Origin of the sequence: Alishewanella aestuarii B11 (assembly GCF_000280055.1) — a bacterium.
Lineage (GTDB): Bacteria > Pseudomonadota > Gammaproteobacteria > Enterobacterales > Alteromonadaceae > Alishewanella > Alishewanella aestuarii.
In genome coordinates this window covers 58,670-115,308 of the sequence record NZ_ALAB01000035.1, presented here as the reverse complement: position 1 = coordinate 115,308, position 56,639 = coordinate 58,670, and the positions used below count along the sequence as shown (strand labels likewise).

Genomic DNA, 56,639 nt, shown 5'->3' with positions numbered 1-56,639 from the left:
GTTCAGCGGCAGTACTTTTTGATAGTGCGACTGCGCTGGTCGCCCGGGGTAAAAGCAGCCAGCCGTTGCCATTAGCGGTACGCGGCAGCTTTGATACTGCCGGCGGCAGCTTCTCTGCGGCGGTTAGCGGTTTGCCGGATGTCGATTTTCAACAGTTTTTTGTCGCCGCCACTGAGCTGGTGGATCATGCTGCACCCCAACAACTGGTATTCAGCGAAGGGGAGTGGTTACTGCGGCAAAACCTGAATACCTATTTTACCCGTGCAGCGGACAGTTTTGAGTTGGTGCTGGTCAGTGGTAATGGCCAGGGCTACAGCTTGCTGTTAGAGGCGGTAGCTGAAAGCAGCCCTGCCGCTGCGGCGGAAAGCACTAGCCTGTGGCTGGTTCTGCTGATGGCTGCCGCCGGCGGTCTGATTCTAAATCTGATGCCTTGCGTATTTCCGGTGCTGTCACTCAAAGCGTTAAGTATCGCCGCAAATAGCGGTCAGCGTGCTGAGCAACGCCGTGATGCGCTCTGGTACACGCTAGGCGTGGTACTGAGTTTTGTCAGTTTGGCGCTGTTATTACTGGCACTGCGCGCGGCCGGTTCGGCAGTGGGCTGGGGCTTTCAGTTACAAAGCCCCTGGCTGGTGGCTTTATTGGCGTATTTACTGTTTGCCCTGGGCTTAAGTTTATCCGGTGTAGTGCAATTTGGCCTTGGCCTGATGAGTGCCGGCAGCGAGTTAACTCAGAGCAAAGGCACCAAAGGCAGCTTTTTTACCGGTGTGCTGGCCGTGGTGGTGGCCAGCCCCTGTACCGCGCCCTTTATGGGTGGAGCCTTAGGTTATGCCGTCACCCAGCCGCCGCTGTTAGCCTTACTGGTCTTTGTCGCACTGGGCTTGGGGATGGCGCTGCCGTTTTTATTGCTTGCTTACTTGCCAGCTTTAGCCCGCGCGTTGCCAAAACCCGGCGCCTGGATGGATACCTTAAAGCAGCTGTTGGCGTTTCCGCTGTATTTAAGCGCGGTCTGGCTGGTTTGGGTATTTGGCCGTCAGGCGGGTATCGATGCGGTCGCTGTACTGCTCTGCGGTATGGTGGCAATCGCTGCTGCCTGCTGGTTATACGGTAGTTGGCAATTTAGCCGCGCCGGCTGGAGCCGCCCGCTGTTGGCGGCGCTGCTACTCTTATTATCGGTTGGGGTATTGCGCTTAGTGCCGGACAGTGCGACACCGGCCGCAGCGGCGGCAGATGCGCACTGGCAAGCCTGGAGCCCGGGTAAACTGGCGCAGCTGAGACAAAGCGGCAAACCAGTATTGGTGAATATGACCGCCGATTGGTGCATTACCTGTCTGGTCAATGAGCGGGTGGCGCTAAATACCGAAAGCAGTAAAGCAGCGCTGGCGCTGTATGATGTGACCTATTTAAAAGGCGACTGGACGCGGCGTGATGCCGATATTACCGCCTATTTGCACCAGTACCAGCGCGATGGCGTGCCGCTATATGTGTTGTATTGGCCCGGGCAGACACCAGAAGTCTTACCGCAGATTTTAACGCCGGATACGCTCCGGCAAACTTTAGAGCGGCTGAGTAATCAGTAAGGTCGCCCGTTTTTAAACGCAACAGGAGTCTATGATGAAAAAAATGAAATTGTTAGCTCTGGCCGCTGCCGCGGTCTTTGCTGGTAGCCTGGCTGCCGCGCCGCAGGTTGGTCAACCGGCACCGGCTTTTACCGTAAAAGATTCCGCCGGTCAGGTGCATAGCCTGCAGGATTTCGCCGGTAAGAATGTGGTGCTGGAGTGGACCAATCACGATTGCCCCTTTGTAGTAAAACACTATCAGGGCAATATGCAGCAACTGCAAAAAGATCTGACGGCGCAAGATGTGGTGTGGTTGAGTGTGATCTCCTCGGCACCGGGTAAGCAAGGCCATGTGAATCAGGCAAAATCTGATGAGTTGACCAGCAGCCGTGGCGCCGCGCCAACAGCGGTTATTTTTGATGAAGACGGCGTGATGGGTAAAGCCTATGATGCCCGCACAACACCACATATGTACGTGATCGACAAAAACGGTGTACTGCAGTATATGGGCGGTATTGATAGCATTCCGTCTGCTAAAGTAGAAGATATCCAAACGGCAACGCCGTACTTTGCCAATGCGGCCAAAGCGGTACTGGCCGGGCAGGCGCCGGATCCGGCAGTAAGCCGGCCTTATGGTTGCAGCATTAAGTACTAAGCGATTGTTCTCCGCGTTGATGCTATTTGCTTCAGCGCGGAGAACATTGAAGAGTGGGTTGTTAATCGGTTTGCAGCGCAGTGATGGGATCCAGCTCCGAGGCTTTAATCGCCGGATAGACGCCAAAGGCGATACCAATCAGCGCACAAATGCTAAAGCTCAGCACTATCGCCGGTAGCGACCAGGACACCGCCCAGCCGGAATAAAAGGCGATTAATTCCGACAGAATAATGCCGAACAGAATACCCGCAATACCGCCAACAATAGCAATGGTAAAGCTCTCGGCGACAAACTGCAGTTTAATATCACGTTTGGTGGCACCAATGGCCCGCAATAAGCCAATTTCTTTGGTCCGCTCCAGTACGGTCGCCAGCATAATATTCATAATACCGATACCGCCCACCAGCAACGAAATACCGGCGACACAGGACATGACGATATTAAAAATTTTCTGGGTTTGTTCCTGCTGTGCCAGTAAGGCCGCCGGCACCACGATCCGATAATCATCAATATCATTATGGCGCTGCAGTAGCAAAGCGTTAAGAGCCTGCGCTATCACTGCGGTATTGGCGCCCTCAGCCAGTTGTAAGCGGAACGAACTTAGCTCAGCATCCAGCGGTATACTGCGAAAGCGGTTACGGGCGGTTTGCAGCGGCATAAACAACTGGTTCTGTTCACCGCCGAGTTTAATACCCTGAAATTCATTCTGGCTGGTGAAGGGCTCGGCCAGCACGCCAATCACCTGTAGCCAGACATGGTTAACCTTCACGTATTTTCCCAGCGCTTCGCCGTCCGGAAACAAGCTGCCAGCCATCTGCGAGCCAAGGATCGCCACCTGGGCCGCGTACAGATCTTCCAGTTCAGTAAAGTTACGCCCGGCCGCCAGTGGCAGACTACTCAGCTCCAGGTAGCTGGGTAAGACACCGACCGCAACACCCTCACTTTTGCCGCTATGGCTGATAATGGCATAGGTTTCCAGCTTGCGTTCGGCACTGTGGCCGGTGATATCCGGTAGCGTGCTGACCGCCGCCTGCAGATCGCTCTGACTGACTCCCAGTGAATGTTTACGATGCTCGAGCAGGGTTTTCTCATCAAAGCTTTTACTTTCGACGATAATATTGCGCAGGCCCATGGTTTCAATGGTTTTTAAGGCTTCGCGCTCTGCGCCTTCACCAATATTCAACATGGCGATCACTGCGCCAACACCGAAGATCATGCCCAGTAAGGTCAGGAAGGTGCGTAACTTATGCTGCGCCAGTTCGGCCAGTGTATCTTTGAGCATTGCACTATGTTGCATATTAATTCTCCGGTGCCAGCAGGCTGATGCGATCACCGGCTTTCAGGCCAGCGGTAATTTCGGCATGTGTCAGACTCTTCGCACCCAAACTCACGTCCTGACGGGTTAAACTTGTGCCTTGCTGTTTCCAGACATATTGCCCCTGCTCATCGCTAAACACCGCTTGTAATGGCACGGTCAGCACCTGCGTTAAACGGTTCGCCAAAATATCGGCGCGCACTTTCGCACCCGGCAAGAAGAAGCTTTGCTGGCTGTCTGGCGCCACGATCACTTCGATATAGCGGCGGGGATCCCGCCGCTCGCGGGATTGCGCCACCTGGCCCACGCTGACAATTTTACCCTGCAGTACCTGTTCCGGTTGTGCGGTGAGCCGGAATGACACCGGCTGCTCCGTGGCCAGACCAACGGCTTCCTGTTCAATAATTTGTAACTTCAGGTGCTGTAAACTGAGATCGGGGATGCTCCCCAGCTTTTCACCGGGAAACACCATGCGACCGACCTCTGGTTTTTCACCGCGCCAGTTGCTGTCGTAGAGCAGGATGCCGCTGTGCGGCGCCCGGATTTCCAGCGCTGACAAGCCGGTTTCGGCTTGCTCTAGCAAACTTTGTTGCTGACCTTTTTGCAATTGCAGTAAGTCCAGCTCGCCCTGCGAGCGGGCGGCAAAGCTTTGTTGCTGCCAGTTAAGGTAGGCTTGCTTTTCACCAAGAAACTCTTTGTTTTGCAGTGAATCGAGAATTTCCAGCCGCGAACGGATTTGGATATCATCAATACTAAAGCGATCGGCGAAAGCAAATTCCTGCTGCACCAGCCGTTGATCCAACCCAATATTGGCCAGTTCTGCTGCTTGCTGGGTACCTTTAAATTGCTGATCAGATGACACTGAGGCCAGGGCGTTACTCGCATCACGGCGACTGCGCTCCAGTTGGGTGGCATCAAAGCGGATCACCAAATCGCCCGGCGCAATACTGCTGTACTCGGGGGCTAATTCGGCAATAAAACGTGGGCCGCGGGTATTTTGTGGCGCATTAATGCTCACCGAGTTCACGGCAAAGAGCTCACCTTCGGCACTAATGCGGTGCTCCAGCTCACCCTGGCTGACTGTGAGCAGTGGCTGCGTTTGCGCCGGATCGGCACAGCCGGTAAGCAGCAGGGCGCAAAGGCAGAGATTCAGCGCGGAGTTTTTTAATAGACGCATTTAGTTCGCTCCCTGCGACAGACGAATCACTAAACGGGCGCTCATACCGGGGCGCATAATGCTTAAGTCCGGTTCATCCAGTTTAATGCTGGCGTCGACCACCCGGCTCAGGTTCTCGGCAGATTTATTGCGTACCGCCTTGCCCAGGTCAGTCAGTACCCCACTAAAGTTACGCTCCGGATAGGCATCCAGCGTGATTTGTACACTCAGGCCCGGTTGCAGGTACTTCAAATCCACTTCGTCAATTTCGGTTTTAATATACAAACTTTCTAACTGACTGACCTCGGCAATAGGTTGCCCGAATTGCACAGTATCGCCAACGGAAGATTTCTCGCCGTTATAGTCCGGTAAATACACCATAATACCGGCATAGGGGGCTTTGATTTGTAACGAGGCGAACTCGGCCTGCAGTTGCTGGACTTCAGCAGTTAAGCGGGCAATTTTTGATGAGATAATCTGCTTTTCTGCTTCGCGTTGCTGCTGATGAAAATCCAGCCGGCGCTGTGCCAGCTGGTATTGGCTTTTTGCCAGCGTAAAGTCAATTTGTGCTTTGCGTCTGCCATTTTCTGAGCGGGAATGATCGACGATTTCTGCCTTGCGTTGTTCCCGGTCATGATCGTTTTTGCGTTCTGCCAGTTGCAGCTTCAGCTCTTCATAGCGCTGCTCATCAGTGGTGAGACGGTTTGCCAACTCTTGCTGCGCACTTTTCAGTTCGATACTTTTATTGCGTAAATCATCCTGCAGGCTCTGACCATCAAAGCTGATGACCGGCATGCCGGGCTGCAGCATGCTGCTCTCCGGTGCCATTTCGCGGATGTTAAACTGCCACATCCGACCGACAGCCGGTGGTGAAACAGTAAAAAATGTAGCGGCTGCCAGTTGTCCGGTGGCCCGAACCTGTTGCCGTTGCTGCTGCTCTTTGACTTGTTCTGCCGGTTTGCTACAGGCGCTAAGCCCAAGCAGGCCCAGGCTAAGCAGAGTAATACGAAGATATAGGTAGCGTGCTGTCATTAGCGGGCCTCCAGTAGTAAGCCCATGCCCAACATCGGTTGGCTAATAGGTAAGCTTTCAGCCGTGAACTTAGCGCGATAGTACAAGGCATTACCCCAAGCCTGACGCTTTTCACCCTGACCGGCTAATTCCTGTAATTGCAGTGCGAACTGTTGTTCCGGGGCGATATCAAAGCGGGCACTGATCTGGCTGGCCTGCCGCAAGCGGCCGACATCGACCTCATGTACCCAGGCCTCAACGTACAAGCCTTGTTGTTCTGTTACCTCGGCAATTAACCAGCCCGGCTGTGCGGTGACGCCGGCGAATAACTTAGTGCGGTACCAGGGATGCAAACTATAACTGATGGCGCCATCACGTTCGGCATACACACTCATTTTACTGAGGTTTTGTTCGGCCTCGGCCAGCTCAGCGGCGGTTTTTTCGATCACCAGTTGTTGCTTATACAGGGCATTTTGTTGCTCCTGCCGCGCCGTTACCAGGGTTTCCTGAGCTTTTTTCAGCTCGGTGCGGGCACGTTGCTGAGTTAACTGATTATTTTCGTAATCATATAAGCTCAGGTTTGTTTTGGGTACAGCAGCATCAATATCGGCCTTTTCCAGCAGTAACTGCCGCCGCTCCAGTTCATACTCGGCTTCCAGCACCTTTAAGGCGTGCTGGCTTTCCAATTGCTTATACTGTTCCTGCGCACTTATCAGGGATGTTTTCAGGCGTTCAATATTGGCCTGAATAGTGCCGGCATCGAATACCGCGACCAGATCGCCGGCCTGTACGGCTTCATTTTCCGGTTTTAGCCACTGCACCTGAATGCGCCAGGTGTCGCTCATCGGCGCCACGATATTTTGCCGGTATTCCGATACCAGGCTGCCGGTTAACAGCAGCGGTAATGGCTGCTCGGCTTGCTGACTGAGTGCCAGCGCAAAGACAAAACTCAGACTGAACATCCGCTATCCTCCAAGATCTGACCGTCGCGCATCCGGATCACCCGTTGTGCATAGGCGGCGATATCATCTTCGTGCGTTACCATCACCACGGTATTGCCCTGGCGATGTAACTCGGTTAACAGCTGCATAATTTCGACTGAGGTTTTACTGTCGAGGTTGCCGGTCGGCTCGTCGGCAAAGATCACCTTGGGGTTATTGATTAGGGCGCGGGCGATAGCAACGCGCTGGCGCTGGCCGCCGGACATCTCGGCAGGTTTATGGTGCATACGGTGGCCCAGACCAACCTGCTGTAACAAGGTTTCGGCCCGTTGTAATGCCTGCTCAGCCGGCGTAGCGGTATAGCGCAGCGGTAGCGCCACGTTCTCGGCCGCGCTAAGGCGTGGTAACAGGTGAAAAGACTGGAAAATAAAACCGATATGCTGATTACGCATGGCGGAGAGGGCGGCGTCATCCAGTTGGCTGACATCGGCGCCGGCTAACTGATAGCTGCCACTGCTTGGCGTATCCAGGCAGCCAAGAATGTTCATTAGTGTCGATTTGCCGGAGCCGGAGCTGCCCATAATGGCAACAAATTCGTTTTCAGCAATTTGCAGACTGACATCCCGTAACGCCTGCACCTGGGTATCGCCACTGCCAAATACTTTGCTAAGTGCTGAGGCCTGGATCATCGCTTTCCCTGTTGTAATAGTTTATTAACAACAGTCTGCCATAGCCGGGCCAGCTACGACCAGTAAGGTCGCAGCGAAAAATGTAAGCAGTTATTTCAGGAACAGCGCACCTGCGTTAGGTACTTATAGCGCAAATTGCTGCACCAGCGACAACACGGCGTCCATTTGCGCTAACTGTGCCCGTTGCATAATCAGGGCCCGCCCCAACTCAATAGCCCGGAGCTCCGCCTCTGCCCGCTTACTGGCATCGGTAATTTTCTCCAGATCAGCGACATGCGCCAAGCCAACGGTACGGCGGATCAGCTCACAACCGGCGTAACCCAGACTATCGGCCAATACCTGTTGTAAAAAGTGTTGCTGGTAGCGGCTGTTTTGCAAGGCGCTGTCTTGCGTTTCGCTGGCCATTAACTGGCTAAACTGCGCAGCAAATTGCTGCCAGAGCTCACGGATTTGCGCTAATAAATAGGCTTGTTGCTGCTCTGCTTGTTCTGGCGCAAACAGACCGGGGCAGGCGACGTAGTTTAGCAATAAGTTACCGAGCAGGGACCCGATATCAAAGCCGATCGGGCCATAAAAGCCAAACTCGGCGTCGATGACTTTGCAGTTATCCGCATTAATAAAGATACTGCCGCTATGCACATCACCATGCAGCAAGGCCTGGGGTTTGGACAAAAAGTCGGCCTTTAGCGCCGCCACCTCGGCCTGCAGTTCTTCGTCCTGCCATAGCTGGCGTGCCCGCGGCAGAATCAGGGTATGGATAGTATTGCGCTCGTGATTACAGTATGGGTCGGTAAAGAATAAATCCTCGGTGATCAGGCACAGCTCTGGGTTGATAAAGCGGGCCACGGCGGCTTTTTTAACCGGGCCGCTCAGCACAAAATCACTGCTGTAAAACAAGGTTTGTGCCAGATAGCTTGCCATTTGGCTGGCCAGATGCGCAAAGGTTTTGCCCTTGACCAGTTCGCTGCGCAAAATCTGATACTGCTTCAGATCTTCCATTAAAATAGCCGATAACGCCGGATCAAAATGCAATACTTCCACCGTATGTTGTGGGCAAAAGCGGCCATGCTGCTGCAACACTTCGGCCTCGATCCGGGCGCGGTCGGTGCTAAGCGGCCAGCTTTCCCCCACGCAACGGGCATAGGGTAATGCCTGCTTGACGATCAGCGAGGTGCCTTTATCATTGCTGACCCGGAATACCAGATTCAGATTACCGTCGCCAAATTCGACGGCAGATAATTTACTGTGATCGCCAAAGAGTTCACTATGCCGGTCCGCAAAACGTAACGCATCGTCCGGGGTAAAGATATGATAAGCCGTCATCGGGTTGCCTCAATCACTTGCTCAGGGGTAAACAGGGCTGCATAATCGCAAAACATCCAGACGTCTGCAACGCCAAATGAGATAAAACAGATGAAAAACCTGACCGCCTTAAGCCTGAAACTAGTCGAGCATCAGCTTTATGTGCTGGACCAAACTTTACTGCCCCAGCAACAGCAATGGTTGCATTGCACTACCGTGCCACAGATGGTGAGCCTGATCAAGAACTTACAATTGCGTGGTGCGCCGGCTATTGGCATTGGCGCTGTGCTGTTACTGGCCTACCGCGCCTTACAGGGGGATAGCCGCGAGCAGCTGCTGCAAGACGCCGCTGTGCTGCGCGCGGCAAGGCCCACCGCAGTCAATTTAATGAATAACCTGGACAGCATGCTGGTGGCGCTGGCGCAGCCGGATTTTGTCGCGGCGGCAGTGGCCTGTGCAGAAGCCTTGTTTGCCGAAGATGTGGCGTTATGTGAACAACTGGCCGCAAATGGAGCTGCGCTGGTGCAACCCGGCGAGCGGCTACTGACGCATTGTAATACCGGTGGCCTCGCCACTGCTGGTGTTGGCACTGCGCTGGGGGTGATTCGGCTGGCGCAGCAGCAGGGCAAAACTATCCGGCTCTGGGTAGATGAAACCCGGCCGTTATTGCAAGGCGGCCGGCTGACAGCCTGGGAATGCGAACAGCTGGGCATTCCCTATCAGCTGATTTGCGACAATATGGCGGCGATGTTAATGGCACGCGGTGAGGTGGATCGGATCTTTGTTGGCGCCGACCGTATTGCCGCCAATGGCGACTTTGCCAATAAAGTCGGTACCTATAGCCTGGCGGTGCTGGCGCATTATCATCAGGTGCCGTTTTATGTGGTGGCACCGCGTACTACGATCGACCTGGCCTGTCCGGATGGGGGGGCTATTCCCATCGAGCAGCGCGCTGCGGATGAAGTACGCGGTGTGTCAGGTGCCTTTGGCCAAACGCTGTGGGCGCCGGCGCAGGCCGCGGTATTTAACCCGGCCTTTGATGTGACACCGGCGAAGCTGGTCACCGGCTGGGTACTGGATAGCGGGGTATATAACCAGCAGCAAATTGCTGCCGGTGTGCTACAGCAACTAAACTATTAAGTCGGCGTTAATCACTCAAGTCGCACAGTATGCCGGTATTACAGTAGGGTACTGGCAATAAGGAGAATGAAGATGCAAAGCAAGGCAGCAACAATACTGGGTTTTAGCCTGATACTCGGGCTGGCGGCACTGGGATTTCTGGTGCAGCAAATGGCGGTAAAATTTAAAGAATATGAGCGGGTGGTCAATGTAAAAGGCCTGGCCGAGCAGGAAGCGGCAGCCGATACCGTAATTTGGCCGATCCAGTTTACGGTGGCCGATAATCAGCTGGGCAGCTTATTTGAAACCCTGGAGCAGCAAAGCGGCCTAATTACGGCGTTTTTGCAACAGGGCGGTGTCGAGGCCAGTGCCATCAGCCGTGCCGCGCCAAATGTGATTGATAAAAAAGCACAGCAGTATGGTGAAGGCGATCGGGCGGAGTTTCGCTATATCGCCAGCCAGACGCTAACGGTTTATAGTAAGGATGTGGCAAAAATCCGCGGCCTGATCAGTGCTATCGGCCAACTGGGGCGCCAGGGTATTGTCTTTAATCAGGATCCTTACCAGAACCGGGTGGAATACAGCTTTACGGCACTGAATGAGCTAAAGCCACAGATGATTGAAGAAGCGACCAAGCAGGCGCGCGAAGTGGCGTTAAAATTTGCGCAGGATTCACAAAGCCAGCTGGGAAAAATCAAAACCGCTTCGCAAGGGCAGTTTTCGATTAGCGACCGGGATGCCAATACACCCCATATTAAAAAGGTACGCGTAGTGACCACAGTTGAGTATTATCTGTCTGACTAGGGGTTGAGTAAACTAAGGAAGCTTGCGTGTTTAAAGCCGCTGCACTATTTATTGTCAATAAGATTGTTGTCTATAAGGTTGTTATCAATAAGGTTGCTACCAGCAAGGTTGCTATCAGTAAGGCTGTCAGGAATAAGCTGGCTTTCAGTCAGGCCATACTAAGCCTGCTATTACTTTTTGCGATCAGCCCGCTGGCGGCGACCAGTGATCGCGGTGATCTTTATCAGGAGTTACAGCCGGGACAAAGAGCCCAACTGACGGTGTTATATGTGCCTGCAGAGGGCTTTGCTTATACCAATTTGCAAGGTGAGCTAACCGGGGTGAGTGTCGAAATTATCCGGGACTTTGCGAACTGGCTGCAGCAACAGCATAATCTGAGGCTGCAGCTTAATTTTGTTGCCGAAACGGATTGGCAGCGTTTTTACCAGCGTATTGTGCAGGCGCAAGGCGGCGTCTTTGGCCTGGGCAATGTCACCATTACTGAGCCACGCAAGCAAGAGTTAGCCTTTTCACCGCCTTATCTGCACAATATCGCAGCCCTGATCAGCCATCAGGATATCCCTGCATTGCCAGCATGGCCGGCTTTTTCTGAGCATTTTGCGGCTCTGCAACCGTTGGCATTTAGCGGCACCCTGCATGAACAACGAATAAACCGCTTGCGCGATCAATATCAGCCCAATGCGCTTGTGTATCAGGTTAGCAGTAACCCTGAGCTATTAACCAAGGTTGCCAGTGGTCAATATTATGCCTATGTGGATGCCTATAATTACTGGCGCGCCCGCGAAGCCGGTATGCCGCTGCGCGACCATCCGATAGCGGCAGAAACCGGGGAGACTTTTGGTTTTATTATGCCGCACAATAATGATTGGGCCAGCTTACTGGAGGCATTCTTTAGTGCAGACGGCGGCTACTTAAATAGTGCCCGCTACCGGCAGTTACTGACTGAGCAGCTGGGCCCGGAGTTAGCGCAGTTATTGCTTACATCTAAAGAGGGTGAGAAATAGCGCTAGTATTAAACTTATACTAATAGCGTTGTGCTCGTTAAGTTTGCTCAAATTTTAGGCGTTTAGTTTTTTAAGCAAGTCATTAGCCAGATTTTTAACAATCCATAAGTAATTGAATTTATTACCCCCCCCGCCCTAAGGTCTTAGCAAAAAGTCGCTTTTCTTATAACAAAAAAGAATATAACAAAATATTGTAATTCGTTTGCTAGTACCTTAGTGTTAGATTTATTGCGAAGTTTGCAAAGTTGTAAACAAAATAGAAGTTTGAGGTTGTTGTGGCAGAACAAGGATTGTTTCGCGCTAATGCTGTTAAACAGCAAAGTGCCCGCTTAGATGGCGATGTGATTATCGCTCAGCCGCTTAGTAGCACCCTGCTTACCGTCATATTGGTGGGCGTGGTGCTGACACTTCTCACTTTTTTAAGTCTGGCTTCCTTTAACCGCAAAGAAACTGTCACCGGCTATCTAAAGCCCGATATGGGGTTGGCGAAAGTGATGTCGCCACGTTCTGGTGTTATCCAGCAAGTGTTTATTGACGATGGCCAGCAAGTGCAGGCCGGTGATCGGCTGGCCCTGCTGAGCATGCCAGACAACCTTGCCATCGGTGATAGTCTTTCCAGTACGCTGCAACAGGGTATTCAACAACAAATTGCCCTGGTTAGTCAGCGCCGCGAGCAAGTGATTACCCAATTTAACCAGCAAGCCAGTGAATATCAAAGCCGCTTACGTCTTAGTCAAAACTTATTACAAGATTTACAGGCGCAGCAGCAATTATTGCAAGAGAGACTGGCATTGCACTTGCAGCGGCAGCAAGACTTTATTGCCTTGCAGCAACGCGGCGCCATCTCTGCTACCGAGTTACAGCAACAACAAGAGCTGGTATTAAACCTGCGCCAGCAGCTGGCTGAGCTGAATGCCAGTGCGCAAAATCAAAAAGCCCAGTTTGCTCAATTAGAGGGCTTAATTGAACGCTTACCCGGCGAGCAACAGCAACAGCTTACGCTATTAGATAGCGAGCTATCACGGCTATCGCAGCAATATACTGAGCTTAGCGCCCGTGGTGAGCTGCTGATTACCGCACCCATTAGCGGCCGTGTTACCAATCTGGTGGCTGAGGCCGGCGCTAATGTGCGGGCCGAGTTGCCGCTATTAACCATTATGCCCGATAACGCTGAGCTACAAGCCATTTTACTGGTGCCGACCCGTGCCTATGGCTTTGTTATGCCAGGCCAGCGCACCCGTCTACGTTTTGATGCCTTTCCGTATCAGCGCTTTGGCTTATATGAAGGGGAAGTAATAAAAACGGCGCAGGCTATCGTGCTTCCGGGAGAAGTCGATATGCCTGTCGCCGTACAGGAACCAGTGTACCGGGTACAGGTGGCACTGGGCCAACAAGAGATCCGTGCTTATGGCAACACAGTCCCGCTGCAATCGGGCATGCTGTTAAGCGCAGATATCGTGCTGGAACAACGCAGCTTAATTAGCTGGTTGTTTGAGCCGATTGTAAGCCTAAAAGGGCGATTGTAAGGCTCAGTAAGAGCCAACCTTTAACTTAAAACGTCTCAAGGAGAGATCATATGCAAGAATTAACATTTGAGCAAGTTGAAGAAGTAAGTGGTGGTGTTGGTGCTGGTGGCGCGGTTATTGGAGGCGCTATCGGTGGTATTGGTGCTGCTATGAATGGCGGTAGTATCGGCCAAATTACTGCAGCAACCTTTACTGGTGCTGTATCAGGTTTTTTCGGTGGGGCAGCTGGGGCAGTTGGAAACCGTATTGGCGCTGCAATTTTTGGTAGCACTGCCGTTGCCACTGGGCTTACTTCAGGTGCAATAGCTGCAGCTTAATCTTATGACGGGCGCTAAGCATTTAGCGCCCGATGGTGGATAGGAGAATCTGGCAATGTATATTTTACATACAGTAATTTTAGCTCTGTTTGCTACGTATGTCTTCCCATTAGTGCTTTCTAAGCGAAAGCTTCATTTTATTGTTATAGCAGCTGCAATTTTTCTTGTCTATTGCATATGGTACGTATATTCATTTATTGATGGATACCAACTGATCAGGGCTCTGGGCAATTTTCTATTGGGTTTATTGGGTGGTATTGCCGCATATATTTATTATAAGAAAAAAGGGGTTTACGATAGCGTAGCTTGATCTAACAGCGCCTATCGCAGCAATATACCGAGCTTAGCGCCCGTGGTGAAATGCTCATTACCGCACCGATTAGTGGCCGTGTTACCAATCTGGTGGCCGAAACCGGCGCCAATGTGCGGGCCGAGTTGCCGCTACTAACCATTATGCCCGATAACGCTGAGCTACAAGCCATTTTACTGGTGCCGACCCGTGCCTATGGCTTTGTTATGCCAGGCCAGCGCACCCGTTTACGTTTTGATGCCTTTCCCTATCAGCGCTTTGGCTTATATGAAGGGGAAGTAATAAAAACGGCGCAGGCTATCGTGCTTCCGGGAGAAGTCGATATGCCTGTCGCCGTACAGGAACCAGTGTACCGGGTACAGGTCGCACTGGGCCAACAAGAGATCCGCGCTTATGGTAACACAGTCCCGCTGCAATCGGGCATGCTGTTAAGCGCAGATATCGTGCTGGAGCAACGCAGCTTAATTAGCTGGTTGTTTGAGCCGATTTTAAGCCTACAAGGGCGGTTATAACGCTCGGTAACGAGCAAACCTTAAACTTAAAATCATCTCAAGGAGAGATAATATGCAAGAGTTAACATTTGAGCAAGTAGAAGAAGTAAGTGGCGGTGTTGGTATTCCTGGCTCCATTGTCGGTGCTGTTGCCGGTGGTATTTCTTACTTAGCTAGCGCTGCGACATCTGGCAGCGGAAGTTTAGGTGGTTTTGCAATAGCTGTGGGTGCCGGAGCCGCTGGTGGATTTGTAACGGGTGGGGCTGTCTCAGTAGCTCGTGCATATGGTGCTACTAAAGTAGCGTTTGCAGGCGGTGCTGCCGCTGGATTAGTTGAGTAGTTTATTGTTTTTATAAGGAGCGCCTTAGTATAGGTGCTCCTTAGAGGAGAATATTATGGGTAATTTGAATATTAAAATAGGTTTAGCCAGTAACATACTTTTTGCATTAGCAATAGTGCTAATATCTGCCGGAGCGATCTTAGATGATAATGTAGTCACTTTTTTTACTATACGAGTTGGGGTCTTTCTATCATTATTATCCGTATTCTATGCCTTATTCAAATACAATGAAGGGGATAAAACCCTTAAACAAATTTGGGAAGATAAATCGAATAGTTCCGAAAAAAGTTTCTTAAAAGAAATATGGTTATTACAACCTATTCTGTTTGGTATTTTAGCGGTTATTATTTTTGTTCCTAATAATCCATTGATTATATAGCTAATTTTTTGTCTCCAAAGAGAGCATAATAATTTCGCGTATTGTCTATGAGGCATCTTCCGAACTTGCAACTGCAAAATTTGATTAAAATATTTTTGGTATAGCTGGAGATTTTGTAGGTTTTGCTGTTGCTGGATATACTCCAGCTGAACCAGCAATTGAAATGTGAGTATCGGGAAATGATAAATAAGAAATAATCAGGCAAATATCCTAGTTGAACTTTCGCTTGACGAGATAGCTGAAGCACATGGCGGTGCAAATAATAGAGTTGTTGCAGCAACGCGTATGGTTCAAAAAGGAGTTATGATAGCTGGGTCTCGGGGATTTGCTGCAGGGGTAGTAATTGCTATTGGCCTTTAGGTTTGCGAACGTACCCAGTATAAGATAAGAGCGAGTCCCCCTTTAAAAAAGTTCTTTTAATAGGAGGCAGAATGTCGTTGAAGAAAACACATTATTTTTTAGGGATCCTAATTGGCACAGTGCTTGGCTTAGCTCTGGGATATACCTTAACTGAGTATGCGATTGAATTGTTTAATAGACTACTAGCTTTATTTTTAGTAGTAGAATGATCTACCAATCCGAAGCCGCTGAGTGCGGTCTGGCTTGTATGGCTATGGTTGCCAATCACCATGGCCATCAGCTGGACTTAACTACCCTGCGCAATCGCTATAGCGTGTCGCTGAAGGGAGCCAATCTGCAACAGCTAATGCAGTTGGCAAATCAGCTGGGCTTAACACCGCGTGCCTTAAAGCTGGATTTAGCCGATTTAAAAAATCTGCGCACCCCCTGTATTTTGCACTGGGAAATGAACCACTTTGTGGTGCTAAAAAAAGTACATCGCAGCGGTATTACCATTCTAGACCCTGCCATGGGTGAGCGGCGGGTTAGCTTAGCCGATGTCGATAAGGCCTTTACCGGTGTGGCGCTGGAGTTAACACCCAGTACGGAATTTAAAAAAATCGATGAGCGGGTACGCTTAGGCTTGACCGCTTTCTGGAGTAAGGTGCAAGGCTTGGTGCCCTCCCTTACCAAGCTGTTTATTTTATCGCTATTACTGCAAGTCTTTGTCTTAGCGGCACCTTACTATACGCAACTCGTTGTCGATGAAGTATTGATTAGCCAGGATAAACCCTTGCTGGTGGTGCTTGCACTGGGCTTTGGCTTACTGACGTTGCTACAGGTGTTGACACAAACCCTGCGTGGCTGGGTAGTGCTGCATTTGGGTTCAGTGATGAGCGTGCAAATGGCCGCCAATTTAATGCGCCACTTAGTGCACCTACCGCTAAGCTTTTTTGAAAAACGCCATATGGGTGATGTGGTATCGCGTTTTGGCTCACTTAACTCGGTACGCGAGTTACTGACCAATAGCCTGGTTGAGGGCGTGATTGATGGCATTATGGCGATTACCGTACTGGTGATGATGTATCTGTACAGCCCGCAGCTAAGCCTGGTGGTGGGTATTGCAGTATTACTTTACGGCTTATTGCGCTGGGCATTATACCGGCCACTACACCAACTTACCGAAGCCAGTATCGTCGCCGCCGCCAAAGAGCAAAGTAACTTTATGGAAACCGTGCGCGGCATGCAGAGTATTAAGCTATTTGGCCTGCAAACCCAACGCTTAAATATCTGGCAAAACCGTTTTGCTGATGCCGTTAATCAGAATTATCGGCTCGGTAAATGGCAAATCTCTTACGGCACCATTAATCAGCTACTGTTTGGTATTGAGAATATTCTGGTGGTGTATCTGGCCGCCTTAACGGTCATGACTGGCGAGATGTCAGTCGGGATGTTATTTGCCTTTATGGCGTATAAAAACCAGTTTACTAACCGCACCGCCGCGCTCATTGATAAAGTGGTAGACATTAAAATGACCCGGCTGCATTTAGACCGCTTAGCCGATATTGCGCTGACCGATAAAGAAGATGAGGGCAGTGCCAGCGATAGCCGCGCGCTCAGCGGCCAGTTAAGTTTAACCGCAATTCGCTTTCGTTATGCCAGTAATGACCCGCTGCTGTTTAACGACTTAACCCTCAACGTTAAAGCCGGTGAGAATATCGCCATTATTGGCCCGTCCGGTACCGGCAAAACCAGCCTGATGAAAATTATGCTGGGGCTGCTGCCGGCAGAAAGTGGCAAGGTCGAAGTTGATGGTATCGATATCCGCCATCTTGGCCTGCGCCATTACCGCAGCCAGATCGCCGCCGTCATGCAGGATGACCAGCTAATGTCTGGCACCTTAGCCGAGAATATCAGCTTTTTTGACCCGCAATTGGATATGCAGCGGGTGGTTGAAGCGGCGCAACTAGCCGGTATTCATCAGGATATCTCGACGATGCCAATGGGTTATAACTCCTTGGTCGGTGATATGGGCAGCTCACTCTCTGGTGGTCAAAAGCAGCGAGTGCTATTAGCCAGAGCGCTGTATCGTAAACCGAAAATCTTATTTATGGATGAAGCTACCAGCCATTTGGATGTGCAGCTGGAGCATTATGTTAATCAGGCGATTAAGCAACTAAAAATGACCCGTATTGTGATTGCCCATCGCCCGGAAACCATTCTTAATGCTGAGCGTATAATGCAATTATCTCAGGGGCAGTTACAGGATATTACTGCCGCCTATAAGGCGCAATTTGACGTAGCAGTTAAGCCGAGGTAATAGCTTGTCTTATCAGTTTGATAGCCTTCCTAAATATAAGGAGTGCGATTGCTTAGAGGTGACTGCAGATAACGGTTATAGTTTTGGGGTCGCTCTGCACTTAATCTTAAAGATTAAATGCAGCGGCCTTTATCGCTTGCTCAGCACGACTGATACCCAAACGCTTAGCAACGATTTTCCAATGATTAACCGCAGCTAACACCTCATCGTAAATTTGCGTTGCCTGGTTTTGAGAAAGTCGAAAAAGCTCTTTTACCTCAAAGGCTAACTGATAATTTAAGGCATTATCGGTTTCAGTGATATTCAGATGAAGGCCGCTTTTGCCAACGATAGGGTTTAAGTCGTAAGCAGGTGACAACTTCCAGCCATTTTTTGTCAGTAAAAAGCCATGGTTACGCAGGTGATCATCGGTATTAGACACAGCAATATTAAAGATGATACGACGCCACAATTGCGCTAAATCCGCTTCTGTTTGTGCTCCCTGTGTGCAGAGGAACTCTGCAATTTCTAGGTAACTTGCTCCTTGAGATTTTTCACCATCGTAGTATTGAAGTTGGGTCATCGCAGATGAGAAATGCAGGCGTTGTTTACCTTGGCGGTCGAAGCGTTTGGTCAAAAAAGTGTGGTGGTGTGATGAAAATTTCCTGATCTCGCTTGGAAACATCTCAACGCCCGCTGCTATCGCTAACTCATAACAGAGCATTTCCCATGCTCCCACATCGTGTGTGTCATTTAAGTTGGGAAATTTCGCGATCCATAAATGATGATTATCATCGGTTACACACGCTTTAGGTCTGGCACCACCTAAAGATGAACCTGGCGCAATCAGCATTTTCAACCAGCGATAATAGTCATCCGTGTCTATGTTATCGTCTTTTTCAATCTGTAAAGCGGCGTACTCCAACTCACGCAGTGACGCCATAGGCGGTGCTGCAAAATCTGCATTATTATCTAAGAAATCAATACTGCCAGTTCGTTTAAATCTGAGCCCTCCCATTCGGTAAGAGTCATGCACTCCAAGTAAATAATCCAATTCGTTTAATCGACTTGTTGCCCTTAAGCCTTTTCGAGCTTCAATAGCCGCGCGGCGCTGCATCAAAATGCGCCCCCAACGATCGGGGGATGAATCCAAAAATGCTCGGAAGTTTTTGTCAGCCTGGTCATTGTAGAGTTGTCCTGCATGTAGTATCAGCATCGGATCAATTTGCAAACGATAGGCTGACGTTAAAAATGCTTTCTCGTATGCAAAGCTAAATACACCGCCACGGCTTGAGTCACTGTAGGCAAGTTGACCAACTAACAGGGGCTCCTGAATTGGATACCAATCAGCATACACTTCGACTACTTCACGGCTCATTTAGAACCTTCCAGTAATTTTAAGTTTTGCAGCTTGATACCCACTTCGTCGCGAGCCGCCATATCTTCAAAATTACTTTCCATGCCCAAAACTGCCATAACTTTCAAATAAGTACCAATAGCAACACCTGGGTCACCGGCAAAGACTTTATTCACGGTTTTGTGATCAAAGCCAGTCCGTTCGCACAACAGTTTTTTGGTAAAACCTCGACGTTTCATTGCTAACAGCAAGTCTTCACCAAAATGAGCCAGAATTTTTCGCTGCTTGGGAAAAAGAATGTTATGTAAATCACGCTTAGCCATAGATTATCCTAATAGGACTATATTCCCATCACTCAGCCATTAATGGGAATATAGTCCAACCCTGGTGATTTGGCAACGTTGACTCAGGAATTCTGGTACTATAATCCCACTTTTGTTATTAAAATGGTATTAATATCCTATTTTTAGGAAATGCAGTTGGTCTAATTTAAATTTTTGATTTGTGCCAATATCGCTCAAGTTGCTCAAAGTCGGCTACTAGTGCATTTGTCGATGATGGTCCAGTGCTGAAAAAGACAAAGGCGCAGGGCAGTGAGCCTTGCAACAATAAAGCCGGTTTGCGGTGCTAGCAGACAAAAAAAGGCCCGATTTATTCAATCGGGCTAAGACAAGGTAGACAGGTAAGGGTAGGTTACACCCTTCAACAACTTTAACCGCTGTATTCGAATCTCGAACACGGGTTAACTATAAGCCGTACCAAACAGCAGTACAAACGATAAAAAAACACCTGACAGGTTAAAAAAATTCATCTATGGAGGCGGAACTTTGCTTCAGTGAAAAGTGGCGGAAAATGCCGTTAGCTCGCGGGTTGCAGCGCTACTTCCGGGGTATTAAAGCTTTGCAGTACCCAGTCTATTAACAGCTTAATTTCCGGCCGCTCCGGATCCTCATTATGCTGCACCAGATAGTAACGGTCGCGGCTTAGTAAATCCTGTTCAAACAGCTTGACCAGGGCGCCGCTGCTAAACCAGGCATGGCTGATCGGCATCGGGATCAGCGCCACTCCCAGACCTTGCTGCGCTGCCCGGGCTACGCTAAACATACTGTCCAGTTGAATAATTTGTTTTGGTTGAAACTGATGATAACCGACCCGCTCTGCCCATTGGTGCCAGGCTGTGGGCCGCGCTTGATGCAGGATCAGCGGTGTTTTCTCCAGCACCCGGTAGCCTTTGCCATGCAGCTTTTGAAACAAACTGGGGTTACAGGCCGGGATATAGCTAATGGGGAACAGATCGTAAGACAGCACATCCTGCGGCTTTTTGCCGGATAGCACCACCGACACATCGGTATATTTTGGGCTGTCGCGCCGCGATTTCACCGTTTCCAGCGTTAGGTTAATATTCGGATATTGCTCTGACCAGCCGCGCAAGCGCGGGACAAAGAGCTCACTGGCAAAGAACTCCGGCATCGAGATACTGACTTCTTTGGTGCGCTCTACCTGGCTAAACTGGTTAATGGTTTGGCTCAGTTGCTCCAGCAGCGGCTTAATGGCGTGATAAAACTGTTTACCGCTTTCGGTTAATTCAATAGCACGGGTTTTGCGCTCAAATAAACTCAGGTTTAGGTTATCTTCCAGCTGTTTGATCTGATGACTTACCGCAGACGGCGTCAGGTACAGCTGTTTCGCCGTTTCTTTAAAGCTAAGGCATTCTGCGGCAACGCAGAAACAGCGCAAGCCTCGCAGCGGTGTTTGCAAAGACATATCAACTTACCCGGGTATCAGCATCAACGCGAAGTATAGGAAACTAGTATGACAAAATTACTGCAAGAGCTAAACCATAATTAAAACTGATTTACTTTCAGTTGGTTAAGCTTGCTTATCTAGCCCTTTTATCAGTGTTGCACCATTTTGCAGCATCTTACTGCGGCAAAATGGTGTCTGGTAGCGGCTTATCGCCTAATCTAGCAGCGGAAATTGTCGGGCCAGAGTGGTGCCGGTAAAGTGCGCTACCCAACCAGCCGGGTTATTAAACAACCGGATAGCGGTAAAATCCGGGGCGCTGCCCATATCAAACCAATGCGGGGTATTGGCCGGCACACTGATCAGATCATTCTGCTGGCACAACACCTGATAGACCTGCTCACCTAAATGCAGGCAGAACAAGCCCCGACCACGGACAAAAAACCGCACTTCATCTTCGCTATGGATATGCTCATCCAGAAACTTCTGCCGCAGCGCGTCCTTATCCGGATGCGCCGGGTGTAGCGAAATCACGTCCACGGTCTGATAGCCTTGCTCTGCTTTTAGTCGGCTGATATCGGCGGCATAGGCTAACAGCACCTGTTCGCTACTGCTGCTGGCGCTGACTGGCGCTGCGGCTTGCCATTGTTCAAAGCGAATGCCCTGTTGCTGCAATTTCGCGGCGATCTCAGCGGCGTCGCTACTGCTAAATCGCGCTTGCTGGGGCTGGCTCAGGTCGAAGATTTGTAAACGGCTCATCTAACTTTCCACCTCTTATTGCACCTCAATCTGATAAAAATTTTCGGCCCGCTGGTGTTGGCTGGGCGCTTGCTGCTCCCGGATCAGTTGCACTGTGGCAATGCCAAGCTTGGCGGCGGCGTCGAGCTCGGCCGGGACATCGGATAAAAACAGCACCTGATTGGGCGGCAGCTGCAAATGCTGCAGGATAGCCGCATAGCTGGCAATCTCCTGCTTAGCGCCAATGCGGGTATCAAAGTAGCCGCTGAACAGCGACCGCAGATCACCGGCCTCGCTGTACTGGAACAGCAGCTGTTGCGCCTGCACTGAGCCAGAGCTGTAAACATAAAGTTGGATGCCCTGCTGTTGCCAGTGGCGCAGTTGCGCGGCGGCATCCGGATAAATATGGCCCTGAAAATGGCCTTGCTGATAACCATGCTGCCAAACCATGCCTTGCAGGGTTTTTAGCGGTGTCAGTTTTTTATCGGCAGCGATCCAGTCCAGCAGGGCGGCAATACAGTCGTCGGTGCTGGCGGCCGGCTGGCCCAGCAGGCGCCGGATGGCATCCAGTTCTGCTGCCACGGCCGGCTGCTGTTGCTCACGCTGAATAAAGGCCGGTAAATGCGCTTTGGCGTACGGAAACAAGATGTCAGTGACAAAGCTGATGCGGCTGGTGGTGCCTTCAATATCGGTAATAATGGCGCGGTAGTTCACGGTAAGCCTGTTAATTTAATACGTTCCAGTTCGCAGTGTATAAGAAATTCCCAACCCTCCAAATGCCTTTTTGCCTGCTCCAGGCTATGGCCCCAGGCATAAAGACCATGGCCGCGCACCAGCAGTGCAAACGGCAAGGGTTTTTGCTGCCAGCGTTGGCGTAGCTGTTTCGCCAGGGCCGGGATATCCTGTGTATTATCAAATACCGCCAGTGGCAATAACTGCTGGTGACTTTTAATGCCGGTGATGGCTTTTTGCATCTCGTAGCCGCTAAACAGATAGCTGTCGGCCTGCACCAGACGCGAAAATACCGTGGCATGTACTGAGTGGGTATGCAGTACTGCTTTAATGGCCGGATCCAGCCGGTACAATTCGGCGTGCAAGGCCGTCTCTGCTGACGGTGTACCGTGTGGGCTGGATAGTTGCTCATCCTGCCAGCTTACCGGTAGCAGATCTTGCGGGCTGAGTTCGCCTTTATCTTTGCCGGAGGCGGTGACCAGAGCGCTGTTTTCGCTCTGACGAATGGAGAAGTTACCGCCGGTGGCGGGCACCCAATGCCGGCTGGCGATCCAGCGGCCAAGGCTGCAGAGCGCAATGGCGTTCGGGTTAATCTGATGCACATGGGCTGTATTATTCATGCTACTGACCTGGTTATTCGCTGCGATTCGTCGCTATTCGTTGCCTGACGCGGCTAAATATTTTTAACCGCCAAGGCGTTTATACGCTTGAGCGTTTAGATGTCTATACTTGAAACCTGCCAAATGATAGCATTGATGCCGGTTTTCGCAACTTTTTCAGCCCTTATGTCGATAGTTTCCAAGTTACCCGCGGTGGGCACCACCATCTTCAGTCAGATGTCGCAGTTAGCGGCAGAGCAGCAAGCCATTAATTTATCGCAGGGTTTTCCCGATTTTGCTGCCGATAGCCAGCTTTTGGCCGCGCTGGCCAGGCACAGTAGCGCTGGCTTAAACCAATATGCGCCGATGCCGGGTGTTCCCTTGTTACTGCAGCAAATTGCGGCCCTGACCGCACGCTGTTATGGCCGAGTTCTGGATGAGAGCCGTGAGATCACCGTCACCAGCGGCGCCACTGAAGCCTTATTTGTCGCGATCCAGATGCTGGTGCAGCCGGGGGACGAGGTGCTCCTGTTTGACCCGGCATACGACAGCTATAGCCCGGCCATTCAGTTAGCCGGTGGTGTACCGGTGCATCTGCGTTTAGAGGCGCCGGATTATCGGGTTGACTGGCAGCAGGTGGCGACACGGCTCACGCCGCGTACTAAGTTGATTATCGTCAATAGCCCGCATAATCCAACCGGAATGGTATTTAGCCATGCAGACTGGCTGGCCTTGCAGCACTTGGTTGCCCAGCATGGCCTGTATTGTCTTAGTGACGAAGTTTACGAGCATATGGTGTACGATGCGGCACCGCGGCTGAGCGCGAATTGTTATGCGGAATTGGCGGCACGCTCGGTTATCGTGTCATCCTTTGGTAAAACCTTTCATGTTACCGGCTGGAAACTCGGTTATGCGGTGGCGCCAGCTGGGCTGATGACAGAGTTTCGGAAAATTCATCAGTATGTCACCTTCTCCAGTTTTACGCCGGCGCAATATGCGATCGCCGAGATGCTGCGCGAACAGCCGCAGCAGGTGACCGAGCTGGCGGGGTTTTACCAGCACAAGCGCGATCAGTTCCGGCAGGCGTTAAGCGGTAGTCGGTTCAGCTTATTACCTTGTCAGGGTACTTATTTTCAGCTGCTGGACTATAGCGCCATTGCGCCAGAGCTGGATGACCTGAGTTTTTGCCGTTATCTGACCATCGAGCATAAAGTGGCGGCGATCCCGCTGTCGGTATTTTATCAGCATGGGTCCAATGCACGGATAATCCGGCTGTGTTTTGCCAAGCAGGATACCACCCTGGCTCAGGCCGCGGAGGTGTTATGCCGACTGTGATGGCACCCAAGCTAAGGGTGGCGATGCTGCAAACCGAACTGGTATGGCAGGATACTGCGGCTAACCTGCAGGCGCTGTCGCGGCAACTGGCCGCCGCCCCGGCCGCAGACTTGCTGGTATTGCCGGAAATGTTTGCCAGTGGTTTTAGTATGGACAGTGCCGGTATTGCCGAGTACGAGCCCGGGCCGGCACTAAGCTGGCTTAAGCAGCAGGCTGCGCACTATCGAAGCGCCATTGCCGGCTCGCTGGCGGTACGTACCGCTGACGGACACTATGTAAACCGGCTGTATTTTGTCACCCCGGATGGTGCGGTACAGTCCTATGATAAACGCCATTTATTCCGCATGGCCGGTGAGCATCAGGCTTATGCCGCCGGACAGCAGCGGGTTATTGTTAACTGGCAAGGCTGGCGCATCTTGCTGCAGGTCTGTTATGACCTGCGCTTTCCGGTTTTTAGCCGCAACCTGGGCGATTATGATGCCATAATTTATGTCGCAAACTGGCCGGCGCCGCGTAGCCGCGCCTGGTGGTTATTATTGCAGGCCAGAGCGATTGAAAATCAGGCCTATGTGTTTGGCTGCAACCGGGTGGGGCAGGATGCTAATGGTCTTAATTACCGCGGCGATAGCCTGATTGTCGATTATCTGGGCCAGCCGCTGGCTGAGCTGGCGCCTGAGCAGAGCGGCATCCTTTATGCAGAGGCCGATCTGGCGGCGTTACAGCAGTTCCGGCAGCAGTTTCCGGCGCAGCTGGATGCCGATGCTTTCGAATTACGTTAGTGCCAAACCGCAGCTGCGGTAAGCTGGCGCAGGGAGTTTAGCGATGTCGCGTGCTGCACCGACTGCCGTGATCTTTAGCGGTTTCTTTATCCTCGGTAACCTGATTATTCTGTGGGGCTTGCTGCTGCCTGATTTGGCGGCAGAGCTGGCGCTATCGAAAAGCCTTAGCGGTCTGTTCTTTAGTCTGATGTCGGTTGGCACCATACTCGGTGCCGTGCTGGGCGGTAAGTATGCGCAGAAGTTTCAGTTTTTAAAGCTGTTCGCGGCACTGGCGCTGTTATCCGCCTGTTGGTTACTACTGATCTCGCTGGTTAACGACTGGCGCTATTTACTGCTGCTGATCACTCTGATCGGCATGACCTATTCCATTATGTTTACCATTGGCCATACGCTGATCGCCCGCTTATTTGCTAACCGCAGGGCGGCGATGATGGGACTGATGGACTTTATGTTTAGTCTTGGCACCCTTACCGCGCCCCTGTGGGTGGTACTGCTGTTCCGCTACCTGGATGACTGGCGCTGGCCGCTACGGATCCTTGCTTTTGGCCTGCTTGTTATTGCCTGTTACAGCTACTGGGCGGCTTCAAGGTTACCGGCTTTGGCGCAGCCGGCGCGTAGCGGCGCCAGAAGTTTGTCTTACACGGCATTATTACGCCAGCCACTGTTTTTACTGCTACTACTGGTGATGATTGGTTATGGCGCGGCGGAGTGGGGCCAGGGTAACTGGTTTGTCAGCTATGCGGTAACCGGCCTCGGTTTACAGGCAGAGCAAAGCCGGTTACTGCTGGCCTGGTTTACCGGCGGTATGGTGCTGAGCCGGCTGGGCTTTGCGCTGCTGCTGCGCTGGCTAACGGCAAGCCAGTTGTTACTGCTATTAGGTATCCTGACCGTCAGTGGTGCTTTGTTGGTAAAGCTGGGTGCGACAGTTGCGCTGCTCGGGGTAGGAAATTTATTGCTGGGTCTGGGGATTGGCGCCATTTTCCCGTTGATGCTGGCTACGGTGATGGATCTGGATAGTGACAATGGCCCGGTACTGTCCGGTATTGCCAGCATTGGCAGTGCGGTTGGTTTCCAGTTTGCCGGACTACTAACCGGGCTTTGGGCCGAGCAAGCCGGCATCGTTAATGCGTTCTGGCTGGTGCCACTGGCCAGTTTCTGGTTATTGCTGACCCTGCTCGTGTTTTGTCGACTGCTGGCGGCACGCGTAAGCAGGGCTTGACCGGCGACGGATTCGCGGCAACACTATATGCCCATTGGTTAACCGGGTTTCAAATAGTGAAACAACTCGATTGGGCAGCCCTGCAACAGGCTGCCAAAGATGCCGCCGCGCAGGCTTATGCGCCCTATAGTCAGTTTCCGGTTGGTGTGGCAGTACTGGCTGAAAATGGTCAGATCTTCACCGGCTGTAATGTTGAGAACGCTTCCTACGGCGGTACGGTTTGCGCCGAGCGTAATGCCATCGCCGCCGCCGTGGTGGCCGGCCAACGTCGCTTTCAGGCGTTAATGGTATATACCCCGCAAACGAAACTTACACCGCCCTGCGGTATTTGCCGGCAGGTGATCGCCGAATTCTTTTTACCAGACAGTCCGATCGCCAGTTGTAATCATTTAGGCGAGCAACAGAGCTGGAGTTTGCAGCAATTATTGCCGGATGCGTTTACGCCAACCTATCTTGCAGCCAGCACAAAAATTGAAAAGGATGTATAAATGGCCATTCCACAGGAAATTATTAAACGTAAGCGCAATGGTGGCGTGTTAAACGAAGCCGAGATCCGGCAGTTTGTGCAGGGGCTGACCGACGACAGCTTTAGCGATAGCCAGGCTGCGGCGCTGGCGATGGCGATTTATTTAAATGGCATGACGGTACCGGAAACGGTGGCGTTGACGCTGGCAATGCGCGACTCCGGTACTGTATTACAATGGCCGGGCCTGAATGGTCCGGTGGTGGATAAACACAGTACTGGCGGCGTCGGTGACAAGGTGACCCTGATGCTGGCGCCGATGGTTGCGGCCTGTGGCGCCTTTATGCCCAGTATTGCCGGGCGCGGCCTCGGGCACACCGGTGGTACAGTCGATAAACTGGAAGCTATACCGGGCTACAGCTGTACGCAACCCCTGACGAAAATTCGCCAGCTGTTACCTGAGCTGGGCTGTGTCATTGTCGGCCAGAGCAGTGAACTGGCGCCGGCCGATCGCCGGCTCTATGGGATTCGTGATGTGACGGCGACAGTAGAGTCTATTCCGTTGATTACGGCCTCGATTTTATCGAAAAAACTGTCCGAGGGGCTGGATGCACTGGTGATGGATGTCAAAGTCGGTAACGGTGCCATTATGGCCACGGCAGAGGATGCCAGTGCCTTAGCCCACAGTATTGTTAACACGGCGACTGGCGCCGGTGTCGCCACCCGGGCGCTGATTACTGATATGAATCAGATCCTCGGTACCACCGCCGGTAATGCCCTGGAAGTGGTCGAAACGCTGGATTATCTGACCGGTAAATACCGCGAACCACGGTTACACCAGTTGACGCTGGAGCTGGGTGCCAATATGTTGCTACTCGGTAAACGCTATCAGGATAAGGCCGCCGCCATCGCTGCGCTGGAGCATAGTCTGAGCAGTGGTAAAGCCGCTGAAATCTTTGCCAAAATGGTCAGTGCCTTGGGAGGGCCGGCAGATTTACTGGAGCGGCCTGATAACTATCTGGCGCAGGCGCCGGTGGTTGTTCCGGTACTGGCACCGCAAACGGGTAAACTGGTCTATACTGACACCGTTGGCTTAGGGATGGCGGTGGTACGTTTGGGCGGCGGTCGCTCACACCCGGCACAACAAATTGATCCGGCAGTGGGTTTTAGCAACATTGTTGCCGCGGGCACTGAGGTTAGCGTCGGCGAGCCGATTGCGATGGTGCATGCAGCGACTAGCGAGGCTGCCGCTGTAGCACAGGCGGAATATCTGGCGGCCTGTCAGTTTGGTGCCGCTGTCAGTTACCCATTATTGCATCAGGTTATCGGCTAACCGAAAGGCTGCAGAATTTCTGCAGCATCCGCCCTGATAACACAAGAGGGAATTTTAGTGTTAAGTAGTGCGTTTTATCTGGTGGCGACCTCAATATTGCCCGCAGCTGCTGCGGCGGGCAATCCTACTGTGGTCTGGTTACAAACAGATTGGGCACCGCACCAGATCCTGGAAGGGCCACATCTGGGTAAGGGCACCTTTGATCTGTTACTTAAGCGCTTGGCGGCCTTACTGCCGCAGTATCAGCATCAAAGCCGCTTAATCAGTCTGGGGCGAATTGAGCCGCATTTTCAGCGCAGCGACGAAATTATCTGTATCGCGGGCTCGTTGTATACCGAGGAGCGGGCCAGTACCCGTTATTACTCTTTGCCGGTGGCGATCGGCCCGGGCTTCGCGGTAAATTATGTTAGTACTAGCATGGTCGCCGACTATGTTGAAGGCGATCTGACGTTGGATATTAATAAGCTGGTACAGCATCCGGAGCTGATTGGCGCCTATCAACCCAACAGGTATTATCCCGAGGTGATGCTACAGGCGATAGGCCAGCAAGGCAGCAATCTGCTGGCGACAGAGTTTACCAGTGAATTGAATGCGGCAGCGCTGCTGCATTCCCGACGTATCGATTATGTCATTGAATACCCTGAGCGGATGCAGTTTTATCAGCGTAACCTGGCTTATACCAGCGATATTGCCAGCGCCGCGCTGCTTGGTGCTTCGCCTTATTCGGTGTCCTATATCACTTGCAATAAGCATCCGTTGAGTCAGCAGCTGATCACGGAAATCAATCAGGTATTACCGGTATTGTGGCAGGCTGATGATTTTCAGGAGCTGCTGTTTTACTGGCTGGATCAGAACGCCAGACAAATTTTGCTGCCGAAATTTCTGCAGTTGAAGCAGCAAATGGCAGAAAAAAACCGGCCTTAAGCCGGTTTTTTCTAGCTGACAGAATTAAGATTTCTGCCGCTTCATCGCGTCGAAAAACTCATCGTTGGTTTTGGTCATCGAAAGCTTATCGATCAGGAACTCCATGCAATCTGTCTCATCCATTGGATTGAGGATCTTGCGTAAAATCCACATTTTTTGCAGCTCTTCCGGTGACGCCAATAACTCTTCGCGGCGGGTACCAGAGCGGTTAAAGTCGATAGCAGGGAATACCCGGCGCTCAGCAATTTTGCGCGACAGGTGTAATTCCATATTACCGGTACCTTTAAACTCTTCGTAGATAACCTCATCCATTTTCGAGCCGGTATCAACCAACGCCGTAGCGATGATGGTCAGGCTGCCACCTTCTTCCACATTACGGGCGGCACCGAAGAAGCGTTTTGGTTTATGCAGCGCGTTGGCATCGACACCACCGGTTAATACTTTGCCGGAGCTTGGGATCACGGTGTTGTAAGCACGGGCTAAACGGGTAATTGAGTCGAGCAGGATAATCACATCTTTTTTGTGTTCGACCAAGCGCTTGGCTTTTTCAATCACCATCTCCGCAACCTGGACGTGACGGCTGGCTGGTTCATCGAAAGTCGAGGCCACCACTTCACCTTTTACCAGGCGTTGCATCTCGGTGACTTCTTCCGGACGCTCATCGATCAGTAATACCATCAGCACACACTCAGGGTGGTTGGCGGCAATCGACTGTGCAATATTCTGTAATAAGATGGTTTTACCGGCTTTCGGCGGGGCTACAATCAGACCACGTTGACCACGGCCAATCGGCGCTGCCAGATCTAATACCCGGGCAGTGATATCTTCACGGCTGCCATTACCCCGCTCCATCCGCAGGCGTGAATTGGCGTGCAGAGGCGTTAAGTTTTCAAACAGGATCTTATTGCGGGCCTGCTCTGGTTTACCGAAGTTCACTTCGCTGACTTTTAACAGCGCGAAATAACGCTCACCTTCTTTCGGTGGCCGGATCAAACCTGAAATACTGTCACCGGTACGCAGGTTAAAACGGCGGATCTGACTCGGCGAGACATAGATATCATCCGGGCCGGCCAGATAAGAGCTGTCAGAGGAGCGCAGAAAACCGAAGCCGTCCTGTAGAATTTCCAGTACGCCGTCACCGTAAATTTCTTCACCGTTCTTGGCATGGGCTTTCAGGATGGCGAAAATGATGTCTTGCTTGCGCAGACGGGCCATATTTTCCTGGCCCATAGACTCAGCCAGCTCAACCAGTTCGCTAATTGGCTTCAGTTTCAGTTCTGTTAAATGCATATTTGATGGGTTCTTGTTGGTAAAAACAGAGTAAAAGCTTATCGGTTCGATAAAAATAAGGGATTGAAGTTGGTTTTTTCGACAGACAAGCGTGGTTCAGGACTTTTGCTATTGCACACAATAGCAGCTGATGATGACTGCGTCCAGCAGACAATTTAAAAAGGCGTATAAAAATACGCCTTTTTCGTACCGTACTTAGATATTGCTATCCAGGAACTGCTTTAACTGGGTTTTTGACAGCGCACCAACCTTGGTTGCTGCAACCTGACCGTTTTTGAATAACAGTAAGGTTGGAATACCACGAATACCAAACTTAGGTGGTGTATTCGGGTTCTGGTCGATATTGACCTTAGCAACAGTGACCTTACCGGCGTATTCAGTGGCGACATCATCCAGGATTGGCGCGATCATTTTACAAGGCCCACACCACTCTGCCCAGAAGTCTACCAGTACCGGCGCTTCTGCTTTTAACACGTCAGTTTCGAAACTGTCGTCAGAAACCTGTAAAATATGTTCGCTCATCTATTTCTCCGTTCAGGCTGTGCAGTTACACTGCAAATATCTATTATCAATTTAATCGCGGCTGTTTCTTATTGCAAGCGTAACAGTTATGCTAGGCAGGTATGAATAAAACACACTTAACATCGCATAAATTCGCCGATTTCGCATTGGCGCCCCAGGTTCTTGACGCATTGAATGCGCAAGGTTTCGGTTATTGTACGCCAATTCAGGCCCAATGTTTACCCCTGGCGTTAGCTGGCAAAGATATCGCCGGTCAAGCACAAACAGGTACGGGTAAAACCCTGGCCTTCTTAACGGCGACCTTTCACCATCTGCTGACCCATGAGCCAAAAGGCTCAGGCCAACCGCGGGCTATTATTATGGCTCCTACGCGCGAACTGGCCGTTCAGATCCATAATGATGCCGTAATGCTGGCGCAAAAAGCCAATCTGCGGCTTGGTCTGATCTATGGGGGCGAGGGCTATGATTCTCAACGCCAGGCTCTGGAGCAGGGTGTAGATATTTTAATTGGTACTACCGGCCGGCTGATCGATTACCTGAAACAAGGTTTGTACGATTTGTCGCAAATTCAGGTGGTGGTGCTGGATGAAGCGGATCGGATGTTCGATCTTGGTTTTATCAAAGATATCCGCTTTATGTTTAACCGGATGCCGCCGGCGACCGAACGCTTAAGTTTATTATTCTCTGCCACCCTGTCGTACAAGGTACAGGAACTGGCGTTTGAGAAGATGAATCAGCCGGTACATATCCATATCGCGCCTGAAGAAATGACCGGTAGCCGGATCAGTGAAGAACTGTTCTATCCGGCGCATGAACATAAGATGCCGCTGTTGCTAACGCTGTTGGAAGAAGAATGGCCGGATAAAGCCATTGTGTTTGCCAATACCAAGCATGCCTGTGAAGATGTCTATCATTGGTTAGACGCCGATGGTCACCGGGTTGGCTTATTAACCGGTGACGTGATCCAGAAAAAGCGGCTGAAAATCCTCGATGATTTTACTACCGGCAAACTGGATATCCTGGTGGCGACCGATGTTGCCGCCCGTGGTTTACATATCCCGAAAGTCAGCCATGTTTTTAACTACGATTTGCCGGATGACTGCGAAGACTACGTACATCGCATTGGCCGCACCGGTCGCGCTGGCGAGAGTGGTAAAGCGATCAGTTTTGCCTGCGAACGTTATGCGTTAAATCTGACGGCGATTGAAGACTATATCAAGCATCCGATCCCGGTTACCCAGTACGACGTGGATGCCTTGCTGACCGATCTTACCCCGCCAAAACCGCGGGTCAGACGCCGCCCGGGCCAGGCCCGCAGTGGTGGTCGCAGCCATAGTGGACGCAGTAGCCATGGCGCCAGAGCCCCGCGTAATCGCCCCTGATCTCACCGCAGCCAAAATGGCTACGCCTTCACCGCATAGTGATATCTATGCGGTGATCGATCTTGGCTCCAACAGCTTTCATATGCTGATGGTCAAGGTGGTCGGCGGCTCGGTGCAAGTTATTGGCCGGGTCAAACGCAAGGTCAGGCTGGCGGCCGGTTTAAACGACAGCCTGGTGCTCAGTCATAAAGCAATGAAACGTGGCTGGGAGTGCCTGGCCCTTTTCGCCGAGCGCCTGCAGGACATCCCCAGTCAGAATATCCGTATCGTTGGCACCGCGACTTTGCGTCTGGCGCGCAATGTCAGCAGCTTTTTAACCGAGGCCGAAGCCATTTTAGGGCAAAAAGTCGAGGTGATTAGCGGCGAGGACGAAGCCCGCATCATTTATCTGGGCGTGGCCCATACCTCCAACAGTGATAGCAGTCGCCTGGTGATTGATATTGGTGGCGCCAGTACCGAGGTGGTGATTGGTCAGGGCTTTAGCCCGAAACAGCTGGCCAGTTTAAATATGGGCTGTGTCACCTACCTGGAACGCTATTTCAGCGATCAGCAACTGAGCGAAGAAAACTTTTTGGCGGCGATAGCTGCGGCTGAGCAACAAATTCAGCCTATTGTCAGCGAGTTCCGGCAGGCCGGCTGGCAGCTGGCGGTGGGCGCATCGGGCACAGTGCAGGCGGTACAGGAAATGCTGGTCGCTCAGGGTAAAGACGAAGTGATTACCCTGCAAAAACTGGATGATATCTTGCAGCAGGTGATGGCCTGTGGCCAGTTGCAGCAGCTAAATCTGGTTGGGCTGGCGCAGGAACGCAAGCAGGTATTTCCATCCGGCTTAGCCATTCTGATTGCCCTGTTCCGGCAGCTGGATATTCAGGGCATGACACTGTCCGGCGGTGCGCTGCGTGAAGGCGTATTGTACAGCATGCTGCCGCAACTGCAGGATGCCAATGTCCGGCATCGTACCGTAAACAGTCTGATGATCCGCTATTTTATTGATCAACAGCATGCGCAGCGGGTGGCTGAGATGGCACTGGAGCTAGCGGCGCAATTACAAAGTCGCTGGGATCTGCAGAAGTTTGAAGGCCTGAGCATGCTGCGGTGTAGTGCCTTGTTGCATGAACTTGGCCTGTTAATCGAATACAAAAATCACCATCATCATGGTGCCTATATTATCAGCCACTCCGATTTACCCGGCTTTACCCGCGCACAGCAGCAGTTGTTAATGGCTCTGGTACATAACCATCGCGCCGAAATCATGCCTGAAGTCCTGGCCCGGCAGACGATGACGTCAGTGGTGTTGGCGGTGCGTCTGACCCGTATCCTGCGCCTGGCGGTGATATTGTCGATGCGACGCCGGCATGAGGCCCTGCCTCAGGTCACGATCAACGCGAAGGCAGAAAGCCTGGAGCTGGTGTTACCGAACGGTTGGCTGGAACAACACCCTTTGATGCGTGCCGAGCTGGAACAGGAAATCCAGTACCAGCAACAAGCTGGTTGGCAGTTGAGTATCAATTAAGCGGGCTTTGTCGGACGCCTGTCGCGAAGCACAGGCGCCGCTGGTCTCAGGCGCCCTGTTTCAACCAGATCGCAACTTTCTTGGCGAAGTAGGTCAGGATGCCATCGGCGCCGGCGCGTTTAAACGCCAGTAACGACTCCATAATCACCGGTTGTTCAGCCAGCCAGCCATTTTGAATGGCTGCCATATGCATCGCATATTCACCACTGACCTGATAGGCAAAAGTAGGCACGCCAAACTCGTCTTTTACCCGCCGTACAATATCCAGATAAGGCATACCCGGCTTTACCATCACCATATCGGCGCCTTCTTCCAGATCCAACGCCACTTCATGCAAGGCTTCGTTGCTGTTAGCCGGATCCATCTGATAGGTTTTTTTATTACCACCTTTAAGATTACCCGCAGAACCAACCGCATCACGGAAGGGGCCATAGTAACTGGAGGCGTATTTCGCCGAGTAAGCCAGAATACGGGTGTTAACATAACCTGCGTCTTCCAGCGCCTCGCGGATAGCGCCAATCCGGCCATCCATCATATCCGAGGGCGCAACGATATCGGCACCGGCAGCAGCATGTGACAGTGCTTGCTTCACCAGCGCCTCAGTGGTGATATCATTTAGCACATAACCGTTATCATCAATAATGCCGTCCTGACCGTGGGTAGTAAAAGGATCCAAGGCCACATCAGTGATAATGCCCAGTTCCGGAACCTGCTGTTTCAGTAGTTTTACCGCCCGTTGCACCAGCGCATCCGGCTGCCAGGCCTCTTCAGCGTTTAATGACTTCTTCGCTGCCGGTACCACCGGGAACAGCGCGATGGCAGGAATACCGAGAGCAACCAGCTCTTTCGCTTCCTCAAGCAGCAGGTCGAGACTCAGTCGCTCAATACCTGGCATGGAGGCGATACTCTCCCGTTGTTGTTCACCTTCGACAATAAACAGCGGATAAATCAGATCATCGACTGTCAGCTTGTGTTCGGCCATCAGGCGGCGACTAAAGTCCTGTTCACGCATCCGGCGGGGCCGGCTGGCTGGGAAATAGCGATTTGTATTCACTTAGTGATCCTCAAGTTGAAATAGCCGGCAGCTATTAGCATAGGTTTGCGCTGCGATTTCGGCCAACTCACGGCCAGTCAGCCGCGCGACCTCCGCCGCTATCGCCGGCAGTAACGCCGGGGTATTACGTTTTGGTCTGGGTCTTACTGTTCTGGGGAGTAAGTAGGGGGCGTCGGTCTCCAGAATTAAGCGATCGGCCGGAATATAGTGGATGGCTTGCTGTAATGCCTGACCGCGACGTTCGTCGCAGAGCCAGCCGGTGATGCCAATATAGAGCCCCAGGTCCAGGTAAGCTTGTAGCTGACTGCGATCGCCGGTAAAGCAGTGCGCGATGCCATAGCTGATTTGTTGCTCGTTTAGCATCGCCAGTTGGGTAGCAAAGGCATCCCGTTCATGCAGGTACAGCGCTTTATCAAGCTGTTTAGCCAGTTGCAGCTGCTCGGCGAAAACCTGTTGTTGTTGCTGACGCGGCGAAAAATCGCGGTTAAAGTCCAAGCCACATTCGCCAATCGCGACTACGCCAGGCTGAAGTGCCAGCTGTTGCAGGCTAGCCAGCCAGTCGCTACTAACCTGGGCTGCCTGATGCGGATGGACGCCTGCTGTGGTGTAGCAGTTCGCATATTGCTGGCGGAACCCCAGGTTGTGTTGGCTTTCTGCCAGCTCACTGCTAATTAACAGCAAACGCGCTATGCCAGCCGCCTGCGCTTCGTCCACAATAGCGGCTTCCTGACCGGCAAATTGCGGGCTAAATAAATTTACCCCGGCATCAAACCAGCGCATCTTAGTTGCTGCGTACCACTTTCAAGGTGCGGTTGCTGCCATCTTTACCCAGATAGAAAGCGCCCAGCATGCCACGCTTAATATAGATGCGCTCACCGCTTTGTAGGGGGAATTGGCCAGAGCCGCTCTGACGCCAGATTTGGCCATTATCCAGCTCAATAATCATTTCTTTACGTGGACTCAGGCTAAGCTTGGTGACAGTGGCATAGAGTTGGTCCACCGGATCTGCCGCGACCTGACGATGTTCTTTGCCGAAATTATCCGTGGCTGGCGTGGCTATGGTGGCTTGCCGCGCGCGTTCAGCGGCCTGTGGTGCCGGGGTGGCTACGGTGCCTGCAGTGCGTAGATTAATTTCGTCATAGCAGACCAGCCGCTTTAACGCATTTTGCTCGGTACGGCACTGCTCTAATTGCGCTGCCAGCGAACTTTGCGCCTGTAGCATGGGGCTGGCTAACAGTAACAGGGCGAAAGTTGAAGTCGTAAACAGTAATTTCATGGTTCTTGTTCCTGCGAGGGTTCATCAGTCTTGGGCTGATAAAAACGGCTGAGCCAAAGGCCGGCTTCAAACAACAGCCACATCGGAATAGCCAGTAGGGTTTGTGATAAGACATCAGGCGGTGTTAATAACATGCCAAGTACAAAGGCGCCGACAATAATATAAGGGCGCTTTTCGGCCAGTGCCTGCCGGGTTACGCTGCCGCTCCAGATCAATAACAGAATCGCAATCGGGATCTCAAAAGATAAGCCAAAAGCAAAGAACAGCTTCAGCACGAAATCCAGATAGCTGCTGATATCGGTAGCAATGGTGACACCGGCCGGCGCGACACTGGTAAAAAAGGCGAAAATCAGTGGGAAGACGACAAAGTAGGCAAACGCTATGCCGGCATAAAACAGCAGGGTGCTGCTGAAAACCAGCGGTGCCATCAGCTTTTTCTCACGGCTGTATAGCGCCGGCGCAATAAATTGCCACACTTGCCACAGAATATACGGAATAGCCAGACAGATCGCGACGATAAAGGTCAGCTTAAAGGGCGCGAAAAAGGGGGCTGCAACGTCTGTGGCAATCATGCTGGTGCCTTCCGGCAACACCGCTAACAGTGGTTCTGCCAGCAGGGCGTAGATATCACGCGCAAAGTAAGCCAGCGCAGCAAAGACGATTAAGACCGCAATAACGCAGCGGAGCAGACGGTTACGTAACTCGACGAGGTGACCTAACAGGCTGTCAGGATCCGGTTTTGTTTTCATTATTTACAGCGGTCTCTTCGGCAGTTGGTGCTGGAGTTTCTGGGGTTGGCACTGGCAAAGGTGTCGCCTGAGCAGAACTGGCCGGGCGCACCGCATTTGCCGCTTCGGTGAGCTCCTTTAGCGCTGCGGTTTCCTCAGCAGTCAGATTAACCAGGCCTTTGGCTTCAGCGTCTTTTAGCTTTTGATGTAACTCATGTACACGCAGGTTGTCATTCAGCTCGGCCTGCATTTGCTGGCCAAACTGTTTGATACTGCGCACTGTCTTCACGGTACTGCGGATCGCCCCGGGCAGGCGTTCCGGTCCCAGCACCAGCAGGGCGACCACCGCGATAACCAGCAGTTCCCAAAAGCCCATAATCAGACTTTATCTTTTTCAGTGTTAACCGTGTTGCTGTTGGCAGCGGTGTTTTTCTGCTCTGGCAGCTGTTGTGGCTTTTGCTCGGCGGCTGGCTGTTCCGGCTGCTCTTCATCTTTAATTGAGCTGCGGAATCCTTTGATGGCTGAGCCTAAATCAGAGCCAATACCGCGCAGCTTCTTGGTGCCGAACAGCAAAACAATAATCGCCAATACAATCAACAGTTGCCAGATACTAATACCACCAAAACCCATGCTCTTATCCTCGGAATTGCCTGACTGCTGCTAGTGCAGCAGCGCCCTAACCGTTAGGGCGATGGCACCGGCCCCCAACAGGCTGGCCAGTACCGGTAAATTGATGCTAAGCGCTATACTAGCACTGATTAAGCTGGCTGCTGCAAGCACCGCACTAATAATTTGCGCTTTCCCATGTTGCTGTTGTTGTTGCAACGCTTGTAACTGCAACAGCAGCGCCTGTTGTTGCCGTGGGCCTTGCTCCAGATAGCGGTGCAGTAGCTCCGGCATCTGGGGCATTTTTTCTGCCCAGAACGGAAAATTCTCTTTCACCTGCCGCCAAATCGCTGGCAAGCCTACCTGTTGTTTGACCCAGTTTTCCAGAAAGGGTTTAGCGGTTTTCCATAAATCCAGTTGCGGATACAGTTGCCGCCCTAAACCCTCAATATAGAGCAGGGTTTTCTGCAACAGCACCAACTGCGGCTGGACCTGCATTTCAAAGCGGCGCGCTGTATTAAATAAATTCAGCAGCACATGCCCAAAGGAAATCTCAGCCAGCGGCTTTTGAAAAATTGGCTCGCAGACGGTGCGGATCGCACTTTCAAATTCTTCTACCTTGGTATGGGCGGGTACCCAGCCAGAGTCCAGATGCAGCTGTGCCACCTTGCGATAATCGCGATTAAAAAAGGCGACAAAATTTTCTGCCAGATAGCGCTTATCTTCGGCATTGAGGGTACCCACGATGCCACAATCAATACCGATATACTTTGGATTTTCCGGATGCTCACGCGCAACGAAGATATTCCCCGGATGCATGTCGGCATGAAAAAAGCTGTCACGGAATACCTGGGTAAAAAACACCTCGACCCCGCGTTTGGCCAGCAGCTCCATATTAGTGCCTTGCGCTTCCAGTGCCGCGATATCAGAAACCGGAATACCATAGATCCGTTCCATGACCATAATATTACTGCGGCTGTAATCGGCGTAAACAAAAGGAATATACAGCGAATCTGAGCCTTCAAAGTTGCGTCGTAGTTGAATAGCGTTCGCTGCTTCGCGTTGCAAATCCAGTTCATCGAGAATGGTTTTGCGATATTCCGATACCACTTCCCGTGGCCGCAGACGTTTGCCATCGGGTAACAGGCGGGCCGCGATTACGGCCAGGCTGTCCATCAGGGCGAGATCAGCCAGGATTTGCTTTTCGATCCCCGGGCGGATCACCTTAACCACGACAGCCGCCTGGGTGCCGTCAGCTAATTGCAAGCGGGCGCTGTGCACCTGGGCAATCGAGGCCGAAGCCAGAGGTGTAATGTCGAATTCGGCGAACAGCTGCTGGATATCATTTAGTCCCAGCGCCTGTTCGATTAATGCCTTGGCTTGCTCACCAGGAAAGGGGCTGACCTTATCCTGTAGGATCGCCAGCTCGTCTGCCAGCTCGGCCGGTAATAAATCGCGCCGGGTGGATAACATCTGGCCAAACTTAATCCAGACCGGTCCCAGACTTTGCAATGCCAGACGCAGTCTGGCGGCGACAGACTGTTCGGGATAGCGGTTTTTTAACCAGAACAGACAACGCCGCGCCGCCCGGGCATACCAGGGTTGCCACTGGGCAGGGATCAGCTCATCCAGCCCATATTGCAGCAAGGTTTTCTGGATCTGATAGAAACGGCTTAGGCGCACCTGGACTCCTGCAGTTGTTGGATTTTGCGTCGGACTTGCTCTACCTGCCCCTGCAGTTGGCTAAGCTGTTGGGTAAACAGCTCGTATTCTGCCCGCACCGGTACTAATTGCAGTTCATCCTGTACCAGCTCGAGCTGTGTTTGCTGTAACAACTGCCATTTCTGACTACAGTAGCTGTTGAGTTGGCTTAACGTCTGCAACAATTTATGACTGGTGGCATCCCCCAGATAGCGGGCAAGCTCGGTTTGCCAGTCGGGGTCAAGCTGCTGGAAAAAACTGGCATATTGCTGCGCCAGCTGTAAGTCGCCGTCAATTTGCAGGGCATCGGCTTTAATCAGGCGGGTTAACTGGCTGGGGTCGCGCAGTTGGCGCAAACTGGCCAGATCGGTACTGATCCGGCAGTCGGCCGTTTCGTCCTGCTGATTAAATAGCAAACTATCGCTACCGGCGCTGACCACTATCGTCAGTTTCAGCTCGCGTAAGGCGAAAGCCAGCTGTTTGCCTTGTAGCTGACGCAGTTTGGGCAGGCAGGATGGATCCAGCGCTATCGCTTTGCGGCTGAGCCGCTCTGCCACAGCACACAGCAATTGTGGCAATAACGGCAACATCAGAATTTATAGCCCCGATGTAAGGCGACAATACCACCGGTCAGATTATGGTAACTGACTTCCTGGAAGCCGGCGTCCTGCATCATCTGCTTTAAGGTTTCCTGATCCGGGTGCATCCGGATTGACTCGGCCAGATACTGGTAGCTTTCTTTATCATTGGCGATCAACTGGCCCATAAAAGGCAGAATGCGGAACGAGTAGAGGTCATAAGCTTTACTGAGTAATTCGCTTTCTGGTTTGGAAAACTCCAGTACCAGCAGGCGACCACCGGGCTTGAGCACCCGGAACATTGAGCGCAGTGCCGCATCTTTATCGGTGACATTACGTAAGCCAAAGCCAATAGAGACAATATCGAAGCTGTTGTCGGCAAAGGGCAGGGCTTCAGCGTTGGCTTGCACAAATTCGATATTATTCACCAGGCCCAGGTCACGCAGTTTATCGCGGCCGACATTTAGCATTGACTCATTAATATCGGCCAGTACCACTTTGCCGCTTGGACCAACCCGTTTGGAGAATAAGGCAGTAATATCGCCGGTACCCCCGGCCAGATCCAGTACCTGTTGCCCGGCCCGCACGCCGCTGCAGTCGATAGTAAAACGTTTCCACAGCCGGTGAATGCCCATCGACATCACGTCATTCATAATGTCGTACTTGGCGGCGACCGAGTGAAAGACATCGGCGACCATCGCAACTTTCTGCTCTTTAGGTACAGATTTAAAGCCAAAATGCGTGGTGTTATTGGTAGGTTCGGACATAACAAAGCCTGCTTGGGAACATTAGGCCGCTAGTGTAAAAGATTACGCCGGCCGAGCCAACAACCAGAGGGGATCCCGTTAAAAAATATGCAACACGCCCGTCAGACAGCGGCCAGCATGGCCTCGTTGGCAACCTGATTGCGGCCACGTTGTTTTGCCAGCTGTAACACGTTATTGGTGCGCGATAAAAACTGATACCAGTTTTCCGATGCCTGATACAGTGCCACACCCAGTGAGATAGTGATTTTCGGTAAGCTTTTCTTATCCCGGGCGGAGACAAAACGCAGTTTCTCAACGCCTTTGCGGACTTGTTCGGCAATTTCGGCGGCGGTTCTCAGGTCTACATCGGGTAGCAGCAGTAAAAACTCTTCCCCGCCAGAGCGCACCGGCATACCACTTTCCTGTACATAGCTGCGCACTTTTTTCGCCACCTTGGACAAAATAATATCGCCAATGGTGGCGCCATAATCCTGATTAAAACGGGCAAAGTGATCCAAATCTACCGCAATAGCCGCGATGCGTCGGTCAGGTTGTTCGCTTAACCACAGCTCAACCTGATTTTGCATCGCCACCCTGTTATACAAGCCAGTCAGGGGATCTTGCAGTCGTTGCTGTTTTAGTTGTTCCAGCTCATCACGCAGCTGATGGCTTTGCTGGTTTGCCGCCACCAGTTGCTGATTCAATTGTTGCTGCTGTTTACGGTAGGCGAGGGTGACTTGTTTCAATTCGGCCAGCGCCGGAGGCATCGGCTGGGCATCTTGCTCCAGCTTAAAGGCGGTATGATCCAATTGGTCGATAAAGTTTTCGGTGGCTTCAGCGGCGAGGTCAGTGTAACCGGAAAGCCGGCTGACCATACCTGATACATCCTGCAACAGTTGCTCCTGTTGCTGATGTTCCGGCATTAAATAGCGGTTGTACAGCTCCGCCATAATAAAGTCGTCAAACTCGGCCTTAGCTGCCAGTTTCTGTTCTATCGCCTGACACAGTTCAGCGTTATTCCCACTGATGTATTCGTAGGCAACAGTGTAATTGGTCGGATGCGCGGCAAGCTGGTTATGGCGCAAAAAGGCACCTACCTGCGTTGCTTTGTCCAAAGCTTGCTGCATCGTGTCCTTGTACTTCATGGCAGGGATCAGGGCTCCATCAGCGCAATCTTATTATTCTTTCAAACCTATAGTACGTGATAAAAGATTACAGGCAATATCTTTTACAGATAATTTAGTGATTGTATTGAAATTCGCAGTGCGCCGGAGTTCAGATTGCCGAAAATAGCGATAAAGTGCCGGTTTAATCGGTTCCGTGCTCTGCTTTTTTGCGGTCAGACAGGTACAATCAAGGAAAGAAAATCAAAATAACAGGGAATCACTGATGCAAATACGAGCAAAACCCCTCAGTCTGATTGCTGCGATACTGCTGTTGGCAGGCTGTGCCAGTAAGACTCCGGACGCTGTGGCGCCGGGCTTTAGCCAACTGGCTGAGCAGATTTGGCAGGCTGAAACCGCCCTGCGTACGCCAGCACCGGGTACCTTAACCGATATGTCGCCGGCAGCACTGGCTGCACGGCAACAACAACGGCTGGCATTGCAGCAGCAGTTACAGGCGGTTGACCTGACGCGGCTGAGCGAACAGGATAAGATTAATCACGCCATTCTGAGTTATCGGCTGGCGGATGAGATCGATCAGTATCAATTTAATGCGCATTTGATGCCATTGACCTCTGAATCGGGCTTTCATACCTCGCTGGCGTTTAGTTTTCAGCGCTCTGCTTTACGGCAAGTCGATGATTACCAGCAATATTTACAACGGTTGGCCGCGATTCCCGGTTATATGGCGCAACAGATCGCGCTGATGCAGCAGGGCCTGGACCAAGGTATTACCCAGCCGGCGGTAGTGCTGGCGGGTTTTGAGCAAAGTATCAGTTCCTATATTGCCCTGCCTGAGCAAAGCGTGTTTTTTCAGCCGCTACAGCGCAAATCAGACCTGATCAGTGAGCAGGAATGGCAAAGCTTCCGGCAGCAGGCCCTCGGCATAATTGAGACGGCGGTGAATCCGGCGTTTCAGGGCTTCTACGATTTTATGGTGCAGCAATACTTACCGGGCGCACGCCAGGATATTGCTGCCAGCACCTTGCCAAATGGCGCGGCGTTCTACCAAAATCGCTTGGAGCACTACACCACGCTACAGATGACGCCGCAGCAGGTACACGACATTGGTCTGGCGGAAGTGGCGCGGATCCGTGCTGAGATGCAGCAGGTAATTGATAGTCTTGGCTTTACCGGCAGCTTTGCCGATTTTGTGCAGTTCTTGCGCGAAGATCCGCAATTCTACCCGCAATCAGCCGATGAGCTGCTGCGTTATGCCGCCTGGTTGTCGAAGCGGGCCGATGCCCAGTTACCGCGCTTCTTTAAACTATTACCACGCACGCCTTATGGCGTGGTAGAAGTGCCGGCAGAAATTGCTCCCAAATATACGACTGGCCGCTACTCCGGTGCTGCCCGTGACGATCAGGCGGGTTACTACTGGGTGAATACCTATGCCCTGAACCGGCGACCACTGTATGAAATGGAAGCTCTGACACTGCATGAGGCGGTACCCGGCCACCACTTACAGATCTCCCTGGCGCGGGAGCAAGGCGATTTACCGGACTATCGACGCACCTTCTACACCTCAGCCTTTGGCGAGGGCTGGGGTTTGTATGCCGAGTATCTGGGGCTGGAAATGGGCTTTTATCAGGACCCATACAGTAATTTTGGCCGTCTGACCTATGAGATGTGGCGTGCTGCGCGGCTGGTCGTAGATACCGGCATGCATAGTCTGGGTTGGAGCCGGCAGCAAGCGATCGACTTTTTGGCCGAAAATACCGCCTTATCAATGCACAATGTGCAAACGGAAATTGATCGCTATATCAGCTGGCCGGCACAGGCGCTGTCGTACAAGCTGGGTGAGTTGACCATTCGCCGGTTGCGGCAACAGGCGGAACAGCAACTGGGGGATAAATTTGATATCCGAGCCTTCCATCAGGTCGTGCTGGGTAATGGCAGTGTACCGCTGGCGGTGTTGGAACAGCAGGTACAAAATTATATCCAGCAGCAACTCAGCGGCTCCTAACAGGACATAAAAAGAGAACGCCGACTAAGCCGGCGTTGTCATCTATTTCTCTCTGGAAAACTGAATCAGTATCAGAAATTAATATCTAACCCCGAAGGACAATATCAGGGGCAGTATCAATCTGGCCTTCCTGGTCAATCGCCGCCAGCTTACCGTCAAAATCCAGTACCGCAAGCTTGCCATACGGTAAATGACGGACAAATTGTAGCTGGTAGCCATAACGCTGCAATTCAGCGACCGAGAATTTCTGCGCTAAACTTAACTGATCCCAAAAATAATTAAGGTCCTTTTCCGTCTGGCGCCTTTCCTGTACCTGTATAGCTAGCATAACGGGCTCCAAAACACAGGATTAAGTGAGGGACTATTGTAACGCTAATAGATCCCGCCATTGTTGTATCGTAACTGGCATCACTGACAATCTGCTGCCTTTTTGTGCAACAGGCAACTCAGCCATCTTAGCCGAGCTTTTAATTTTGTCCAGTGTTATTAGTCTGGGTAATTTGTTTACAAAACGCAAATCGACGGCGACCCAACGCGGTTGCTGCGGCGAGCTTTTCGCATCGTAATAAGGGCTACGGGGGTCAAATTGACTGGGATCAGCATAAGCTGCTCTGACCACTTCCGCAATTCCGGCCACACCAATGTCTTTGCAACTGGAATGGTAGATCAACACCTGATCGCCGACCACGACACCATCGCGCAGAAAGTTTCGCGCCTGATAATTGCGCACACCTTCCCAAACAATAGGGGTTGTCGGTGCGCGCGCAAAATCGTCAATACTGCATTCGCTGGGTTCAGTTTTAAATAACCAATAGTTCATTTTGCCAGGCTCCGGTAATTACGGCAGAATAACCCCTCTTGCTAGCGGAAAAGGTTACCGTATGAGTCAGGTACTTGCGAATTTATTATCACTGCTGAAACTTGAGACCATAGAGTTGGGCTTATACCGCGGCCAAAGTCAGGATCTGGGGTTTAAGGCGGTGTTCGGTGGTCAGGTGATGGGCCAGGCGCTATCGGCAGCCAAAGAAACGCTGCCCGAAGAGCGTAAATTACATTCGTTCCATTCGTATTTCTTACGCCCGGGTGATGCCAGCAAGCCGATTGTCTATGAAGTTGACAATATCCGTGATGGCAAAAGCTTTAGTACCCGCCGGGTCAGTGCCATTCAGTATGGTAAACCGATCTTCTATATGACGGCGTCATTCCAGGATGAGGAGCTGGGCTTTGAACATCAGCTCAACATGCCACAGGTACCGGGCCCGGATCAGCTGGTATCGGATCTCGATTTCTACCAACAGCATGCGGCGCAAATTCCGGAAAAGTTACGCAGTAAGTTTATCTGCGAAAAACCGATCGAAATGCGGCCGGTGGATTTTCAAAATCCGTTTTCGCCGGTGGTCAGTGCGCCAAAGCGTTATGTCTGGTTTAAAGCCAATGGCAGCATGCCAGATGATCTGCGGGTGCATAAATATCTGCTGGCCTATGCATCAGACTTTAACTTTCTGCCTACTGCTTTGCAGCCGCATGGTCGTTCTTTTATGGCGAAAAATATGCAGGTCGCCACTATCGACCATGCCATGTGGTTTCATCAGGATTTTCGTTTTGATGACTGGTTGCTCTACGCTGTGGATAGCCCGGCCGCATCCGGCGGCCGGGGTTTAGTGCAAGGCCAGTTTTTTACCCGCGATGGTAAACTGGTGGCGACCACTATCCAGCAAGGGGTGATCCGCGAGTATCAGGAGCCGGGTTGAGTGGTTGCGGCCTCCGGCATAATGCTGTGAATACTCTGTAACACTTCGCTACGCAACAACAAGTTAACGGTAGCCGCCAGCCGCGACAAGGCTGGCGTTGCCTGTAACCGGTTGTCCTGATCTGACTGACAGTAACCCTCCAGTTTTAATGCCTGGCTTAAGCCGGCAAACAGATTCTTGTCGTAGTATTCCGGCGCATTGATGCCATGCAAGGTTAGTAAACGTTGCGCCAGCTGATGGCTTTGCTGTTCCAGCTCTGGGCGCGGCAGCGGGCCATGCGCCCGCAGCAGGTTAAAGACCATGGCATAGCGCTGCAGCGTATGTTCGGCGTTGTGCGCCAGCAAATCTAACATCATATATTCGCGGCTGTGCTGCGGTGGTGCCAGATAATCTTCGCCGTCCTGTATTAATAACCCCTGCGCCTGCAGTTGTTGCACCTGTTGCCTGATATAGTGCTGCAGTGAGGGCACCTGCAAAAATAGCTCATGTTTTAACAGGCTATACAGTTGCTCGGCCAGGCTTTGCAATTCAGTCAAACTGAGTCGCTGCTGTCTGAGCACAGCTGAAGCCAGAATGGCCGGCAGAATAAACAGATGCAGAATATTATTCCGGTAATAACTCATCAGTATCGCTTGCTGCGGGCTTAGACTGACCAGTTCACCGAAACTGTCTGCCGTCAGCATGATTTTTTGCATCTTGGCCGCATGCTCCAGCATTTGCTCGGCACTTTGTTCTGGCAGGCTGACATTAGCATGATAGGGTACTGCTTGCTGCAGCGTCAGATAGGCTTGCAGCTGTTGCACCAGCTCTTGCCGGGTCAGGCTATGCTTATCGCTGGCCAGCAAACAGAGGGCAATCAGGTTAATGCTGTTCAATGCCGCCGCCTGATTGATATGCCGCATAATCTGCTCGGACAACTTGCCGGTCACCGGATTTAACCACTGCGGTTTAGGTGCTTCCAGTGGGTTAATTTCACTTTTCCACGCTGGCACTTGCTGGCTCAGATACTGGTTCAGTGAAATCGGCTCGCCAAAGTTGACATAGCCATAGCCATAATCGCGCAGATTACGGATTGCCTTCAGTACGCCAAACACCGATTCTTTTTGCTTACCTGAGCCCTGCAGTTCGCTAAGGTAGGTATTGACCTCCATCACATGCTCGTAACCCAGATACACCGGTACCAGCGTGACCGGGCGATCGATACCGCGTAGCATCGACTGTACTGTCATCGCCAGCATGCCGGTTTTGGGCTGCAACAGCCGGCCGGTGCGGCTGCGACCGCCTTCAGTGTAATACTTAACGGCATAACCTTTGATAAACAACAAACTCAGGTATTCACGGAATACGGCTGAGTAAAGCTTGTTGCCACTAAAGCTGCGTCGGATAAAGAAAGCGCCACCGCGGCGGAAAATGGTACCGGCTGGCCAGAAGTTCAGATTGATACCGGCCGCAATATGCGGCGGCACCAGGCCCTGATGATAGATGATGTAGCTAAGTAATAAGTAATCCATATGGCTGCGGTGACAGGGGACATAGACAATTTCGTGCCCTTTTTGTGCCAGCTCGCGCAGCTGATCGGCATTTTTTACCTTGATGCCGTAGTAGAGTTTTTGCCATAACCAGCTGAGGATACGGTCGCCAAAGCGTAGCGTCGAGGTGCGGTAGTCTGCGGCAATTTCCTGCAATAACTTGCGGGCTTCCTGCTGGGCCGCCTGATAACTGATGCGTTTAGTTTCGGCCTCGTCGGCAATGGCCTTTTTCAGCGCCGGTGAAGCCAATAACGCATTAAATAACTGATTACGTTGCATCAGTTTGGGCCCGGTTGCCGCCAGCCGTTGCCGGTAAAAGTGGATCCGCGACATCCGTAACAGTTTGCGCGCCGTTTCCGGTGCGGAACCAAACTGGGCCGCCATTTGTTGCAGATCCACGGGTTTACTCAGTCGCACCAGCGTATGGCGTCCGGAAATTAGCACAATAAGTAATTTTGCCAGCCAGTTTGGTGAGTGTGCTTCGCCAATCAGCCATTTAATGCTGTTCTCTTTACCCGGTGCCCGGCCCCATAAAATGGCAGCCGGCATTAACTGCGCTCTTAGCTCAGGCTGTGCCAGATGGGCGGCTAACAGTTGCTGGCCTTGTTGCAGGGCACGGGTTTTGCCGCGCCCGCCGATCAGCCGGTGTGGTTGCTCCAGAAACAGAGTGCGGGGCAACAGCTGTGACCCTAATTGCACCTTCGATAGCGGATCAGGTAATTGTAACTGCTGACATACCCGGCGTAAGGTTGCCAAATCACTGGCGGACTCAGTATGGCAGATATACAGCAAGGGCCGTCCGGGCTCGACTCCAAGCGCATGCAGCGGATTATCGGGCACAATTTTATATTTCACCAACAGCCGGATGGGCCATCGTAACAGTTTGGTAAACAGCTTAAAGCCTGACAACATAACCTTACTGACCTGAAAAAAATGGGCGCTAAGAATAGCATAGCTGATCATAGCAGCAAGTTTTGTTCGCGCTGAAAACTTGGCAAGGCCAGAAAGACTGTATATACTCACAGTAAATACTGTATGGGTAGCCAGCATGAACAGACCTCTTACTCCACGACAGGCAGAAATTCTGCAGCTGATTAAGGATTATCAACAGGAAACCGGTATGCCGCCGACGCGGGCAGAAATTGCCGTGCGGCTGGGCTTTAAGTCAGCTAACGCAGCGGAAGAACATTTAAAAGCTCTGGCCAAGAAAGGTGTGATCGCGATGTTACCCGGCACCTCTCGTGGGATCCGTTTACTGGAAGAGGACGCGCCCCCGGAGCAACTGGGTTTGCCATTAATTGGTAAAGTCGCCGCCGGTCAGCCGATCCTGGCAGCAGAGCATGTCCAGGATCATTACCAGATCGATGCCAACCTGTTTAAACCGCATGCTGATTTCTTATTGCGGGTGCAAGGTATGAGTATGCAGGATATCGGTATTCTGGATGGCGACTTACTGGCCGTGCACAAAACCCAGCAGGCGCAGCCAGGTCAGGTCATCGTCGCGCGGGTCGATGATGAAGTCACGGTAAAACGCTTTCAGCGCGATGGCCATCAGGTATTGCTGTTACCGGAAAATCCGGATTTTGAGGTGATAAAAGTTGACTTGCGGCAGCAATTTTTCGCCGTAGAAGGCTTGGCAGTTGGGGTGATCCGTAACGGTAGCTGGTTATAATTTATAAAATTTCTCAATAGCTTATTTTTAAAAGCGCTGGTATGACCTGTTGGTTTTATCGGCACTTTTGCATTTTAGGGGTTTACATAATCTTCATCCTGGATAATTCTTAGACGGTAGCCGGCGAAAAAATAACAACAGGTGTGCCGCTACTGATTTCAGCGCTAGCCTCGAAATCAACCCAAGAACAATAACAATAATAAATTGCGAAACTTATATCCCCGAATCTTTAAGGATGAAGGGTATAGCACATAGATTCGGTTGGGTGGGTAGTAAAAAAACCGTGTAGTTCTGTGTACTTGGTTTCTGCAATTTGCTTTGCAAATGACAGAGGAGAAGTACAGTGACAAACGCGCGTTGTCTGCTTTGGTCGCTGCCGACCCTGCTTTTTGCCGCATCGGCAAATGCATCAACATCCATGCCTTTAAATATGACCCGGGGCGTTACGGAAATTAGTCAGCAGGTTTATCAACTGCATATGACAATTTTCTGGATTTGTTGCGTTATCGGTGCAGTGGTGTTTGGGATCATGTTCTGGTCCATCATTCGCCACCGCAAAGCGCGGGGAGTGCAGCCGGCTCAGTTTCACGAAAGCACTAAGGTTGAAATTCTGTGGACCGCCATTCCGGTGGTGATTCTGATTGGTATGGCAATACCTGCCACCAAAACCTTAATCGCGATGGAAGATACCTCGGCTGCAGATGTCACCGTATTAGTGACGGGCTCGCAGTGGAAGTGGCATTACAAATATCTTGATCATGAGATCGAATATTTCTCCCTGTTGGCTACCCCACGTGAGCAAATTGCTAACAAGCTGGCCAAAGGCGAGAACTATCTGCTGGAAGTTGACCGGCCGCTGGTGATCCCAACCGGTAAAAAAGTTCGCTTTCTGATGACCTCTGACGACGTGATTCACTCCTGGTGGGTGCCTGCCTTCGCCGTAAAAAAAGACGCTAACCCCGGCTTTATTAATGAAGCCTGGACCCGGGTTGATGAGCCTGGCATTTATCGTGGTCAGTGTGCAGAGCTCTGCGGTAAAGATCACGGCTTTATGCCAGTGGTGGTGATTGCGAAAGAGCCTGCGGACTACCAGGTTTGGGTGGCACAGGAAGAGGCCCGGATTGCCGCAGCAAAGGCAGCAGAGCGTGAATTACTGGCAATGAGTATGGATATGGCAGAACTGATGACTACCGGTGAACGGGTGTATCAGGGTTGGTGTGTCGCCTGTCATCAGGCCAGTGGTAACGGTTTACCCGGCATCTTCCCGGCGATCCGTGGCAGTCAGCTGGTGCTGAATGACCGGCGCGCCCATATCGATATTATCGTCAATGGTAAACCCGGTACGGCGATGCAGGCCTTTGGCCGGCAGCTCAGCCTGAAAGAACTGGCCGCGGTCATTACCTATACCCGCAATGCCTTTGATAATAATACCGGTGACGCCGTGCAGGCTGCGGATGTATACGCTGTGCAGCAGGGTAAGGGAGAGTAAGCGATGTCAGCTATTACACATGAACACGAGCATGACCATGATCATGACCATAAGCCAACCGGGATAAAACGCTGGCTGTTTACTACTAACCATAAAGATATCGGTACCATGTATCTGGTGTTTGCTTTAGTGATGTTCTTTATCGGTGGCAGCATGGCGATGGTGATCCGGTTGGAACTGTTCCAACCCGGCATGCAGTTTGTTGAGCCGCAATTTTTTAATCAGATGACCACAGTACATGGTCTGATTATGGTGTTTGGGGCGGTGATGCCAGCCTTTACCGGCTTGGCGAACTGGATGATCCCGATGATGATTGGCGCCCCGGATATGGCGTTGCCCCGAATGAATAACTGGAGCTTCTGGATCCTGCCGTTTGCGTTTCTGATCCTGCTGCTGAGTTTGTTTATGCCGGGTGGTGGTCCGGATTTCGGCTGGACCTTCTATGCCCCGCTATCCACTACCTACAGTAATGACAGCACGGCGCTCTTCGTGTTTTCGGTACACATTATGGGGATTTCCTCAATTATGGGTGCCATCAACGTGATCGTCACCATCTGGAATATGCGGGCGCCCAGGATGACCTGGATGAAGATGCCGCTGTTCGTCTGGACCTGGTTTATCACCGCTTTCTTGCTGATTATGGTGATGCCGGTACTGGCGGGCGCTGTTACTATGGTATTGACGGATAAGTATTTTGGCACCAGCTTCTTTGATGCGGCCGGTGGCGGCGATCCGGTATTGTTCCAGCATATTTTCTGGTTCTTCGGTCACCCGGAAGTTTACATTATGATCTTGCCGGCATTTGGTATTGTGTCGGCTATCATACCGACCTTTGCCCGCAAGCCGTTGTTTGGTTATGCCTCTATGGTTTATGCCACCGCCAGTATCGCAGTCTTATCGTTCCTGGTTTGGGCGCACCATATGTTTACCACCGGTATGCCGGTATTTGCCACGCTGTTCTTTATGTATTGCACCATGCTTATTGCCGTGCCGACCGGCGTGAAGGTGTTTAACTGGGTCGCAACCATGTGGCGTGGTGCCATGACCTTTGAAGTCCCGATGATGTTTGCACTGGCCTTTATCGTACTCTTCACCATCGGTGGTTTTTCCGGTTTGATGCTGGCTATTACGCCGGCGGACTTCCAGTATCACGATACCTACTTTGTAGTGGCGCATTTCCACTATGTACTGGTATCCGGCGCGGTGTTCTCCATTATTGCCGCTGCCTACTACTGGCTACCGAAATGGACCGGCTATATGTACGACGAAAGATTAGGTCAGCTGCATTTCTGGTGTTCGCTAATCTCGGTCAATCTGTTGTTTTTCCCAATGCACTTCGTTGGCCTGGCGGGTATGCCACGGCGGATCCCTGACTATGCGCTGCAATTTGCCGACTTCAATGCCTTTATCAGCGTGGGTGGCTTCCTGTTTGGCTTATCGCAGCTGATTTTTGTCTGGGTGATCGTCAAATGCGCCCGCGGCGGCGAAAAAGCGACCGCACAGGTATGGGAAGGCGCTGAAGGACTGGAATGGCAGGTGCCGTCGCCGGCTCCTTACCATACCTTTGATACACCGCCGGAAGTGAAATAGGAGGCCCTATGCAGCTGCATCGGACTTTGGTAAGCAAACTGCTATTGGTAACGGTACTGATGTTTGGTTTTGGCTTTGCGCTGGTGCCACTTTACGACGTGTTCTGTGAAGTCACTGGCATCAATGGCAAAACCTCAAATGTACCGGCTACGGTACTGGCAGATGGCATTGATACCAGCCGTGAAGTGACCATTGAGTTTCTGGCCAGACCGAATAAAGACATGCCATGGATTTTTAAGCCGGAGATCCGCCGTTTGACGGTACATCCGGGTGAGGTGCATGTGATGAATTATCTGGCCGAAAATCCAACCGGCCGGATGATTGTCGGTCAGGCGGTGCCCTCAGTTTCGCCCGGACAGGCCGCTTTGTATCTGCATAAAATCGAATGTTTCTGCTTTACCCAACAACAACTGGCAGCCGGCAATAAGATGCTGATGCCAGTTCAGTTTTACGTTGATCCGGCTCTGCCTGCGCAGTTCAGCACTATTACGCTGAATTACACCCTGTACGATGTGACAGCTAACTGGCAGGGCAGTGCCGCTACTGAAAATCTTGGGGAATAAGATGAGTAAAACGTACGAAAAATATTATGTCCCGGCGCAAAGCCCCTGGCCGATCGTCGGTGCCGTGGCGTTGTTTTGTATCGCTTTTGGCGCCGGTCACTATGTTATTGATATGAGTAAACAACAAAGTGGCTTTGGTGGCTGGTTATTGTTACTGGGCTTAGCCATTCTGGTCTTTATGCTGGTTGGCTGGTTCCGCAATGTGATTGATGAGTCCATGTCTGGCTTGTATAGCAGCCAGATGGACCGTTCGTTCCGGCAGGGCATGAGCTGGTTTATTGTGTCGGAAGTGATGTTCTTTATGGCCTTCTTCGGTGCCTTGTTTTATGGCCGGGTCATTGCGATGGAATGGCTGGGAGGAGCAAGCAATAATGCCATGACCTTTGCCATCCTGTGGCCAGATTTTCAGCCGGTATGGCCACTGGTAAAAACACCGGGTGGTATAGAAACTCAGGCCATGCCAGCCTGGGGTTTGCCGGCGATTAATACGGCTATCCTGCTGATTTCCTCGGTCACACTGCACTTTGCCCATACCGGTCTGGAGCAGAATAAACGGGGTCAGCTAAAGGGCATGCTGTTTGTTACCCTGTTGCTGGGGGTGATCTTCTTATGCCTGCAGGGCTACGAATATGTGCACGCCTATCGCGATCTGGGCTTGCGGCTTGATTCCGGCTTCTATGGCAATACCTTTTACCTGTTAACCGGTTTCCACGGCCTACATGTGACGCTGGGCGCCCTGATCCTGTTCTTTGTGTTTCTGCGGGTGCTGAAAGGACACTTTACGCCAGAAAAACACTTCGCGTTTCAGGCCGGAGCCTGGTACTGGCACTTTGTTGATGTGGTTTGGGTGTGCCTGTTCTTCTTTGTTTATGTGTTGTAACGCGGCCTAGTAAGGCCGCGGGTTTGGTGTGATCAGGCCGGTGGCAATCGCCAGCAGGATCAGGCCCAGGGCGATGGCAGAATACAGGACCCGGCGGCCAAGAAAGTGCGACATTGGCAGAGTACTCTCCTGCTGTCGCGCCATTGCCACCCCGGCTCTGGCCAGATTAAACACGATAAAGATTAACAGTGCGCCGATAATGATTTTAATAAGCATAGCTACTCCGGAGTCTGACTGATGCAGTTTAAGTTGTTCGGTCAATTATTTACGGTTAACCGGGTCTGGTTATTAATTACTCTGACCGCTTTTGCCATTTTGATCAAGTTATCACATTGGCAATGGCAACGGGCAGCCGAAAAAACCGTGCAGTTACAGCAGATCGCCGCAGTGCAGCAGCAGGGACCAGTGAGCGGCCGGCAGCTGCTGGCGGGTTCTGCAACTGAACTGGATGGTGCTTTGCTTAGCGACACCGGCTATTGGGTTCCACCCTACATCTGGTTGCTGGATAATCAAATTCTGCACGGCAAGGTTGGCTACGATGTGATTATTCCGGTGCAATTTGCGGATAGCAGTACGCTGGTGCTGGTGAATCTGGGCTGGCTCGCTGCCGGCCACAACCGGCAATTGCTGCCCGAGCCGCAGATCCCGGCAGAAATCGCGATAGCGGCCCTGGTACGCAGCCGGCCGTCTAATGCACTATTGCTGGGGCAGAATCTGGAAGGCGACAGCTATCCGATGCGCATGCAGCAAATCGACTATGCCCTGCTGCAACAACAATTACCCTGGTCACTGTATCCGGCGGTGTTGTATCAGCAGCAGGCATCTGACTTTATCCCCCATTATCAGCCGGTGGTGATGCCGCCGGAAAAACACCGTGGTTATGCCTTGCAATGGTTTGGTCTGGCGATCGCGGTGCTGGCCGTCGGACTGGCGACCAGTTGGCAACGAGAGAAAAACTATGAACAAGAATAAATTTCTGCTGTTGTTTATCCTGTGCTGTGCCCTGCCACTGTTGCTGGCGAAGCTGGTGCTGGAATTAGGTTGGTTCAACCCGGGCAGCTCCAGTCGTGGTGACTGGTTAAGCCAGGAGGTTTACCTGTTGCCTGACGCCGGTAAGGTGCCCAAGCACTGGCGTATCGTGGTCGTCGCTGAGCAATGTGCTACTCCCTGCCAGCAAGCGCTGCATACCGTCAAGCAGTTATATATTGGTTTGGGCCGCAAGCAAAACCAGGTGCAGCCGGTGCTGCTTGGGCAGGCCAGTCTGACCGATTATCCGATGTTTACCCAGGCCGAGCCCCCGGCCGCCCTGAGTGCCGACTTACAGCAACATATTGTGTTGGTTGATCAACGTGGTCTGGCGTTGCTGAAGTATCCGTTACCGGCCCAGGCCGAGCAGATGGCCGCCACGGCGAAAGCGATTCGTGCCGATTTAATGAAGTTAATGAACTACGACAGGACCAGCGTATGAGCCTACAAAAAAAATTAATCACGCTGACGTTAGTCTGGACCATGCTGGTGATTATTCTGGGGGCCTACACCCGCTTAACCGATGCCGGCCTCGGTTGTCCGGACTGGCCCGGTTGTTATGGCTTTTTAAAGGTGCCGCACAAACCAGAGAAAATGCAACTGGCGGCAGAACGCTTCCCGGAGCGGCCGTTGGAACATGCCAAAGCCTGGAATGAAATGATCCACCGCTATCTGGCCGGTACGCTTGGCCTGTTGATCGCAGCACTGGCAGTAATGCACTGGCGGCGGCAACAAACGGAGCGCAGTTTACCGGCCGCCCTGCTGCTGATTGTGATCTTTCAGGCTACGCTCGGCGCCTGGACGGTGACGATGGGCCTGTTGCCGATAGTGGTGCTGGCGCATCTGATGTTTGGTTTTACGCTCTTCAGTTTGTTGGCCGTTTACTGGTTAAAGCAGCAGCCGGCCTGGCGTAGTCGGGATACCGGGCTCAGGCCATTATTACCGCTGGCGCTGTTAAGTTTAGTGGTGGTCTGTTTGCAGATCGCGCTGGGTGGCTGGACCGCAGCGAATTACGCCGCGCTGGCCTGCATCGAACTGCCGTTCTGTGAAGCCGGTTGGAGTAGCCGGCTGGCCTTTGCGGAAGCCTTCGATTTGCACCTAGGCCATGATGACTACGAATACGGCGTGATGTCGCAGGATGCGCGTGCCACTATTCATGTTTTACATCGCTTGGGTGCTGTAGTCACCACCCTTATTGTCGCGACCTTTGCCTGGCGCCTGTATCGTCAGGCCAGTGAAGTATTGATGCGCAGGTTTGCGCTGGCCCTGGCTGCGGTATTGGCCGTGCAGTTGACGCTGGGCTTACTGAATATTGTCTTGCACTTACCACTGCTAAATGCCGTGGCGCATAATTTTGTCGGAGCGAATTTACTGATGTTGTCAGTGCTGATTTGCTACCAGATCGCATACCCCAAACCGCAGGAGGCTTAAGATGGCAACGGCAATTATTAGTGGCTCAAGTAGCCGGCGCTGGCGCGACTATCTGGAGTTGACTAAACCCAAGGTGGTAGCGCTGCTGGTGTTGACCGCCTGGGTTGGAATGGTGCTGGCTAGCAATAGCCTGGCGCCCTGGTGGCTGCTGTTAAGTGCGACCCTGGGCATAGGTTTGTTATCGGCGGCGGCGGCGGCACTGAATCATGTTGTGGATCAACGTATTGACGCCAAAATGGCGCGTACTCACAGCCGACCGGTTGCCCGCGGACGGATCAGCAGCAAGCAGGCGATCGTCTTTGCCTGTAGCCTGGCGGCTGCCGGCTTTGCCCTGCTTTATCTGGCGGTGAACCCGCTCACAGCCTGGCTGACGCTGTTAAGTTTGTTTGGTTATGCCGTGGTGTACACCATGTTTCTCAAGCGGGCAACACCGCAGAATATCGTGATCGGTGGCTTAGCCGGCGCTATGCCGCCGTTGCTGGGCTGGACGGCGGTAACCGGCGAGGTGCATGGCTATGCGCTGCTATTGGTGATGATTATCTTTACCTGGACGCCGCCGCATTTTTGGGCCCTGGCGATTCACCGCCGCGATGACTATGCCCGGGTGAATATGCCGATGTTGCCGGTAACACACGGTATCGACTTTACCAAGAGCGCTATCCTGCTTTATACCCTGTTGTTATGTCTGGTGTGCTTGCTGCCCTATATTGTCGGGATGACCGGTGCTATCTATCTGGTTGGCAGCACCTTGCTGAATCTGCGCTTTTTACAATATGCGTGGAAGTTGAAATTTGCTGCCGGCTCTGACACCGCAATGGCGACTTTTAAGTTCTCGATCGTGCATTTAATGGTACTCTTCCTGTTATTGTTAGTAGACCATTACTTTAAGGTGTTAGCGCTTTATGTTTCGTAATCTGACTTACTTGCTGCTGGCGATTGCGGCCGTGGTGGCCGGTGGCCTCAGTTATAAGCTATGGCAGCAGCCGGCTGAGCCGAAATCTGCGCTGGTGTATCCGCAGGCGCGCAATCTGCAGGAGTTTCAGTTAGTCGATCAGCATGGTCAGCCTGCCGGTCGTGAGCAGCTGTATCAGCAATGGACGCTGGCTTTTGTCGGCTATACCTATTGCCCGGATATCTGTCCTTTGACGTTGGCCAAGCTGGCCGGGGTGCAGCCGGAATTGGCTGCTATGGTGAAGGAGCCGCTGAAAGTCTGGTTTATTTCGGTTGATCCGCAGCGCGACAGCGTGGAGCAGCTCAATAATTATGTAAACTACTTTCAGCAACCGGCAGTGCTGGGGCTGACCGCCGGCCATGATCAGCTGTTTCCCTTTGTGCGGCAGCTGGGCCTGATGTATGCACTGAACAGCAATGCAGAGGGGAATTATCTGGTCGACCACAGCGCTTCAGT

General features: G+C 51.9%; 59 protein-coding genes (2 of these 59 running past the window's edge). 31 read left to right on the top strand and 28 right to left on the bottom strand.

What is annotated here, in order from left to right; genetic code table 11:
- Positions 1 to 1,577, top strand: the 3' portion of a protein-coding gene (locus tag AEST_RS13700; RefSeq protein ID WP_008609745.1) for a protein-disulfide reductase DsbD family protein. Its footprint begins 469 nt before the window's first position; only the last 1,577 of its 2,046 coding nucleotides appear in the window; its start codon lies off the left edge, out of view; it ends in the stop codon at positions 1,575 to 1,577.
- Between the two features lie 34 nt (positions 1,578 to 1,611).
- On the top strand, positions 1,612 to 2,211 hold the full coding sequence (locus AEST_RS13695; protein WP_008609744.1) for a redoxin domain-containing protein: 600 nt from the start codon (positions 1,612 to 1,614) through the stop codon (positions 2,209 to 2,211).
- Positions 2,212 to 2,272: 61 nt separating this feature from the next.
- On the opposite strand, the gene AEST_RS13690 is transcribed toward AEST_RS13695, so the two are convergent.
- The 6 genes from AEST_RS13690 to mtnK form a co-directional block, all read right to left on the bottom strand.
- The gene (locus AEST_RS13690) at positions 2,273 to 3,508 is read right to left on the bottom strand and encodes an ABC transporter permease (protein WP_008609743.1); all 1,236 of its coding nucleotides are present in this window, start codon (positions 3,506 to 3,508) and stop codon (positions 2,273 to 2,275) included.
- A gap of 1 nt (position 3,509) precedes the next feature.
- Positions 3,510 to 4,703, bottom strand: coding sequence for an efflux RND transporter periplasmic adaptor subunit (locus AEST_RS13685; protein ID WP_008609742.1), 1,194 nt, complete (start codon positions 4,701 to 4,703; stop codon positions 3,510 to 3,512).
- Positions 4,704 to 5,714: an HlyD family secretion protein gene (locus AEST_RS13680; protein WP_008609741.1), complete on the bottom strand. Its 1,011-nt coding sequence runs from the start codon at positions 5,712 to 5,714 to the stop codon at positions 4,704 to 4,706.
- Positions 5,714 to 6,655, bottom strand: a complete 942-nt coding sequence (locus tag AEST_RS13675; RefSeq protein WP_008609740.1) for an HlyD family secretion protein — start codon at positions 6,653 to 6,655, stop codon at positions 5,714 to 5,716. The genes AEST_RS13680 and AEST_RS13675 overlap by 1 nt, the downstream gene beginning before the upstream one ends.
- Entirely contained in the window at positions 6,643 to 7,323 is a 681-nt protein-coding gene (locus tag AEST_RS13670) for an ABC transporter ATP-binding protein (protein WP_008609739.1), read from the bottom strand. The genes AEST_RS13675 and AEST_RS13670 overlap by 13 nt, the downstream gene beginning before the upstream one ends.
- A gap of 123 nt (positions 7,324 to 7,446) precedes the next feature.
- Positions 7,447 to 8,646 carry an S-methyl-5-thioribose kinase gene (gene mtnK, locus AEST_RS13665; protein WP_008609738.1) on the bottom strand — a complete coding sequence of 400 codons (1,200 nt, stop codon included), beginning with the start codon at positions 8,644 to 8,646 and terminating at the stop codon, positions 7,447 to 7,449.
- 90 nt (positions 8,647 to 8,736) lie between these two features.
- On the opposite strand from mtnK, the gene mtnA reads away from it, so the two are divergent.
- The 9 genes from mtnA (at position 8,737) to AEST_RS13620 (ending at position 17,574) form a co-directional block, all read left to right on the top strand.
- Positions 8,737 to 9,765 carry an S-methyl-5-thioribose-1-phosphate isomerase gene (gene mtnA / locus AEST_RS13660; protein WP_008609737.1) on the top strand — a complete coding sequence of 343 codons (1,029 nt, stop codon included), beginning with the start codon at positions 8,737 to 8,739 and terminating at the stop codon, positions 9,763 to 9,765.
- Positions 9,766 to 9,837: 72 nt separating this feature from the next.
- Positions 9,838 to 10,548, top strand: coding sequence for an SIMPL domain-containing protein (locus tag AEST_RS13655; RefSeq protein WP_008609736.1), 711 nt, complete (start codon positions 9,838 to 9,840; stop codon positions 10,546 to 10,548).
- A gap of 26 nt (positions 10,549 to 10,574) precedes the next feature.
- Positions 10,575 to 11,552, top strand: a complete 978-nt coding sequence (locus AEST_RS13650) for a substrate-binding periplasmic protein (RefSeq protein ID WP_008609735.1) — start codon at positions 10,575 to 10,577, stop codon at positions 11,550 to 11,552.
- A gap of 275 nt (positions 11,553 to 11,827) precedes the next feature.
- Positions 11,828 to 13,078 carry an HlyD family secretion protein gene (locus AEST_RS13645; RefSeq protein ID WP_008609734.1) on the top strand — a complete coding sequence of 417 codons (1,251 nt, stop codon included), beginning with the start codon at positions 11,828 to 11,830 and terminating at the stop codon, positions 13,076 to 13,078.
- 50 nt (positions 13,079 to 13,128) lie between these two features.
- A complete protein-coding gene (locus tag AEST_RS17210) occupies positions 13,129 to 13,395 on the top strand; it encodes a hypothetical protein (protein WP_156803899.1) in 267 nt (88 codons plus the stop codon).
- A gap of 360 nt (positions 13,396 to 13,755) precedes the next feature.
- Positions 13,756 to 14,217, top strand: coding sequence for a beta-barrel domain-containing protein (locus tag AEST_RS13635; protein WP_008609732.1), 462 nt, complete (start codon positions 13,756 to 13,758; stop codon positions 14,215 to 14,217).
- Positions 14,218 to 14,269: 52 nt separating this feature from the next.
- Positions 14,270 to 14,536, top strand: a complete 267-nt coding sequence (locus AEST_RS13630; protein ID WP_008609731.1) for a hypothetical protein — start codon at positions 14,270 to 14,272, stop codon at positions 14,534 to 14,536.
- Between the two features lie 55 nt (positions 14,537 to 14,591).
- Positions 14,592 to 14,915: a hypothetical protein gene (locus AEST_RS13625; RefSeq protein WP_008609730.1), complete on the top strand. Its 324-nt coding sequence runs from the start codon at positions 14,592 to 14,594 to the stop codon at positions 14,913 to 14,915.
- Positions 14,916 to 15,480: 565 nt separating this feature from the next.
- Complete coding sequence (locus tag AEST_RS13620) at positions 15,481 to 17,574, top strand: peptidase domain-containing ABC transporter (protein ID WP_039925537.1); 2,094 nt, start codon at positions 15,481 to 15,483, stop codon at positions 17,572 to 17,574.
- Between the two features lie 106 nt (positions 17,575 to 17,680).
- Here AEST_RS13620 and AEST_RS13615 read toward each other — a convergent pair whose 3' ends face one another.
- The 6 genes from AEST_RS13615 to AEST_RS13590 form a co-directional block, all read right to left on the bottom strand.
- Complete coding sequence (locus AEST_RS13615) at positions 17,681 to 18,931, bottom strand: type II toxin-antitoxin system HipA family toxin (protein ID WP_008609727.1); 1,251 nt, start codon at positions 18,929 to 18,931, stop codon at positions 17,681 to 17,683.
- Positions 18,928 to 19,233, bottom strand: a complete 306-nt coding sequence (locus tag AEST_RS13610; protein ID WP_008609726.1) for a helix-turn-helix domain-containing protein — start codon at positions 19,231 to 19,233, stop codon at positions 18,928 to 18,930. Before AEST_RS13610 ends, AEST_RS13615 begins: the two co-directional genes overlap by 4 nt.
- A gap of 535 nt (positions 19,234 to 19,768) precedes the next feature.
- The gene (locus tag AEST_RS13605; protein ID WP_008609725.1) at positions 19,769 to 20,674 is read right to left on the bottom strand and encodes a LysR substrate-binding domain-containing protein; all 906 of its coding nucleotides are present in this window, start codon (positions 20,672 to 20,674) and stop codon (positions 19,769 to 19,771) included.
- Between the two features lie 195 nt (positions 20,675 to 20,869).
- The gene (locus tag AEST_RS13600; protein WP_008609724.1) at positions 20,870 to 21,412 is read right to left on the bottom strand and encodes a 1,2-dihydroxy-3-keto-5-methylthiopentene dioxygenase; all 543 of its coding nucleotides are present in this window, start codon (positions 21,410 to 21,412) and stop codon (positions 20,870 to 20,872) included.
- 15 nt (positions 21,413 to 21,427) lie between these two features.
- Positions 21,428 to 22,105, bottom strand: a complete 678-nt coding sequence (gene mtnC, locus AEST_RS13595) for an acireductone synthase (RefSeq protein WP_008609723.1) — start codon at positions 22,103 to 22,105, stop codon at positions 21,428 to 21,430.
- A complete protein-coding gene (locus AEST_RS13590; RefSeq protein WP_008609722.1) occupies positions 22,102 to 22,743 on the bottom strand; it encodes a methylthioribulose 1-phosphate dehydratase in 642 nt (213 codons plus the stop codon). Before AEST_RS13590 ends, mtnC begins: the two co-directional genes overlap by 4 nt.
- Positions 22,744 to 22,878: 135 nt before the next feature.
- Here AEST_RS13590 and AEST_RS13585 point away from each other — a divergent pair, with 135 nt between their 5' ends.
- From AEST_RS13585 to AEST_RS13560, 6 genes are read left to right on the top strand one after another with little or no spacing between them, the layout of a single operon-like run.
- Complete coding sequence (locus tag AEST_RS13585; RefSeq protein ID WP_051030629.1) at positions 22,879 to 24,057, top strand: methionine aminotransferase; 1,179 nt, start codon at positions 22,879 to 22,881, stop codon at positions 24,055 to 24,057.
- Positions 24,045 to 24,836, top strand: a complete 792-nt coding sequence (locus AEST_RS13580; protein ID WP_008609720.1) for an amidohydrolase — start codon at positions 24,045 to 24,047, stop codon at positions 24,834 to 24,836. Before AEST_RS13585 ends, AEST_RS13580 begins: the two co-directional genes overlap by 13 nt.
- 43 nt (positions 24,837 to 24,879) lie before the next feature.
- A complete protein-coding gene (locus tag AEST_RS13575) occupies positions 24,880 to 26,055 on the top strand; it encodes an MFS transporter (RefSeq protein WP_008609719.1) in 1,176 nt (391 codons plus the stop codon).
- Positions 26,056 to 26,111: 56 nt separating this feature from the next.
- Positions 26,112 to 26,543 (top strand): cytidine deaminase, encoded by a 432-nt coding sequence (locus AEST_RS13570; protein ID WP_008609718.1) that lies wholly within the window; start codon positions 26,112 to 26,114, stop codon positions 26,541 to 26,543.
- Positions 26,544 to 27,851 (top strand): thymidine phosphorylase, encoded by a 1,308-nt coding sequence (deoA, locus tag AEST_RS13565; protein ID WP_008609717.1) that lies wholly within the window; start codon positions 26,544 to 26,546, stop codon positions 27,849 to 27,851. It begins immediately after the preceding gene.
- 57 nt (positions 27,852 to 27,908) lie between these two features.
- The gene (locus AEST_RS13560) at positions 27,909 to 28,775 is read left to right on the top strand and encodes a hypothetical protein (protein WP_008609716.1); all 867 of its coding nucleotides are present in this window, start codon (positions 27,909 to 27,911) and stop codon (positions 28,773 to 28,775) included.
- 24 nt (positions 28,776 to 28,799) lie between these two features.
- Here the strand turns inward: AEST_RS13560 and rho are convergent, their stop codons facing one another.
- Both rho and trxA read right to left on the bottom strand, forming a co-directional pair.
- Positions 28,800 to 30,065, bottom strand: a complete 1,266-nt coding sequence (rho, locus tag AEST_RS13555; protein WP_008609715.1) for a transcription termination factor Rho — start codon at positions 30,063 to 30,065, stop codon at positions 28,800 to 28,802.
- 195 nt (positions 30,066 to 30,260) lie between these two features.
- A complete protein-coding gene (gene trxA / locus AEST_RS13550; protein ID WP_008609714.1) occupies positions 30,261 to 30,587 on the bottom strand; it encodes a thioredoxin TrxA in 327 nt (108 codons plus the stop codon).
- A gap of 101 nt (positions 30,588 to 30,688) precedes the next feature.
- On the opposite strand from trxA, the gene rhlB reads away from it, so the two are divergent.
- Together rhlB and gppA are read left to right on the top strand one after the other, a co-directional pair.
- Positions 30,689 to 31,969 carry an ATP-dependent RNA helicase RhlB gene (gene rhlB / locus AEST_RS13545; protein WP_039925533.1) on the top strand — a complete coding sequence of 427 codons (1,281 nt, stop codon included), beginning with the start codon at positions 30,689 to 30,691 and terminating at the stop codon, positions 31,967 to 31,969.
- Positions 31,970 to 31,985: 16 nt separating this feature from the next.
- Positions 31,986 to 33,482: a guanosine-5'-triphosphate,3'-diphosphate diphosphatase gene (gene gppA, locus AEST_RS13540; RefSeq protein ID WP_008609712.1), complete on the top strand. Its 1,497-nt coding sequence runs from the start codon at positions 31,986 to 31,988 to the stop codon at positions 33,480 to 33,482.
- A gap of 46 nt (positions 33,483 to 33,528) precedes the next feature.
- On the opposite strand, the gene hemB is transcribed toward gppA, so the two are convergent.
- The 10 genes from hemB to AEST_RS13490 form a co-directional block, all read right to left on the bottom strand.
- Positions 33,529 to 34,536 (bottom strand): porphobilinogen synthase, encoded by a 1,008-nt coding sequence (gene hemB, locus AEST_RS13535; RefSeq protein ID WP_008609711.1) that lies wholly within the window; start codon positions 34,534 to 34,536, stop codon positions 33,529 to 33,531.
- Positions 34,537 to 35,316: a TatD family hydrolase gene (locus AEST_RS13530; RefSeq protein WP_008609710.1), complete on the bottom strand. Its 780-nt coding sequence runs from the start codon at positions 35,314 to 35,316 to the stop codon at positions 34,537 to 34,539.
- A 1-nt stretch (position 35,317) separates the two neighbouring features.
- Positions 35,318 to 35,812, bottom strand: a complete 495-nt coding sequence (locus AEST_RS13525; protein WP_008609709.1) for a hypothetical protein — start codon at positions 35,810 to 35,812, stop codon at positions 35,318 to 35,320.
- Entirely contained in the window at positions 35,809 to 36,561 is a 753-nt protein-coding gene (gene tatC, locus AEST_RS13520) for a twin-arginine translocase subunit TatC (protein WP_008609708.1), read from the bottom strand. The genes AEST_RS13525 and tatC overlap by 4 nt, the downstream gene beginning before the upstream one ends.
- The gene (gene tatB / locus AEST_RS13515; RefSeq protein ID WP_008609707.1) at positions 36,539 to 36,916 is read right to left on the bottom strand and encodes a Sec-independent protein translocase protein TatB; all 378 of its coding nucleotides are present in this window, start codon (positions 36,914 to 36,916) and stop codon (positions 36,539 to 36,541) included. Before tatB ends, tatC begins: the two co-directional genes overlap by 23 nt.
- Positions 36,917 to 36,918: 2 nt before the next feature.
- Positions 36,919 to 37,170 carry a Sec-independent protein translocase subunit TatA gene (gene tatA, locus AEST_RS13510; RefSeq protein ID WP_008609706.1) on the bottom strand — a complete coding sequence of 84 codons (252 nt, stop codon included), beginning with the start codon at positions 37,168 to 37,170 and terminating at the stop codon, positions 36,919 to 36,921.
- Between the two features lie 30 nt (positions 37,171 to 37,200).
- Positions 37,201 to 38,829, bottom strand: coding sequence for a ubiquinone biosynthesis regulatory protein kinase UbiB (gene ubiB, locus AEST_RS13505; RefSeq protein WP_008609705.1), 1,629 nt, complete (start codon positions 38,827 to 38,829; stop codon positions 37,201 to 37,203).
- Positions 38,820 to 39,437 (bottom strand): ubiquinone biosynthesis accessory factor UbiJ, encoded by a 618-nt coding sequence (locus AEST_RS13500; RefSeq protein WP_008609704.1) that lies wholly within the window; start codon positions 39,435 to 39,437, stop codon positions 38,820 to 38,822. The genes ubiB and AEST_RS13500 overlap by 10 nt, the downstream gene beginning before the upstream one ends.
- Positions 39,437 to 40,192: a bifunctional demethylmenaquinone methyltransferase/2-methoxy-6-polyprenyl-1,4-benzoquinol methylase UbiE gene (ubiE, locus tag AEST_RS13495; protein ID WP_008609703.1), complete on the bottom strand. Its 756-nt coding sequence runs from the start codon at positions 40,190 to 40,192 to the stop codon at positions 39,437 to 39,439. The genes AEST_RS13500 and ubiE overlap by 1 nt, the downstream gene beginning before the upstream one ends.
- Before the next feature lie 101 nt (positions 40,193 to 40,293).
- A complete protein-coding gene (locus AEST_RS13490) occupies positions 40,294 to 41,298 on the bottom strand; it encodes a GGDEF domain-containing protein (protein WP_008609702.1) in 1,005 nt (334 codons plus the stop codon).
- 262 nt (positions 41,299 to 41,560) lie between these two features.
- Here AEST_RS13490 and AEST_RS13485 point away from each other — a divergent pair, with 262 nt between their 5' ends.
- On the top strand, positions 41,561 to 43,300 hold the full coding sequence (locus tag AEST_RS13485; protein ID WP_008609701.1) for a DUF885 domain-containing protein: 1,740 nt from the start codon (positions 41,561 to 41,563) through the stop codon (positions 43,298 to 43,300).
- A gap of 85 nt (positions 43,301 to 43,385) precedes the next feature.
- Here AEST_RS13485 and AEST_RS13480 read toward each other — a convergent pair whose 3' ends face one another.
- Complete coding sequence (locus tag AEST_RS13480; RefSeq protein ID WP_008609700.1) at positions 43,386 to 43,628, bottom strand: hypothetical protein; 243 nt, start codon at positions 43,626 to 43,628, stop codon at positions 43,386 to 43,388.
- A 33-nt stretch (positions 43,629 to 43,661) separates the two neighbouring features.
- A complete protein-coding gene (locus AEST_RS13475; RefSeq protein ID WP_008609699.1) occupies positions 43,662 to 44,120 on the bottom strand; it encodes an EVE domain-containing protein in 459 nt (152 codons plus the stop codon).
- Positions 44,121 to 44,181: 61 nt separating this feature from the next.
- Here AEST_RS13475 and tesB point away from each other — a divergent pair, with 61 nt between their 5' ends.
- Positions 44,182 to 45,051 (top strand): acyl-CoA thioesterase II, encoded by an 870-nt coding sequence (gene tesB / locus AEST_RS13470; protein WP_008609698.1) that lies wholly within the window; start codon positions 44,182 to 44,184, stop codon positions 45,049 to 45,051.
- Here tesB and plsB read toward each other — a convergent pair.
- Positions 45,036 to 47,492: a glycerol-3-phosphate 1-O-acyltransferase PlsB gene (gene plsB, locus AEST_RS13465; RefSeq protein ID WP_218060727.1), complete on the bottom strand. Its 2,457-nt coding sequence runs from the start codon at positions 47,490 to 47,492 to the stop codon at positions 45,036 to 45,038. The genes tesB and plsB overlap by 16 nt on opposite strands.
- 136 nt (positions 47,493 to 47,628) lie before the next feature.
- On the opposite strand from plsB, the gene lexA reads away from it, so the two are divergent.
- The 5 genes from lexA to AEST_RS13440 all read left to right on the top strand — a co-directional run bounded on the left by lexA (position 47,629) and on the right by AEST_RS13440 (position 52,774).
- Entirely contained in the window at positions 47,629 to 48,252 is a 624-nt protein-coding gene (gene lexA / locus AEST_RS13460) for a transcriptional repressor LexA (RefSeq protein ID WP_008609696.1), read from the top strand.
- A gap of 418 nt (positions 48,253 to 48,670) precedes the next feature.
- Complete coding sequence (gene coxB / locus AEST_RS13455) at positions 48,671 to 49,741, top strand: cytochrome c oxidase subunit II (RefSeq protein WP_008609695.1); 1,071 nt, start codon at positions 48,671 to 48,673, stop codon at positions 49,739 to 49,741.
- A gap of 3 nt (positions 49,742 to 49,744) precedes the next feature.
- The gene (ctaD, locus tag AEST_RS13450; RefSeq protein ID WP_008609694.1) at positions 49,745 to 51,331 is read left to right on the top strand and encodes a cytochrome c oxidase subunit I; all 1,587 of its coding nucleotides are present in this window, start codon (positions 49,745 to 49,747) and stop codon (positions 51,329 to 51,331) included.
- A gap of 8 nt (positions 51,332 to 51,339) precedes the next feature.
- Positions 51,340 to 51,894, top strand: coding sequence for a cytochrome c oxidase assembly protein (locus AEST_RS13445; protein ID WP_008609693.1), 555 nt, complete (start codon positions 51,340 to 51,342; stop codon positions 51,892 to 51,894).
- A 1-nt stretch (position 51,895) separates the two neighbouring features.
- Complete coding sequence (locus AEST_RS13440; RefSeq protein WP_008609692.1) at positions 51,896 to 52,774, top strand: cytochrome c oxidase subunit 3; 879 nt, start codon at positions 51,896 to 51,898, stop codon at positions 52,772 to 52,774.
- A 6-nt stretch (positions 52,775 to 52,780) separates the two neighbouring features.
- Here the strand turns inward: AEST_RS13440 and AEST_RS13435 are convergent, their stop codons facing one another.
- Positions 52,781 to 52,990: a DUF2909 domain-containing protein gene (locus tag AEST_RS13435; protein WP_008609691.1), complete on the bottom strand. Its 210-nt coding sequence runs from the start codon at positions 52,988 to 52,990 to the stop codon at positions 52,781 to 52,783.
- A gap of 21 nt (positions 52,991 to 53,011) precedes the next feature.
- On the opposite strand from AEST_RS13435, the gene AEST_RS13430 reads away from it, so the two are divergent.
- The 5 genes in view from AEST_RS13430 to AEST_RS13410 are tightly spaced (at most 1 nt apart) and all read left to right on the top strand, a layout consistent with a single transcriptional unit that may run on beyond the window.
- The gene (locus AEST_RS13430) at positions 53,012 to 53,746 is read left to right on the top strand and encodes an SURF1 family protein (RefSeq protein WP_008609690.1); all 735 of its coding nucleotides are present in this window, start codon (positions 53,012 to 53,014) and stop codon (positions 53,744 to 53,746) included.
- Complete coding sequence (locus AEST_RS13425) at positions 53,733 to 54,242, top strand: hypothetical protein (RefSeq protein WP_008609689.1); 510 nt, start codon at positions 53,733 to 53,735, stop codon at positions 54,240 to 54,242. Before AEST_RS13430 ends, AEST_RS13425 begins: the two co-directional genes overlap by 14 nt.
- Entirely contained in the window at positions 54,239 to 55,231 is a 993-nt protein-coding gene (locus AEST_RS13420) for a COX15/CtaA family protein (RefSeq protein ID WP_008609688.1), read from the top strand. Before AEST_RS13425 ends, AEST_RS13420 begins: the two co-directional genes overlap by 4 nt.
- A gap of 1 nt (position 55,232) precedes the next feature.
- Positions 55,233 to 56,144, top strand: a complete 912-nt coding sequence (cyoE, locus tag AEST_RS13415) for a heme o synthase (RefSeq protein ID WP_008609687.1) — start codon at positions 55,233 to 55,235, stop codon at positions 56,142 to 56,144.
- Positions 56,134 to 56,639: the 5' portion of an SCO family protein gene (locus tag AEST_RS13410; RefSeq protein WP_008609686.1), read on the top strand. It continues 133 nt past the right edge of the window; only the first 506 of its 639 coding nucleotides appear in the window; the start codon lies at positions 56,134 to 56,136; its stop codon lies beyond the right edge, outside the window. Before cyoE ends, AEST_RS13410 begins: the two co-directional genes overlap by 11 nt.

Coding starts and splice junctions, on each gene's coding strand:
- AEST_RS13485 (WP_008609701.1), top strand. CDS start 41,561: ATGCAAATACGAGCAAAACCCCTCAGTCTGATTGCTGCGATACTGCTG.
- tesB (WP_008609698.1), top strand. CDS start 44,182: ATGAGTCAGGTACTTGCGAATTTATTATCACTGCTGAAACTTGAGACC.
- tatA (WP_008609706.1), bottom strand. CDS start 37,170: ATGGGTTTTGGTGGTATTAGTATCTGGCAACTGTTGATTGTATTGGCG.
- AEST_RS13690 (WP_008609743.1), bottom strand. CDS start 3,508: ATGCAACATAGTGCAATGCTCAAAGATACACTGGCCGAACTGGCGCAG.
- AEST_RS13580 (WP_008609720.1), top strand. CDS start 24,045: ATGCCGACTGTGATGGCACCCAAGCTAAGGGTGGCGATGCTGCAAACC.
- mtnK (WP_008609738.1), bottom strand. CDS start 8,646: ATGACGGCTTATCATATCTTTACCCCGGACGATGCGTTACGTTTTGCG.
- AEST_RS13525 (WP_008609709.1), bottom strand. CDS start 35,812: ATGAAATTACTGTTTACGACTTCAACTTTCGCCCTGTTACTGTTAGCC.
- AEST_RS17210 (WP_156803899.1), top strand. CDS start 13,129: ATGCAAGAATTAACATTTGAGCAAGTTGAAGAAGTAAGTGGTGGTGTT.
- AEST_RS13620 (WP_039925537.1), top strand. CDS start 15,481: ATGATCTACCAATCCGAAGCCGCTGAGTGCGGTCTGGCTTGTATGGCT.
- ubiE (WP_008609703.1), bottom strand. CDS start 40,192: ATGTCCGAACCTACCAATAACACCACGCATTTTGGCTTTAAATCTGTA.
- AEST_RS13680 (WP_008609741.1), bottom strand. CDS start 5,714: ATGACAGCACGCTACCTATATCTTCGTATTACTCTGCTTAGCCTGGGC.
- lexA (WP_008609696.1), top strand. CDS start 47,629: ATGAACAGACCTCTTACTCCACGACAGGCAGAAATTCTGCAGCTGATT.
- AEST_RS13435 (WP_008609691.1), bottom strand. CDS start 52,990: ATGCTTATTAAAATCATTATCGGCGCACTGTTAATCTTTATCGTGTTT.
- AEST_RS13480 (WP_008609700.1), bottom strand. CDS start 43,628: ATGCTAGCTATACAGGTACAGGAAAGGCGCCAGACGGAAAAGGACCTT.
- plsB (WP_218060727.1), bottom strand. CDS start 47,492: ATGTTGTCAGGCTTTAAGCTGTTTACCAAACTGTTACGATGGCCCATC.
- AEST_RS13445 (WP_008609693.1), top strand. CDS start 51,340: ATGCAGCTGCATCGGACTTTGGTAAGCAAACTGCTATTGGTAACGGTA.
- AEST_RS13575 (WP_008609719.1), top strand. CDS start 24,880: ATGTCGCGTGCTGCACCGACTGCCGTGATCTTTAGCGGTTTCTTTATC.
- trxA (WP_008609714.1), bottom strand. CDS start 30,587: ATGAGCGAACATATTTTACAGGTTTCTGACGACAGTTTCGAAACTGAC.
- AEST_RS13635 (WP_008609732.1), top strand. CDS start 13,756: ATGCTCATTACCGCACCGATTAGTGGCCGTGTTACCAATCTGGTGGCC.
- AEST_RS13600 (WP_008609724.1), bottom strand. CDS start 21,412: ATGAGCCGTTTACAAATCTTCGACCTGAGCCAGCCCCAGCAAGCGCGA.
- AEST_RS13675 (WP_008609740.1), bottom strand. CDS start 6,655: ATGTTCAGTCTGAGTTTTGTCTTTGCGCTGGCACTCAGTCAGCAAGCC.
- ctaD (WP_008609694.1), top strand. CDS start 49,745: ATGTCAGCTATTACACATGAACACGAGCATGACCATGATCATGACCAT.
- gppA (WP_008609712.1), top strand. CDS start 31,986: ATGGCTACGCCTTCACCGCATAGTGATATCTATGCGGTGATCGATCTT.
- AEST_RS13625 (WP_008609730.1), top strand. CDS start 14,592: ATGGGTAATTTGAATATTAAAATAGGTTTAGCCAGTAACATACTTTTT.
- cyoE (WP_008609687.1), top strand. CDS start 55,233: ATGGCAACGGCAATTATTAGTGGCTCAAGTAGCCGGCGCTGGCGCGAC.
- AEST_RS13670 (WP_008609739.1), bottom strand. CDS start 7,323: ATGATCCAGGCCTCAGCACTTAGCAAAGTATTTGGCAGTGGCGATACC.
- rho (WP_008609715.1), bottom strand. CDS start 30,065: ATGCATTTAACAGAACTGAAACTGAAGCCAATTAGCGAACTGGTTGAG.
- AEST_RS13500 (WP_008609704.1), bottom strand. CDS start 39,437: ATGTTGCCGTTATTGCCACAATTGCTGTGTGCTGTGGCAGAGCGGCTC.
- rhlB (WP_039925533.1), top strand. CDS start 30,689: ATGAATAAAACACACTTAACATCGCATAAATTCGCCGATTTCGCATTG.
- AEST_RS13655 (WP_008609736.1), top strand. CDS start 9,838: ATGCAAAGCAAGGCAGCAACAATACTGGGTTTTAGCCTGATACTCGGG.
- AEST_RS13615 (WP_008609727.1), bottom strand. CDS start 18,931: ATGAGCCGTGAAGTAGTCGAAGTGTATGCTGATTGGTATCCAATTCAG.
- AEST_RS13605 (WP_008609725.1), bottom strand. CDS start 20,674: ATGTCTTTGCAAACACCGCTGCGAGGCTTGCGCTGTTTCTGCGTTGCC.
- mtnA (WP_008609737.1), top strand. CDS start 8,737: ATGAAAAACCTGACCGCCTTAAGCCTGAAACTAGTCGAGCATCAGCTT.
- tatB (WP_008609707.1), bottom strand. CDS start 36,916: ATGGGCTTTTGGGAACTGCTGGTTATCGCGGTGGTCGCCCTGCTGGTG.
- AEST_RS13590 (WP_008609722.1), bottom strand. CDS start 22,743: ATGAATAATACAGCCCATGTGCATCAGATTAACCCGAACGCCATTGCG.
- AEST_RS13420 (WP_008609688.1), top strand. CDS start 54,239: ATGAGCCTACAAAAAAAATTAATCACGCTGACGTTAGTCTGGACCATG.
- AEST_RS13440 (WP_008609692.1), top strand. CDS start 51,896: ATGAGTAAAACGTACGAAAAATATTATGTCCCGGCGCAAAGCCCCTGG.
- coxB (WP_008609695.1), top strand. CDS start 48,671: ATGCCTTTAAATATGACCCGGGGCGTTACGGAAATTAGTCAGCAGGTT.
- deoA (WP_008609717.1), top strand. CDS start 26,544: ATGGCCATTCCACAGGAAATTATTAAACGTAAGCGCAATGGTGGCGTG.
- AEST_RS13430 (WP_008609690.1), top strand. CDS start 53,012: ATGCAGTTTAAGTTGTTCGGTCAATTATTTACGGTTAACCGGGTCTGG.
- AEST_RS13685 (WP_008609742.1), bottom strand. CDS start 4,703: ATGCGTCTATTAAAAAACTCCGCGCTGAATCTCTGCCTTTGCGCCCTG.
- AEST_RS13530 (WP_008609710.1), bottom strand. CDS start 35,316: ATGCGCTGGTTTGATGCCGGGGTAAATTTATTTAGCCCGCAATTTGCC.
- AEST_RS13490 (WP_008609702.1), bottom strand. CDS start 41,298: ATGCAGCAAGCTTTGGACAAAGCAACGCAGGTAGGTGCCTTTTTGCGC.
- AEST_RS13630 (WP_008609731.1), top strand. CDS start 14,270: ATGCAAGAGTTAACATTTGAGCAAGTAGAAGAAGTAAGTGGCGGTGTT.
- AEST_RS13610 (WP_008609726.1), bottom strand. CDS start 19,233: ATGGCTAAGCGTGATTTACATAACATTCTTTTTCCCAAGCAGCGAAAA.
- AEST_RS13425 (WP_008609689.1), top strand. CDS start 53,733: ATGAACAAGAATAAATTTCTGCTGTTGTTTATCCTGTGCTGTGCCCTG.
- AEST_RS13585 (WP_051030629.1), top strand. CDS start 22,879: ATGCCGGTTTTCGCAACTTTTTCAGCCCTTATGTCGATAGTTTCCAAG.
- AEST_RS13475 (WP_008609699.1), bottom strand. CDS start 44,120: ATGAACTATTGGTTATTTAAAACTGAACCCAGCGAATGCAGTATTGAC.
- tatC (WP_008609708.1), bottom strand. CDS start 36,561: ATGAAAACAAAACCGGATCCTGACAGCCTGTTAGGTCACCTCGTCGAG.
- AEST_RS13695 (WP_008609744.1), top strand. CDS start 1,612: ATGAAAAAAATGAAATTGTTAGCTCTGGCCGCTGCCGCGGTCTTTGCT.